The sequence below is a fragment of the Methylobacterium sp. J-068 genome (assembly GCF_022829445.1).
Taxonomy (GTDB): Bacteria; Pseudomonadota; Alphaproteobacteria; order Rhizobiales; family Beijerinckiaceae; genus Methylobacterium.
On record NZ_JAKSXY010000065.1, the window covers coordinates 1 to 56,530 of the forward strand.

The window sequence follows — 56,530 nt, forward strand, 5'->3', positions numbered from 1 at the left end:
CTCGGCCGACCGGGTGATCATCAACATCGACGTCGAGGATCAGCCCACGGGCTCGTTCTCGGTGGCGGGCGGCTACTCCACCCAGGACGGCATCATCGGCGAGGTCTCGGTCTCGGAATCGAACTTCCTGGGACGCGGCCAATACGTCCGCGTCGCCGGCACCGGCGGCCAGTACTCGCGCGGCCTCGACTTCTCCTTCACCGAGCCGTACTTCCTCGGATACCGCCTCGCGGCCGGCTTCGATGCTTTCTACAAGTACAGCAATCAGGCACGTTATTCGCGCTACAACACCACCGTCTACGGCGGTCAATTGCGCGTCGGCCTGCCGATCACCGAAGAGTTCGGCGTGACCTTCCGTTATTCGCTCTACAACACCGAACTGAAGGTGCCCAACACGCTCTCGCAGCCCTACGACGATTGTACGAACCCGATCAGCGGCTACACCAGCGTGAACGCCTCCGGCCAGGCCGTCTATCCGACCTGCACGTCCGACGGCGAAGCCTCCATCGCCATCAAGTCGGCGCAGGGCTCGACGCTCACCTCGCTCGTGGGCGTGACGCTGGCCTATTCCACGCTCGACAACTTCGCCGCGCCCAAAAACGGGTTCTACGCCGAGCTGAAGCCGGAGATCGCCGGCCTCGGCGGCGACTCGAACTTCTACCGGGTCACCGGAGAGGCCCGCTACTACAAGGAATTCGCGGAGGACGTGGTCGGCTTCCTGAAGTTCCAGGGCGGCCATATCGGCTCGACCGACGGCAACCCCCTGCGCATCACGGACCAGTTCTTCCTCGGCCCCTCGCTGGTGCGCGGTTTCGCCATCAACGGCATCGGCCCCCGCGACGTCGGTACGTCCGATTCCCGCTCCAACGCCCTCGGCGGCTCGACCTATTTCGGCGGCACCCTCGAGGTGCAGTTCCCGCTGCCCGGCATCCCCCGCGATCTCGGCCTGAAGGGCGCGCTCTTCACGGATGCCGGAACGCTGTTCGGCTACAAGGGCAAGCGCACCTTCGACGTGAACGGCGACGGCATCATCAACGGCTACAGCCCGACGGCGGGATGCACGTACAGCGCCTCGACCGTGGGCGTCGAACCGGAATGCGTGAACGTGCGCGACAAGGCGACGATCCGCTCCTCGATCGGCGCCTCGATCCTCTGGAACTCGCCGCTCGGGCCGATCCGCTTCGACTACGCCTATGCCCTGACCAAGGACGAGGGCGTGAAGACCTACGCCACCGACGGCTCCTACCTCGGACGCGTCGGAAAGGACCAGACCCAGGCCTTCCGCTTCTCCGGCGGCACGAAGTTCTGAGGCTCGACCTGTCCCGGTCGAACGACGCTGCGGCCGCTCTCGTCAGAACGGCCGCAGCGTTACTCCATCACGGCGGCCTTCATGATCACCACCATGATCGCCTTGGCGGGCTCGGCGCCGATGCAGCGCACCGTGTGCGGCCGGTCGCAGCGGTAACGCAGGGTCTCGCCCGCGCGGGCGCGCTGGGTGGTGCCGGCGACCTCGACTTCGAGCATGCCGGCGGTCACGGTCAGGGATTCGACCGAGCCGCGCTGGTGCGGATCGGAATCGAGCTGCCCGCCCGGATCGGCGCTGACCTCGTACCATTGCAGCCACTCGACGGTCTTGATCCAGCCGACGATCGCGAGCCGCACCTTGCCGTCGTCCGAGACGAGGATCGGCGTGTCGGCCCGCGAGGTCTTCTCGATGAAGGGCTCCTCGTCGCTGGTGGCGAGCACCCGCTCGATCGAGACGTCGAGGGCCTGGCTCAGGCGCCAGATCGTGGCGAGCGTCGGGTTGGTCTCGTTGCGCTCGATCTGGCTGATGATCGACTTGGCGACGCCGGATTGCTCGGCCAATTCCGAGAGCGAGAGGTTGTAGGCCTTGCGCAGGCGCTGGATCGTCTTGCCGAGCTGGCCGGAGAGCACCTGCGCCCCGGTGAGGATGTCACGCTGCCGCCCACGCTCGGGCGTCGTCAACTGGTCTTCCATCGTACCCGATTTCCGCGCATCCGTTCCGTTAAGCGGACGCTTGTGCGTTACTTCAAACGCAAACGGGGCATGCGCGCAAGGCGCGGTCAGGTCCAGAGGGCGTGGAAATGATGCACCGGCCCGTGTCCGCGACCGACGGCGACGCGGTCGGCGGCCACGATCGCGGCCGAGACGTAGCGCTTGGCCGCCGCCACCGCCGCCTCCAGCGCCAGCCCGCGCGCCAGTCCGGCCGCGACCGCCGAGGAGAGCGTGCAGCCGGTGCCGTGCGTATTCCGGGTCTCGGTACGGGGCGCGGCGAAGCGCCGGAGCGTGCCGTCGGCGCCCATCAGGTGGTCGACGCTCTCGCTGCCTGCGCCGTGGCCGCCCTTCACCAGCACCGCGCGGGCGCCGATGGCGAGGAGGCGCCGGCCTTGCGCCACGGCGGCGTTCTCGCTCTCGGCGGTCGGCTCGCCGATCAGCGTCGCGGTCTCGGGCAGGTTGGGGGTCACGAGGTCGGCGAGCGGCAGCAGGTGGCGGCGCAGGGCCTCCACGGCCGCCTCCGAGATCAGCCTGTCGCCGGAGGTGGCGACCATCACGGGGTCGAGGACGATCGGGATCGATCCGGCGTGGCGCGCCAGACCGGCGGCCACCGCCTCGATGGTGGCGACCTGGGACAGCATCCCGATCTTCACCGCCGTGACGGTGAGATCGGAGAACACGCTCTCGATCTGGGCCGCGACGAAATCGGCCGGCACGTCGTGGATCGCCTGGACGCCCCGCGTGTTCTGGGCCGTCAGCGCGGTGATCACGCTGGCACCGTAGACCCGCAGCGCCGCGAAGGTCTTGAGGTCGGCCTGGATTCCGGCGCCGCCGCTCGAATCGGAACCCGCGATGGTGACGGCGACCGGTGTCATGGTGTTCCCCTTCGGACGTTCCCCGCGAACGATCGCGCGAGCTTAGTCTCTCTCACAAAACTCCCGCTGCGCCGCCGTGCCCAGCGTGAGGGCCGGCGGTGGTCGGGAGTTTTGTGAGGCACTCTTAGGCGGCCACGCGCCGCGCCGCGAGGGCCGTGTCGACTCGGTCGCGCAGGTCGCGGGTCCGCCCTTCGACGGAATCACCGGCGAACAGCGCCGAGATCACCGCGATTCCATCGGCCCCGGCCCCGATCACCGCCGCCGCATTGCTCGAATCGATGCCCGCGATGGCGCCGAGCGGAAACGCGGCCCCGCGCGCGAGCCGCCCCCGGAAGATGATCCGGGCCAATCCGTCGAGGCCCACCGGCGGATCGGGATTGTCCTTGCTCGCCGTGGCGAACACGCCGCCGATGCAGGCATAGTCCACCGGTAGGCGGTAGAGTTCGTCGGCCTGCGCGCCGCTCTTCAGGGTGAGGCCGATGATCGCCTCGCGCCCGAGCAGCCGGCGCGCGTCGGCCGGATGCAGGTCGGACTGACCGAGATGAACCCCCTCGACCCCGGCCGCCAGCGCCAGATCGACCCGGTCGTTGACGAGGAGCGGCACCCCCGTGCCGGCGAGCGCCGCATGGATGGCGCGGATGCGCGCCAGGGCGGCACGGGCATCCGAGATCGACTTTTCGCGGTATTGCAGCAGGGTGCAGCCGCCCCTGGCCGCCTCCGCCGCCATCGCGGCGAGCTTGGCCCCGTCGAAGCCGGACACGCCGGTGTCGAGCAATCCGTAGAGGCGCAGATCGACCGGCCGGCCCGTCCCGATGGCTTCGTCCCGTCCGATCACGCTGTGCTTCTCCCGGTTCGCAGATTGGGCGCGCGAGTCTAATCGAGAACGTCCGGCGCTTGGTACCCCCCCAGACGCTTCGTGGCAGGGGAAAGCGCGCGGGGGCGTGAGCCTCGGATGACGGAGGGTATGGAGGCCGAAGGGCGACGGCCAAGTCCGCAGAGCGTGGCGGCGACCCTATTTCGCCCACCAAATTCACCCGCCAAGGCAGATCATCTCAGGGTGAGGTCTCGACGGCCGTCGCGCGGTGACCGATCTCGTTCAGGCTGGTGCAGAGCAGCGAGACCAAGCCCCCGAACAGGGCCGTGCGGAAGAGAGACGATGGGAACATCCAGTCAATCTCCCTGAAGCCAAAGGTACTCCAGGCAACGATCGCGGCCGCACCGACCGGCACCGACAAAACGAGGCGCATGGCACGATTTGCCCCGAGCACAAAGACGTAGAGGGAGAGAACCCCGGACATGAACGCGGGGATAATTCCGAAAGCGTAGGATAATATGATCATCCCTGCGCTCCCGGCGGCACTGATATTGAAAATCACCCCGAATAACAGCGAAAATGTCTTCAACAAGCCATTATGGGAAATACTTGTGATAGACGCGATGATCAGCAGACCCAGGGGCGGACCAACGAGTGTGTAGACCATGACAGTCTTCAGATATCTGCTCGTATTCATGGATATCGAAGTCAGCCCCGCTTCCAGGAGAACTCCTGACGTTCCGTCGGGTCTCCCACCGGAAGAACCCCGGCCATAGGAGTATCACACCGCCCCAGCCGATCATTCGGCCCGCGATTATCATGCATCGGTTGCGCGACCGACAAGAGGTTGCACTTCGTGTCGCCGTCTCGCACGCGCTGTTCGGCGAGGTCCATGGCAACGCCTGACGGATGGGGTCGGCTGCGGCATCCGAGCGGCGACGAGCCCGCTAACGGTGCAGCCGGATGTCCCCGTCCGGCACGAAGCTCTGCCGACTTCCGTGTGTCGCGCGTGGGAGCCTCGTCCGCGCATACGGCGTTGCCCACGCATTCCCCTGGAGGCCGGACACCCGCATGGACCGCACCCCGAAACAGAAGATGCTCGCCGGTGACCTCTACGATCCGGACGATCCCGAGCTTCACGCCGATCACCAGTCCGCCAAGGCCTGGATGCAGCGCTACAACGCGGCGTTCACCGAGGGGGCGTCTATCCGGCGCGACCTGCTGCGGGAGCGCTTCGCGGCCGTCGGCGAGGGGGCGGTGGTGCGGCCCCCCTTCCACTGCGATTACGGGCTGCACATCAGCCTCGGCGCCCACGTCTTCCTGAACTACGGCTGCGTCATCCTGGATTGCGCGCCCGTGAGCATCGGCGCGCGCACCCAGATCGGCCCCGGCGTGCAGATCCTCACGCCGGACCATCCGCGCGAGCCGGGTCCGCGCGAGGCCGGCCTCGAATTCGCGCGGGAAATCCGGATCGGACGCAACGTCTGGATCGGCGGCGGCGCCCTGATCCTGCCCGGCGTCACCGTGGGGGACGATGCCATCGTGGGCGCCGGCAGCGTGGTGACCCGCGACGTGCCGGCCGGCGCCACCGTCGTCGGCAATCCCGCGCGCAGGCTTCCGAAGACCGCGCGCTGACGGGGCGGGACGGAGGATACGGGGCGGTTTTTCCGCATTCATCGCGCGGCCGCGATATGCGATGAGCAGGCCGAAGCGAAGCGGGGATCGGACAGCGTGACCATGGCGGAGGAGACCCAGCGGCAGGCGGAGGGCGCGCTCTCCAATCCGTCCGCCGTCGGGCTCGTGGCCGTGATCGTCGCGGCGACCGACGGCGAGCCGCGCGCGCTCACCGTCCAGGTCGGCGGGCAGGCCAGGGGGCGCTCGGACGGGTTGCCGGCCGGCCCCCTGGTGCCCGAGCACCCGACCCTCGAACGGGGCCTGCGCGCCTGGGTCGAGCGCCAGACGCACCAGCGCCTGGGCTATGTCGAGCAGCTCTACACCTTCGGCGACCGTGACCGGCAGGGCGACGATGCCGGCGGCCTGCACTCGCTCTCGGTGGCCTATCTCGCCCTCGTGCGCGAGGTCCGGCCCGCCGGCCTCGCCGAGGCCTCCTGGCGCAACTGGTATCGCTACCTGCCCTGGGAGGACTGGCGGGCGGGCCGGCCCGAATCGCTCGCCGAGATCGAGGGCAAGCTCCTCGCCTGGGCGGACGGCGCCACCGACCCGAAGCTGCGGCGCCGGCGCGAAGACCGGCTCGGGCTCACCTTCGGGCTCTGCGGCGGGGCCTGGAACGAGGAGCGCGTGCTGGAGCGCTACGAATTGCTGTTCGAGGCCGGGCTGATCCCGGAGGCGCAGGGGCAATCCGGCGAGGCGCGCGACAGCGACCTGCCGGTGACGGGCCAGCCCATGGCCCTCGACCATCGCCGCGTGCTCGCCACCGCGATCGGGCGCCTGCGCGGCAAGATCAAGTATCGCCCCGTGGTCTTCGAATTGATGCCGCCGACCTTCACGCTGTTCCAGCTCCAGCGCACGGTGGAGGCGCTCTCGGGCACGAACCTGCACAAGCAGAACTTCCGGCGCCTCGTGGCCCAGCAGGGCCTCGTGGAGGAGACGGACGGCGTGACCAGCGGCGCCACCGGCCGGCCGGCCCGCCTCGTGCGCTTCCGCCGCGAGGTCCTGCTGGAGCGCCCGGCGCCGGGCTTTCGGCTGAGGCCCGCGCGCAGGCCCGCCTGACCGGCGATCGCGCGAATGACAATCGCAGTGCAGCGTCATTCTCGCACCGCAAAAACGTTATGCTCAAAGGCTGCATATCTGGACAAGGCCGCGCGGCGCGCCTACGTTAGTCGGCACAATGCTCAGATTGAGCATAAGTGAGGACGCGTCAATGGCGGCGACCAGTCTCCCGAGCGGCACGAACTTCGGCGGCACGAACGTCGGCGGCACGAACGTCGCGGGCATTCCCGGCGGTCTGCCCCTGCCCAACATCTACGCCCGCGTCAGCCGGCACGTGCCGGCGATCGAGTGGCCGGCGCTCGCCGGCGACGTGGCGGCGATCCTGGAACTGAAGAAGACGCGCAACGCCGTCATCCTCGCCCACAACTACCAGGCGCCGGAGATCTTCCACACGGTGGCGGATATCGTCGGCGACAGCTTGGCGCTGGCCCGCGAGGCGGTGACGGTGGACGCGGACGTGATCGTGCTCGCGGGCGTGCACTTCATGGCCGAGACGGCCAAGCTCCTGAACCCGGGCAAGACCGTGCTGATCCCGGATACGCGCGCCGGCTGCTCGCTGGCCGATTCGATCACCGCCGCCGACGTGCGCGGCCTGCGGGCGAAATATCCCGGCGTGCCGATCGTGACCTACGTCAACACCTCGGCCGCCGTGAAGGCGGAATCGGACCTGTGCTGCACCTCCGGCAACGCCGTCGAGGTGGTGCGCTCGCTGAACGCGCCCCGCGTCCTCATGATCCCGGACGAGTTCCTGGCGCAGAACGTCCAGGCGATGATCCCCGAGGTCGAGATCCTGACCTGGGCCGGGCATTGCGAGGTGCACGAGCAGTTCACCCCCGCCGACATCCGCGAGGTGCGCGAGAGCTATCCCGGCGTCACCGTCATCACCCACCCGGAATGTCCGCCGGAGGTGGTCGCCGAGGCCGACTTCTCGGGCTCCACCGCGATGATGATGAACTTCGTGCTGGAGAAGCGCCCCAAGCAGGTGGTGCTCGTGACCGAGTGCTCCATGGGCGACAACATCGCGGCGGCCAACCCGGACATCGAGTTCATCAAGCCCTGCAACCTGTGCCCGCACATGAAGCGCATGAGCCTGAAGAACATCCGCCACGCCCTGGAGACGATGACGCACGAAGTGACGGTCGAGCCGGAACTCGCCGGGCGTGCCCGGATGGCGGTTGAGCGCATGCTCGCGGTGCGCACCCGATGAACGCGCACGCCCCCCTCTCCTTCGCGCTGCCGGGCACCGACCAGGTCGTGGTGGTCGGGGCCGGCATCGCCGGCCTCGCCACCGCGCTTCGCCTCGCCCCGCACCCGGTGACGCTCGTCACCGCCGCTCCGCTCGGAACCGGCACCGCCACCGGCTGGGCCCAGGGCGGCATCGCCGCCGCCATGGGCGCCGACGACGCGCCCGCCCTGCACGCCGCCGACACCCTGGCGGCGGGCGCCGGCCTGAGCGAACCCGAGGTGGCCGCGCGGGTCGCGGCCGCCGGTCCGGGCCTGATCGACTGGCTCGTGGGCCTCGCGGCGCCCTTCGACCGGGACGCGGCCGGGGACCTCGCCCTCGGGCTGGAGGCCGCGCATTCCCGCCGCCGCATCGTGCGGGCGGGCGGGGATTCCACCGGCCGTCTCGTGCTCGAGACTCTGGTGCGGGTGATCGGGCGCACCCCCTCCGTCACCGTGCTCGTCGCCTCGGCCCGCGCCCTGATGCGGGACGCGCACGGGGCCGTGGCCGGCGTGGTCTGCGAGCGCGACGGACAGCGCTTCGCCCTGCCGGCCCGCGCGGTGGTGCTCGCCACCGGCGGCGTCGGCGCCCTCTACGCCTCGACCACGAACCCGCGCGGCGCCACCGGGCGCGGCCTCGCCCTCGCCATGCGGGCGGGCGCCACCGTGCGCGACATGGAGTTCGTGCAGTTCCATCCCACCGCCATCGCCACGGGCGCCGATCCGATGCCGCTGGCCACCGAGGCCCTGCGCGGCGAAGGCGCCCGGCTGATCGACGCGACCGGGGCCCCCGTCATGGCGGGCATCGCGGGCGGGGACCTCGCGCCCCGCGATGTGGTGGCGCGCGGCATCTTCCAGGCCCAGGCACGCGGCGCGCGGGTGTTCCTCGATTGTCGCGGCGCCCTCGGGGCCCGCATGGAGACCCGGTTTCCCACGGTGGCGGGCCTCTGCGCGGGAGCGGGCATCGACCCGCGCGTACAGGCCATTCCGGTGCGGCCCGCCGCGCATTACCACATGGGCGGCGTGAAGGTGGATGCGGCCGGCGCCAGCACGGTGCCGGGTCTCTTCGCCTGCGGCGAGGTCGCCTCCACGGGCCTGCACGGGGCCAACCGTCTCGCCAGCAACTCGCTCCTCGAAGCCATGGCCTTCGCCCCCTGGATCGCCGAGGCCGTCGGCGCCCTGCCCGCGCCGGGCCAGGCCCGCGCTGAGGCGGAACCGGAGCGTGGCCCCTCCGATCTCGAAGCCTTGCGGCACGTCATGGACGGCGAGGTCGGCGTGGTGCGCGACGCGGAGGGGCTGACCCGGGCCGTGCGCAGCCTCGCGCCGACCGCGCGGGCGGGCTGCGACGCGGCGCTGACCGGCCTCGCCATCGCGGCCTCGGCCGTCACCCGCCGGGAGAGCCGCGGCGCGCACTGGCGCAGCGATCATCCGGCGCAGGAGCCGCCGCGGCACACGGAGGTGACGCTCGCGGACCTCTGGGCCATCGCCGAGACGCTCCGGGCCGATGCGCCGGAGCCGGCCCGTGGCGTCGTGACGGCCTGAGCCGCCACGCGCCCCGTCCCCCCTTTCGAGAGCCAGTCGACATGCTTGACCGCCCCGACCTCGCCCCCCTGCCCCGCCTGATGGTGGAGCCGATCGTCCGCGCCGCGCTGCTGGAGGATCTCGGACGGGCCGGCGACATCACCACCGACGCCATCGTGCCGGCGAGCGCCCGGCTCGAAGGCGTCATCGCCGCCCGCCAGGACGGCGTGATCTCCGGCGTCGACACGGCGGTGATCGCCTTCGGGCTGATCGACCCGAGCGTCTCGGTGATCGTGGAGCGCGGCGACGGCACCCGCGTGGCGCCGGGCGACGTGGTGATCCGCCTCGCCGGCCCGGCCCGCGCCATCCTCACCGCCGAGCGGGTGGCGCTAAACCTCCTGTGCCGGATGTCCGGCGTCGCCACCGCAACCGCGTCCCTGGTCGAGGCCGCGCAGCCGCACGGCAAGGCCCGCATCGTCTGCACGCGCAAGACCACGCCCGGCCTGCGGGCGCTGGAGAAGCACGCGGTGCGGGCCGGGGGCGGCTCGAACCACCGCTACGGCCTCGACGACGCGGTGCTGATCAAGGACAACCACGTGGCGGTCGCGGGCGGCATCGTGCCGGCGATCACGCGCGCGCGGGCCTATGCGGGGCACCTCGTGAAGATCGAGGTCGAGGTCGACACCCTGGAGCAGCTCGAACAGGCGCTCTCGGTGCGCGCCGACGCGGTGCTCCTCGACAACATGAGCCCCGAGCAACTGGCGAAGGCCGTCGCGATGATCGACGGCCGCGCCATCGCGGAGGCGTCCGGCCGGATCAACCGCGACACCGTGGGGGCGGTCGCCGCCTCCGGCGTGGATCTCATCTCCTGCGGCTGGATCACCCACAGCGCGCCGATCATCGACCTCGGCCTCGACGCGGTCTGATCCCCGGCCGTATGGCCGAGGTGCCACGGTGTTGCCACGAAATCACGACGCCCCGGCAAGCGCCGTTGCACTGCGAATAGAGCTTGGCTTTGAAGCGTGAGCGTTTACGTCTTGGGCACACTTCGCGCCGTAACGTGCGTCAAGTTTTCCACTGCGTTTCCACAGACTTCATTCGCCTTCGAGAGGCCCCGATGCGCCGTTTCGCCCCCGCCCTGACCGGGCTCGTCTGTGCGCTGGGCGCGTGGGCTTCGCCCGCTGCCGCCTACGAGATCGACCCCCTCACCCGCCAGCCGCTCGACAACGCCCTCGTCATCCGGGTGCGTCCGCAGAACGAGCCGGTGGCGATCCCCACCGCCAACGCTTCCCTGCCGGCCGACCCGATGACCCCGTCCTCGGCGGTGCCGCAGATGTCGGCGATCCAGCGCGAGGAAGTCGCCTTCGCGGGCAGCTACGCCCCCGGCACCATCGTGGTCTCCACCGCCGAGCGGCGGCTGTACTACGTGCTGGGTGACGGCAAGGCCCTGCGTTACGGCGTCGGCGTCGGCCGTCCGGGCTTCACCTGGGGCGGCGTGCAGACCATCACGATGAAGCGCGAGTGGCCGGATTGGCGTCCCCCGGCCGAGATGCTGCGCCGCCGTCCCGACCTGCCGCGCTTCATGAAGGGCGGCATCGAGAACCCGCTCGGCGCCCGCGCCATGTATCTCGGCAACTCGATCTACCGCATCCACGGCTCGAACGAGCCGGAGACGATCGGCACCGCCGTGTCCTCGGGCTGCATCCGCATGACCAACGACGATGTCGCCGACCTCTACACCCGCGCCAAGGTCGGCGCGAAGGTCATCGTCCAGCGCTGAGCCTTCGGACGTCGACGACAATGCGAAACGGGCCGGTGGAGACACCGGCCCGTTTCGTTTCGCGTCGGACGAGCGCGCGCCAGGATGTTCGCGCGGTCCTGCTACTTCGACACCGCGAAGAAGCGCGACAGCAGCCACAGGGGCACCACCACCACGGCGCCGGCCACGATCCAGCGGCCGAAATCATGGAAGGTGTCGAGGCCGAGGTCGATCAATGTGCGCACCGCGTCGTAGGCGTGCCAGAACAGCAGCCCGGGCGTGACGCCGAGCATCGCCATCACGGCGCCGACCAGCACCGACAGGAACAGCAGCTTCATGAAGACGGCGGCCGGCGAGCCGCCGAGGAAGCGGCGCAGGGCCGAGCGCCGGTCCCGCACCGGAAAGGTTTCGCCCGCATAGGGCTGGCCGGGATAGGCCGACGGGCGGCGCGGGTCGTGGTCGAGGGTCATGACATGGTTCCTGGGAAACAAGATTCCTGGGGACGCGCGGGCCGAGATCCGGCCGAGTCGGGTCCCGCGGCGTTCCGTATTGTGCCACGTGGTGTCTCGCCCGCGTCCGGTCCACTCTCAGAAGCCGCCGAACCCGGCGGAACCGTGACAGAAGCGACACAGCCCTGGCGAAACCGGACGCCCCCTGAGGCGTTAGGGACTTTCGCGCCTCAGACGGATGGCTCCCATCCGTGAACGGTCCCATTTTAGAGAGACGGTCCTGCTCCCGTCGACCGACCTGCGAATGAAACGAACCGATTCATGATCGACCACGCCCTGTTCGATCCGGCGACGATCGATCCGGACACGAAGCGCCTGAACGCCGAGATCGTGGCCGCCCACGCCGCGCAGACCGATCCGTGGTCGATCCCGATGACGGAGGTGCGCGCGCGCCGCCGTCAGGGCACGCAGGCCTCGCCGGCCATGCCGCGCAGCGCCCGCGCCGAGATCCTGACCATCGACGGCCCCGGCGGCCCCCTGCCGCTGCGGGTCATCCGCCCCAACCCGAAGAAGTGGGCGAAGCTGCGGGGCGCCTACCTGCACATCCATCGCGGCGGCTGGGTCTGGGGCTCGGCCGACGAGCAGGACCCGTGGCTGGAGCGGATCGCGGATGCCTGCGGCTTCGTCTGCCTCTCGGTGGAGTACCGGCTGGCACCCGAACACCCCTACCCCGCCGCCCTGGAGGATTGCGAGGCGGCCGCCCTCTGGCTCGCGACGGCGGGCAAGGCCGAGTTCGGCATCTCGGCCCTGACGATCGGCGGCGAATCGGCGGGCGCGCAGCTCGCCGTGATGGTGCTCCTGCGCCTGCGCGACCGGCACGGCCTGCCGCGCGCCTTCCGGGGCGCCAACCTCAACGCGGGGTTTTTCGACCTCGGTCTGACCCCGAGCGTGCGCAACTGGGGCGAGCCGCGCCTCGTGGTGAACACCGAGGACCTGACGCGCTTCGCCGACGTCTACGTGCGCGACGGGATCGACCGGCGCCGCCCCGACGTGTCGCCGCTCTATGCCGACCTGAAGGGCCTTCCGCCGGCCCTGTTCACGGTGGGCACGCACGATCCGCTCCTCGACGACACCCTCTACATGTCGGCCCGCTGGGCGGCCGCCGGCAATGGCGGGCACACGGCGATCTATCCGGGGGGCTGCCACGTCTTCGTGCGCTATCCCGGCGCGATGACCGAGCGGGCGCTGGAACTGATCGACCGGTTCCTGATGGCCCTGGCCTGAGCAAGCGCAAACCCGCGGACGTTCTGCCGGAGCGCTTCGCGGCCTGGTTCGCGTCGCGCGGCTGGTCGCCCAGGCCGCACCAGCTCGAACTCCTCGCCCTCGTGCGCGCCGGGCGCTCGGCCCTGCTCGTGGCTCCCACGGGCGCGGGCAAGACCCTGGCGGGCTTCCTGCCGAGCCTGACCGCGCTGGCGGGGCGCCCGCCGTCGCCCAAGGCGCGCGGCCTGCACACCCTCTACATCTCGCCCCTGAAGGCGCTCGCGGTCGACATCGCGCGCAACCTCGAGGCACCGATCGCCGAGATGGGCCTCGACATCCGGGTCGAGACCCGCACCGGCGACACGCCCTCGCACAAGCGCACGCGCCAGATCACGCGCCCGCCCGACATCCTGCTCACCACGCCCGAACAGCTCGCCCTGCTCATCGCGCATCGCGAGGCGGCGGATTTCTTCGCCACCCTGTCCTGCGTCGTCCTCGACGAATTGCACGCCCTCGTCACCTCGAAGCGCGGCGACCTCCTCTCGCTCGCCCTGGCGCGCCTGCACCGGCTGAGCCCGGGGCTGGCCGCGATCGGCCTCTCGGCGACCGTGCGCGAGCCGGACGCGTTGCGGCGATACCTGGTGCCGCAGCGCCCCGATCCTCCCGCCCCCGAGGGGAACGGGTCTTCGGGCATGGCCGAACTCGTGGTGGTGAAGGGCGGCGCCGCGCCGGACCTGCACATGCTCGACACCGGCCTCACCCTGCCGCTCGCCGGTCACACCGCCTGGCAGGCCATGCCGGCGATCTACGACCTGATCGGCCGGCACCGCACCGTGCTGGTCTTCGTCAACACCCGGCTCCAGGCCGAGTACACCTTCCAGGAACTCTGGCGGATCAACGAGGCGAACCACCCGATCGCCCTGCATCACGGCTCCCTCGACGCGACGCAGCGCCGCCGGGTCGAGGCCGCGATGGCGGCGGGGCAGTTGCGGGCCATCGTCTGCACCGCGACCCTCGATCTCGGCATCGACTGGGGCGACGTCGACCTCGTGGTGAATATCGGCGCGCCGAAGGGCGCGAGCCGGATCATGCAGCGCATCGGCCGCGCCAACCACCGCATGGACGAGCCCTCCAAGGCCTATCTCGTGCCCGCCAACCGGTTCGAGATGCTGGAGTGCCAGGCCGCCCTCGACGCGGTGGAGGCCGCCGCCCAGGACACGCCGGACGCCCGCCTCGGCGCCCCCGACGTGCTGGCCCAGCACGTGCTCGGCATGGCCTGCGCCGATGCCTTCGACGCGAACCGGCTCTACGAGGAGATCACCTCGGCGGCGCCCTACGCGACCCTGTCCTGGGAGGATTTCGAGGCGGTGGTCGATTACGTCGCGACCGGCGGCTACGCTCTGCGCGCCTACGAGCGCTTCGCCAAGATCCTGCGCGGGCCGGACGGCCTGTGGCGCGTGCGCGACGCCCGCATCGCCCAGCAATACCGCATGAACGTCGGCACCATCGTGGAATCCGCCAAGGTGAAGGTGCGCCTCGCCCGCGGGGTGCGGGCTAAGCCCGGCGCGATCCTGCCCAAGGGCGGTCGCGTGCTCGGCGAGATCGAGGAGGATTTCGCCGACACGCTGACGCCGGGCGACACCTTCCTGTTCGCCGGCGAGGTGCTGCGCTTCGAGGGCCTGTCCGAGGACGAGGCTCTCGCGACGCGCGCCGGCCCCGGCACCGACCCGGCGATCCCCTCCTACGCGGGGGCGAAGTTCCCGATCTCCACCTTCCTCGCCGCCCGCGTGCGCGCCCTCATCGCCGACCCCTTCGCGTGGGACCGCCTGCCGAAACAGGTCTCGGACTACCTGCTCCAGCAGCGCAGCCGCTCGCTGCTGCCGGGCGAGCGCGACCTGCTGGTCGAGACCTTCCCGCGCGCCGGGCGCCACTACCTCACGGCGTTTCCGTTCGAGGGGCGCCTCGCGCATCAGACCCTGGGCATGCTGCTGACGCGGCGCCTGGAACGGGCGCGGATGCGGCCGCTGGGCTTCGCCGCCAATGATTACGGCATCGCGATCTTTCTCAACCGCGATGTCGGCGAGCGCATCGGCCGGGAGCCGGATTTCCTGGAGAGCCTGTTCGCCGAGGACATGCTGGGCGACGACCTCGAAGCCTGGCTCGACGAATCCGCCATGATGAAGCGCACCTTCCGGCAATGCGCGGTAATCGCCGGGCTGATCGAACGGCGCTATCCGGGCCAGGCCAAGACCGGCCGACAGGTCACGATCTCGACGGATCTCGTCTACGACGTGCTGCGCAAGCACCAGCCGGACCACCTCCTGCTCCGGGCGGCGCGTCAGGATGCGGCAACCGGACTCCTCGACGTGAAGCGCCTCGGTATGATGTTGAGACGCATCCAGGGGCGAATCATCCACAAGGCGCTCGATCGCGTCTCGCCCCTCTCCGTGTCCGTGATGCTCGAGATCGGGCGCGAGCGGGTCTACGGCGAGGGCGCGGACGAGATCCTGGCCGAAGCCGAGGCGCAGATGCTCGAAGAAGCACTGGCCTGAGCACGTGGTGAAGCGCCCGGTTCCGAACACAGAGGATGCGGTTTTGGCGCTCGGCCAGAGACTTGAGAAGACCACCCGGTCGCCCGGCCTGACGCTGGCCGGAGAGACCCTCGCCCTCGACCTCTGCGGCGGCCTCTGGCTCGCGGCCCACCGGACCCTGATCGTGTCCGATCTCCACCTGGAGAAGGGCTCCGCCTACGCGGCGCGCTCGGGCCAGTTCCTGCCGCCCTACGACACCCGCGAGACCCTGGCCTGCCTGCACGAGGTCGTGGTCCGCCTCGAGCCCGCGCGCGTCGTGGCCCTCGGCGATTCGTTCCATGACGCGCGCGGCCCCGAGCGGATGGAGCCGGGCGACCGCGCCATGGTAGCGGCCCTGCAGGAGGGGCGCGACTGGGTCTGGATCGCGGGCAACCACGATCATGCGGTCAGCGAGGGCGTCGGCGGGCGCTACGCCGAGACCCTGAGCCTCGGCGGCCTGACCCTGCGGCACGAACCGACCGCCGACGCCCCCGAGGGCGAGGTCGCCGGCCACCTGCATCCCTGCGGCAAGGTCGCGATGCGCGGGCGGGCCGTGCGGCGGCGCTGCTTCGTCACCGACGGGCGCCGCCTGATCATGCCCGCCTTCGGGGCCTATGCGGGGGGGCTCAACGTCCGCAACGCGGCCTTCGAACCGCTGTTTCCGGCGGGCTTCACGGCGCATCTCCTCGGTGACGGCCGTGTTTTCGCCATCGGCAAGGCGATGTTGAGCAAGGATTGATCAGACCAATCCGGTCGATCCCTTCGGAATGGCGGATCTGGGCTTCGATCACGTGAAAGTCGGTCTCACGCGGCGATCAGCAGGGAGACCCCGGCAACGCCCGACAGGGCCAGTCGCAGACGGCCGAGCCAGACCGGGACGAGGCCGCGACGCGGCAGGTCCTGGTCGATGAGGCCCCAGGCCAGTACGAGGATGCCGAGGATGCGCAGGTCCCACGGGACGGGCGCGGCCAGGGCCGCCCAGGCGATCAGCGAAGGTAGAATGGCGATGGCGTAATCCGCGCCGCCGGAATTGCGGGCGGCGGCGGCGCCCCAGCGGATTCCGCCGAGGAACGAGGCGATGACGGCGCCGTAGGTCGAGAGCATGAGGCGCGGGCTCAGGCCTATGGTGCTGAGGCCGCCATCGCTGCCGCTGACGGCGAGCAGGGCAAAGCCCAGGAACGGAATCAGCCCGGCGATGCCCAGGATGAGGGCCACCGCCGGAACCGTCGTCACGCGCGCCATCGGCACTCCGGATATCGAGGCCGCCACGGCGGGCAGCGAGGCGGGAGAATCGAGCGCGGGATCATGGCCTCACGAACCGTGAGTCCGATCCCGCTCCCTGACCCTAACGCCGAGACGTCATGTCCGCTGCATCGCGCAAAGGCGGCAGAAGCCCGCATGCCGGTCGCCGCCGACGCTCGGACCCGGTCTCGATGAGCATGCCTCCTGCCGGTTCGGCGGACGCCCGCCGCCGCGTGGGCAGACCTCGATGAGTCAGGCTCATCGAGGTCTCGTGTCAGATGCGGCGGGGCGTGGTCGGCACCGCGTTCGGCGGCGGGGCGCCGAGGAGGCTCATCGGAGCCTCGACGGCGAGGGCCGGCGGAGGCTCGTTGGCGGCGGGGTCGGGCACCCGGGCCTTGAACGCGGCGGCCAGGGCCTTCGCGCCCGCGAGGGCCTTTGCATCGAGCTTGGCCGCGACGTCGTCGCGCTTCTTGGCGGCGTCGCTGTCGCCCTGGGCCGAGGCGGCCGAGAACCAGAGGTAGGATTGCTCCAGGTCCTGCTGGACGCCGAGGCCGCGCGCGTAGAGCACCGCGAGGTTGTACTGGCTGTCGCGCAGGCCGAACTCGGCGCCGCGCTTGAACCATTGCGAGGCGGTGGTGAAATCGGGCTTGCCGTGGGCGCCGGGATTCTCGGCGTAGATCACCGCGAGGTTGTGCATGGCGCGGGCATTGCCGAGTTCGGCGGCGCGGCCGTACCAGAGCTTGGCCTGAGTGAGGTCGCGGGGCAGGCCGACGCCCTTCTCGTGCAGGCTGCCGAGCTTGTACTGCGCCGGCGCGTAACCGGCGCTCCCGAGCTTCTCGAAGATCTTGGCGGCGAGCGGAACGTCGCGGGTCATGCCGCGTCCCTCGGCGGCGCGGGAGGCGAGGTCGAAGGCCGCGCTTCCGTCGCCGTCGAGGGTCGCCTTGCGCAGCTTGGCGAGCGCGGGAGGCACCACCGCGAGATCACCCGACAGGCTCGCCGCCCCGGTGAGGCGAGGCACCCCCGCCGGGGCCGCGACCGACCGCGCGGCGGCCGGAGGGGTCTCGGCCAGGGATTGCGTCGTCTGCGGATCGGGCAGCGGCTTCGGCGGGGCGCTCCCGTCGCCGGCCGGGGCATCGGCCAAGGGCGCCTCGGCGGCGCGGTTCGCATCACGGGCCATCTCGGGGGCCGGCTGGGACAGGGTCCTGGTCTCGGCCGTCACCGGCGCCGCCTCGCCGCTCGACCGGCGCGCATTCACCGCCTGGAGTGCGCCGAGGACGAGCACGATGGCGGCGAGGCCGAGGAGCAGGGGCTTGCGGCGGCGGTCGATCTCGCCACGGAGGCGTGCCAACCGGCTCTCCCGGCGCGCCGGGCTCGCAGGGCCGCGCGCGTCCTTGGACTCGAGCGAAACGGCGTGGCCCGCCGCCTCGGCCTGCGCGGCCTGCGCGGCCCGGCGGGCGGCGGCGATGAAGCTGGACTTGATGTCGCTGTCGGTGCCGGACGGCGCGTCGCTGGTTTCGACGGCCCGCTCGCGGCCCGGGCGCCCGGCGCCGGGCTCCAGGGGCAGGTCCGGACCGGTGTTGAGCGCGGCCGACAGGGAGGGCCGCTCGGAACGCAAGCCTTCCTGACGCGAGCCGTCCTGACGCAAGCCTTCCCGACGCAAGCCATCGTGCCGCGGCGTGGAGGATGTCGAAGCCGCGCGCTCGGCGAGGCTCTCACGACCCGTGCGAACCGGAGCGGCCGGTGTGGTCTCTCCCTCCAGGGTGCCGAGGCGGCCGACCAGACGTTCCAGCGCCGAGTAGACGCCGGTGAGGGTCGATTGCATGCGCTGCTCGGACGCGACCTGATGCGCGCGCAGATCCGCGAGGCTTGCCCGCAGCAACCCGACCTCGCCGGCTTCCGAGCCCGCGCCGATGCTCTCAGCCACGGCGTTGCGCGCGGCGCGCTCCATGGCGGCCTCGATCGGAGCCTCGGACCGCAGGGCCGAGACCTGATCGAGCAGGTCGATCATGGTCCGTTCGAGGCCGGCCAGAGCCGGATCGGCGGCGCGCGAGTCGATGCGCTCGGCCAGGGCCAGGACCTGATGCTCCAGGGCGTCGAGCCCCTCGTCGCGCGGACCGTCGCCGGTGCTGATCCGGTCGAGCTTGACCGTCAGGTCGTGCAGCATGCCGTGGATGGAGGCGACGTCCTCGCCCGGCAGCACGGGCCGGCGCAGGGTCGCGCCGAGATCCTCCAGCCGGCCGATCAGGTCGCCGACCGGATTGATGTGGACGCGCTCGACCTGCTCGGCGAGGGCGTCGAGACGGTGCAGGATCGCGTCCGACTGGGCGCCCGCGTTCATCGGCGCGCTGCCGCGCAACGCGTCGAGCTTGGCCCCCATCTCCTGGATCTGCTCGCCGATGGCGGCGTCCGGGCCGGCGCGCAGGCCGCTGCGGATCTCCTCCAGCAGGGGGCGCAGTTCGGCGAAGCCGCTGCCTTCGCCCGGCCGTCCCTCCTGAAGCTGGGAGATCTGGGCGCTGATCGCCTGCAGGCCGGAGGCGAGGCTCTGGATCCGCTCCGGTCCGGCGAGCGCGGAGATCAGGCGACGGATCTCGTCGAGTTCGCGGAACAAGCCGCCGAGGACGTCCTGATCGGCGAATCCGGCCGGCGCGCCGTGGAACGCGCCATCCACCTTCGCGGCGAGGCGCTCGACATCGGCCGCGACGCGGGCGTGGACGTTCTCTGCCACATCCTCGGCCAGGCGCTCCACCTGGACGCGGATCAGCTCGATCGGCGCCGCGATGGCGGCGAGCTCGGAGGGGGCCTGCGCCCGCTGAACGTCGGCCGCGAGGGCGCGCATGGCCTGCTCCAGCGCCGTGACGTCGCGGCCGCTGGCGAGGCCGCCGATGGATTCGCGCAGGCGGCTCGTCTCGGTCTGAAGCTCGGCGATGGCGGGAGCGTTCGCCTTCGGCGCCTCGTCGCGCGCCGCCGGGGACGCGCCGCCCGCGAGTTCGCGCTGGCGCTGCCGGATCTCGCTCACGGCATCGCGGATCTCCGTCACCGCCGGCCGGCCACGACGGCCGATCGGCCGCGCCGTCGCGAGCTGCTCGCTGATGTCGGTCATCCGGCGCTCGATCTCGGCGAGCCGCTGGGTCATCTCGGGGGACGAGGGCGGGGCCACGGCGCCGAGGCGCGCCTCGATCTCCGCGACCGGCCGGCCGGCGGCCTGCTGGGTGGCCGCGTTCTCGCGGGTCATGCGCTGGTCGATGGCGTCGAGCCGCCGCATCATCTCGGACAGGGCGGTGTCGATGCCGGCAGCGGGAAGCTCTGGGGGCGCCGCCTTCGTCTCGGTATGCCGCTCGGTCGGAGCCGGGGGGACCGGCTCGGCGGCGGCCGTCGTCTCGGCGGGCGTCTCCTCGGCCGGCATCCGGCGCGGAGCCTCGAGGGCGTCCACGGGCCTCGTGGCCGGAATCGGCTCGGGCCGCGGGGCTTCGGATCGGACGGGATCGGGCCGGACGGCTCCGGGCTCGACGATCGAGGCGATCCAGGTCTCCACCGGGATTCCGGCCCGGCGAGCCACGTCGCGCGCCGCTTCGAGAACGTCGGGGTCGAAGCCTTCGAGGTTGAGCGTGGCGTTGCGTGTCATCGTCAAACCTGACTCGGCGAAGTCCGTGGCTCGATCGGCGCGCGGCCCCATGGAAACGCGCCCTCGGGTTAACGGCAGATCCGGTATCCCCGACATTTGGTATTCTTGGTAAACACCCGGTTAAGGCGCGGCCGATTGCGGAACCACCGGTGAAGCGCGCCGCAGCCCGATCGCCCCCTTTTCGATCAGGGCGAAATGGTTTAGATATGAACCATCAGATGCGCCGACGGCCGGGAGGCCGGTCAGGACCGCGTCGATTTCCGGGGAGATGCTGCGCGATGCCAAGCTACAAGGCACCGGTCGAGGACGTCCTGTTCCTCCTGAACGACGTGTTCGCGTTCCACCGCTACGACAACCTGCGCGGCTTCTCGGACGCGTCCGCCGACGTGATCGAGGCGGTGCTGAACGAGGGCGCCAAGCTCGCCGAGACGGTGCTCGCGCCCCTGAACCCGGTCGGCGACCGGGAGGGCTGCACCCGGCATCCCGATGGCAGCGTGACGACGCCGAAGGGCTTCAAGGCGGCTTACGACACCTATGCGGGCGGCGGCTGGATGGGCCTCTCGATGCCCGAGGCCTATGGCGGCCAGGGCCTCCCGCACACGCTCAACACCGCGATCCAGGAATTCGCGTCCGGCGCCAACCTCGCCCTCGGGATGTATCCGGGCCTGACCCAGGGGGCGATGGCCGCCCTCCTCGTCCACGGCTCCGAGGAGCAGAAGGCGCTCTACCTGCCGAAGATGGTCGAGGGCGCCTGGACCGGCACCATGAACCTGACCGAGCCGCATTGCGGCACGGATCTCGGCCTCCTGAAGACCAGGGCCGTGCCGAACGGCGACGGCTCCTACAGCCTCACGGGCACCAAGATCTTCATCTCGGCGGGCGAGCACGACCTCTCCGAGAACATCGTCCACCTCGTCATCGCCCGCATCGAGGGCGCGCCGGCCGGCACCAAGGGCATCTCGCTCTTCGTGGTGCCGAAATTCCTGGTGAACGCGGACGGCTCGCTGGGCCGGCGCAACCCGGTCTCCTGCGGCTCCCTCGAGCACAAGATGGGCATCCACGGCAACTCGACCTGCGTCATGAACTACGACGGCGCCACGGGCTGGCTCGTCGGCCAGGAGAATCGCGGGCTCAACGCGATGTTCGTGATGATGAACGAGGCGCGCCTCGCGGTCGGCGTCCAGGGCCTCGGACAGTCCGAGGTCGCCTACCAGAACGCCGTCGCCTACGCGAAGGACCGGCTCCAGGGCCGCGCGCTCACCGGCGCCAAGGCGCCCGAGAAGGCCGCCGATCCGATCATCGTCCATCCCGACGTGCGCCGCACGCTGATGGGCATCCGCGCGTTCAACGAGGCCGCGCGCGCGCTCGTGCTCTGGACCGCCCTCCAGGCCGATATCGGGCACCGCTCCGACGATGCGGCCGAGCGGCAGAACGCCGAGGACCACATGGGCCTGATGACGCCCGTGGTGAAGGGCGTGCTCACCGACCGGGGCTTCGCGAACGCCGTCGAGGCGCAGCAGATGTTCGGCGGCCACGGCTACATCGAGGAATGGGGCATGTCGCAGTTCGTGCGCGATGCCCGCATCGCGATGATCTACGAGGGCGCCAACGGCATCCAGGCGATGGACCTCATCGGCCGCAAGCTGCCCAAGGACGGCGGCCGCGCCATGATGAGCTTCCTCGGCGAGGTCCAGACCTTCATCAAGGACCACGGCGAGGACGAGGCCATGAAGGCTTATGTCGCGCCGCTCCAGACCGGGCTGAACGACCTGCAGGGCGCCACCATGTGGTTCATGCAGAACGCCTTCACGAAGCCCGACAACGCGGGGGCCGGCGCCACCGACTACATGCACCTCCTCGGCCTCGTCGCCATGGGCTACATGTGGGCCCGCATCGCCAAGGCCGCCCTGGCGCGGCAGGCGGAGACCCCGTCCGAGGCGATGGCGACCAAGCTGGTGGTGGGGCGCTTCTACATGGAGCGGATGCTGCCCGAGACCGCGATGCGCCTCGTGCGGATCAAGGCCGGATCGGAAACGACCATGGCGCTGGCCGCCGAGGCTTTCTAAGAAGGCTCCGTGCCCTCTCCCCTTCGCGGGAGAGGGTGGCCCGGCCGCGAGGCCGGGTCGGGAGAGGGGAGCGCCGCGTCCGGCCATGGCGCTCCCCTCTCCCGGCTCACTGACGTTCGCCACCCTCCCCCGCGAAGGAGGGAGGGAAGCAAGGAAGCGCGCATGCCCGAGGCCTTCATCTACGACCATGTCCGCACCCCCCGGGGACGCGGCAAGCCCGATGGATCGCTGCACGAGGTGACGGCCCTGCGCCTCGCCGAGGTCGCGCTCCGCGCCCTCAAGGAGCGCAACGACCTCGACACGCGGCGCGTCGACGACGTCGTGCTCGGCTGCGTCGATCCCGTGGGCGAGGCCGGCGGCGACATCGCCCGGGCCGCCGCCCTGGTGGCCGATTACGGCACCCACGTGCCGGGCGTGCAGATCAACCGCTTCTGCGCCTCGGGGCTCGACGCGGTGAACTTCGCCGCCGCACAGGTCATGGCCGGGCAGCACGACATGACGGTGGGCGGCGGCGTCGAGTCGATGAGCCGCGTCGGCCTCGGCGCCTCGGGCGGCGCCTGGCCGGTGGACCCCGCCATCGCGATCAAGTCCTGGTTCATGCCGCAGGGCGTCTCGGCCGACCTCATCGCCTCGAAATACGGCTTCTCCCGCGACGATTGCGACGCCTACGCGGTCGAGTCGCAGAAGCGCTCCGCCGCATCCTGGTCCGAGGGCCGCTTCGCGAACGCGGTGGTTCCGGTGCGCGACATCAACGGCATCACCCTGCTCGCCAGCGACGAGCACATGCGCCCCTCCACCGACATGCAGTCGCTCGGCCAGCTCAAGGCCTCCTTCGTGCAGATGGGCCAGATGGGCGGCTTCGACGCGGTGGCGATCGATGCGCATCCAGACGTCGAGACGCTCAACCACGTGCACCACGCCGGCAACTCGTCGGGCATCGTCGACGGGGCCGCGGCCGTGCTGATCGGCTCGGCCGAGGCCGGCAGCGCGGCGGGCTTGAGGCCCCGCGCTCGCATCCGCGCCTTCGCCAATATCGGCTCCGACCCGGCCCTGATGCTGACCGGGCCCGTCGACGTGACGAAGAAGGTTCTGGCGCGGGCCGGCATGAGCCTGTCCGACATCGACCTGTTCGAGGTCAACGAGGCCTTCGCGGCGGTGGTGCTGCGCTTCCAGCAGGCCTTCGACGTCGATCCGGCCCGGATCAACGTCTGCGGCGGCGCCATCGCCATGGGCCACCCGCTCGGCGCGACCGGGGCGATGATCCTCGGCACGGTGCTCGACGAACTGGAGCGCACCGGCAAGGAGCGCGCGCTGGTGACCCTGTGCATCGGCGCCGGCATGGGCACCGCGACCATCATCGAGCGGGTTTGAAGCCCGCTCGCCTCCCCATTGCCGGCCCAATGGGTTAGAGGGCGGCGCCCGCCGCCGCCCGGCGGCGGGTTCAAAACCAAGAACATTGAGGACACGCCACGATGACGCGCCTGCTCGCCACCCTCTGCCTGACCACGGCCCTGTGCCTGCCGATCGCCGCCCGCGCCGACGACATGGCCGACCGGATCGCGACGGCCAGGGACCTCGTCCAGAAGACCACGCTCAAGAACCTGGAAGTCGGCTTCAACGGCGCCCTGGAGAAGACCGTCGCCCCGATGAAGGACGACAAGGCCGATGCGGTCCGCAAGGAAATCCGCGCCGAGTTCGACAAGCAGCGCGAGATCATGCTCGAGGGCCTGTCGAAGGCCTATGCGGAGAAGTTCTCCCTCGACGAGCTGAAGCACCTCAGCGAGATCTACGGCGACAAGACCTACCAGAAGTTCCAGACGGTCAACGCGGATCCGGCCTCCACCGTGACCACGATCTCGCAGGCCTCGGTGACGAAGCTCCTCAACATGCTGGCGATCGCCTCGGCCGGCGATGCCGCCGCCGGCGGGGGTGCCGCCCCCATGCCGATGCCGGCGCGCTGACGCGACGCGGCGGGCGACCCGATGGCCGGCTCAAGCCGATCGCGCGAGGGCGGAGCCGCTCACTGGCAGATCCGCCATGAGCAGATCCGCCATGAGCAGATCCGCCTTGGGCAAGCCGGCCACGGGAAATCCGCCCATGATGAAGCCCGCGACCGGGGGCAGCGCCTCCAGAAGGGGCTTGGCGAAGTGATAGCCCTGGAACAGGGTCGCGCCGAGGCCGCGCAGGGTCTCGAGCTCGGCCGCCGTCTCCACGCCCTCCGCGATCACCGCGATGTCCAGCGCGCGGGCCATCGCGAGGATGCCCGCGACGATGACGCGCCGGCGCGCATCGGCGTCGATGCCGCGCAGGAGGTCCATGTCGATCTTGATCAGGTCGGGGCGGAAATTCGCCAGCAGGCTCAGGCCGGCGAAGCCCGCGCCGAAATCGTCCAGCGCCGTGAGGAAGCCCTGCCGGCGGTACTCGGAGACGATGCGCGAGACGTGGGCGGTGTCGCGGAACTTCTCGTTCTCGGTGAACTCGAACATGATCCGGTCGTGGGCGAAGCCGGCCCGCCGCGCCGCCTCCAGGGACGAGCGGATGCAGGCCGCCGGCTCGTAGACGGCGTTCGGCATGAAGTTGATCGAGAGGCGCGTCGCGTCGTCGGCCGGAAACAGGCGGCCGGCGAGTTCGATCGCCTTCACCCGCGCCGCCTGATCGAAGCGATACACGGTCTCGGGCGTCACGCGCGCGAGGATCGAGGCGGCGGATTCACCGCCCGCGCCGCGCACCAGGGCCTCGTAGCCCCAGACGCGGCCGGCGGCGAGATCGAGGATCGGCTGAAACGCCATGGTGAATGTGAAGTCGAGTTCGGCGCCGTCGCGGCAGCCCTGGCAACCGATCCGTCCGGTCATGGTCTCGTCCCCTGCCCGCAAGATGCTTCCAGCAATCCGGATTGCATCCATAAGTTTTGACATTGGCTTAACCGCGTTCGCGGACCCCACCGTTCGACGCCAAACCGAGGATCAGCGATGAATCTCACGAACTTCCGTCTCGAGACCGATGCCGACGGGATCGCGCTGGCGACCTGGGACATGCCGGGCCGCTCCATGAACGTCTTCACCAACGCGGTGATGGACGAGCTGGGTCGGATCGTCGACGCCGTGGTCGCCGATGCGGCGATCAAGGGCTGCGTCATCGTCTCGGGCAAGGACAACTTCTCGGGTGGCGCCGACCTGACGATGCTCCAGGGCCTCGGCCGCGCGTTCGAGACGCTGAAGGCCGAGCGCGGCGAGGAGGAGGCCATGCGCCACTTCTTCGAGGAATCGCGCAAGCTGACCCTGGTGTTCCGCAAGCTGGAGACCTGCGGCAAGCCCTTCGCGGCGGCCGTGAACGGCATCTGCCTCGGCGGCGCCTTCGAACTCGCCCTGTCCTGCCATCACCGCGTGCTCTCGGACGATCCGAAGACCCGCGTCGGCCTGCCCGAGATCAAGGTCGGCCTGTTCCCGGGCGGCGGCGGAACCCAGCGCGTGGCGCGCCTGATGCAGACGGGCGACGCCCTGCAGATGCTGTTCAAGGGCGAGCAGATCCGCCCCCTGATGGCCAGGAACATGGGCCTCGTCCACGAGGTCGCGCCCAAGGACGAGATCGTCGCGAAGGCCAAGGCATGGATCGCGGCCGGCGGCTCGGCCGTGGCGCCCTGGGACCAGCCGAAGTTCAAGGCGCCGTCCGGCAAGGTCTATTCGCCGGGGGGCATGATGATCTGGCCGCCCGCCAACGCGATCTACCGCCGCGAGACGCACGACAACTACCCCGCTGCCAAGGCGATCCTGGCCTCGGTCTACGAGGGCCTGCAACTGCCGATGGATCAGGCGTTGCGCGTCGAGAGCCGCTACTTCGCCCACATCCTGCGCACGAAGGAGGCGGCGGCGATGATCCGCACGCTGTTCCTCTCCATGGGCGAATTGAACAAGGGTGCGCGTCGCCCGAAGGACGTGCCCGCCACCGCCGTGAAGACGATCGGCGTCGTCGGCGCCGGCTTCATGGGCGCGGGCGTCGCCTATGTCAGCGCCAACGCGGGCATGGAGGTCGTGCTCGTCGACCAGTCGATCGAGGCGGCGGAGAAGGGCAAGGCCTACGCGCACAAGCTCGTCACCGACCAGATCAACAAGGGCCGTGCCAAGACCGCCGACCGCGACGCCCTGCTCGGCCGCATCACCGCCAGCGCCGACTACGCCGATCTCGGCGCCTGCGACCTCGTCATCGAGGCGGTGTTCGAGGACCCGCGGGTGAAGGCCGAGGTCATCGCAAAGGTCGAGGCCGTGATCCGGCCGGACGCGATCTTCGCCTCCAACACCTCCACCCTGCCGATCACCGGGCTGGCCAAGACCTCGTCCCGGCCGGAGCACTTCGTCGGCATCCACTTCTTCTCGCCCGTGGAGAAGATGATGCTCGTCGAGATCATCAAGGGCGACCAGACGAGCGACGCGGCGCTCGCCACCGCCCTCGACTACGTCCGGGCGATCAAGAAGACGCCGATCGTCGTCAACGACGCGCGCGGCTTCTTCGCCAATCGCTGCGTCGGGGCCTACCTGCTGGAAGGCCACACGATGCTCAACGAGGGCATCCCGGCGGCGATGATCGAGAATGCCGGCCGCCAGGCCGGCATGCCGGTCGGCCCGCTCTCGCTCACCGACGAGGTCGCGGTCGACCTCGCCCTGAAGATCGTCAAGGCCACGGAGGCGCAGCTCGGGGCCGACAGCATCGACCCCGCCCAGAAGGCGCTGCTCACCAGCCTCGTCGAGGGCGAGGGCCGGCTCGGGCGCAAGAACAGAAAGGGCTTCTACGATTATCCCGAGGGCGCGCCGAAGCGCCTGTGGCCCGGCCTCGCCGCGTTGCAGACCGCGAAGGTCGATCCGGATTCGGTGGATTTCGCGGAGTTGAAGCAGCGCCTCCTCGTGGTCCAGGCCCTGGAGGCCGCCCGCACGGTCGGCGAGGGCGTGGTCACCGACCCGCGCGAGGCGGATGTCGGCTCGATCCTCGGCTTCGGCTTCGCGCCCTTCACCGGGGGCGCCCTGTCCTACATCGACTTCATGGGCGCGCAGGCCTTCGTGTCGCTGGCCCAGGGGCTGGAGGCCAAGCACGGCCCGCGCTTCGCCGTTCCGCAGAACCTCCTCGACATGGCCGCCCGTGGCGGCACGTTCTACGGGGATGCGGCGGCCAGGAAGGCGGCCTGAAAGCCGCCTCGCGGTCGCCCTCGTCGGGAGGGCGGCCTCGGACCGCGCTCGAATGTCCCACCGCCTCGTTACGATCCCGCACGGTGGTTGCGATCCATTCGGTGGGTGGCGGGCGCGGGTTCCGTCTCCTGGAAGGAGTGGGACAGGGTGAGGTGCGTGACCTATCCGAAGATGGACCACACCTCTCCCCAACCCTCTCCTTCCAAGAGAGGGAGCGCATCGCGTCCAGCCAAGCCAAGGCGATTAACAAGCCAAGGGGATCAAACGGAGCCAATATCACCCCTCCTGCGTCGCGATCATCCGCCGGCGCAAGGCCTCGACATCCGCGTGGTTGCCCGAGAGCAGGTCGGTGATGTCGCCGTCGAGCAGGGCCTTCACGTGGCGGCAGCGGGTGCCGTAGCGGCCGGCCATGCAGGTGCAGCGCAGGTGCGGGCCGCCGGTGCGATCCTCCAGCGTCACGGCGTAGCGGTTGCCGCTGCTGCCGCGCACCGCGAAGTGCAGGCCGGGCGCCGAGGACGGACGGCCTCCCGCCGCCATGCGGGCACGCTCGGCGAGGGAACCCGGCCGGCTCCCCGGGCGCTGCGCCGAGTTCGAATCGATCAAGCCCGAACCGATCGAGTCCGGCCCGGCCGGCACCGTGGTGATGGGCAGGTGGATCGCCCGCGACAGGGCCGGGATGCTCGGCGCGCCGGTCTGGCGCGCGGCCGCGAGCGCGATCTCCGCGCAGGCATAGGCGTCCTCGCCGGCGTCGTGGTGCTCGAAGCGGATGCCGAGGCGGGCCGCCACCTTGCCGAGGCCGCACCCCTCCTCCGCCGGAAAGACGCGCCGGGCGATCTGGAGCGTGCAGAGATACGCGAAGGCCGGCGGGTGCATCCCGTAGGCCGCGAGCGACGCCCGCAGTACGCCCATGTCGAAGCCGGCATTGTGGGCGAGGATCAGGCCGGAGGCGAGATCCGGCAGGAACTCGGCCATCACGTCCGGAAATTCCGGCCGGGTCCGGACATCGGCCGGCACGATGCCGTGGACCCGGATGTTGCCCGGCGCGAAGCGCAGCTCGGGCGGCCGGATCAGCCGGGATTCCCGCCGGACCACGGCCCCGTCGGCGATCCAGGCGAGGCCCACGGCGCAGGCCGAGTCCCGCCGCTCGTTGGCGGTCTCGAAATCGATGGCGATGACGGTCATGCGCGACGTGAACGGCCCTGGTCCGGCCGGGTGCGGCCGGGCGCAAATCTAGGCGCCCGAGATTCTCGGCTCAAGCGCTGGCGACGAGGGCGAGCCAGGCCTCCTCGCTGACCACCTCCACGCCGTGCTTCTCGGCATCCTTCAGCTTGGAGCCGGCGCCGGGCCCCGCCACCACGAGGTCGGTCTTGGCCGAGACCGAGCCCGAGACCTTGGCCCCCAGGCGCTCGGCCGTGGCCTTGGCCTCGGAGCGGGTCATGCGCTCCAGCGAGCCGGTGAACACGATCGTCTTGCCCGCGAAGGCGGTCGCGGTGGCGGGCGCGGCCATCGCCTCGGTCCCCACCTCGGCGAGGAGCGCGCGGACCGCCGCGTGGTTGTGCGGCTCGGAGAAGAACGCGATCAGCGAATCCGTCGCCACCGGACCGATCTCGCCGTCATCGGCGAAGTGACGGTAGGCGTCGCCCGGCCGCTCCTCGGCCGCCCGCACGATGCCGGCCGCGATGGCGTCCGCGTCTCCGTAATGCGCGAGCAGGCTGGCACGCTGGGGGGCGGAGAGGCGAACGCGGCCCTGCGGCTGCGCCTCGCCCTCCTCGTTCTCGTCGGCCTCCGCGAGGTCACGCGGAAAACCGAATTCGAGAAGCCGGTCGCGGGTGGTCGGGCCGATGCGCGGCAGAGCCGAGAATGCGATCCAGTCCGGCCCCGCCTGAGCGCGGCCTGCCGCCGCGACGCCGTCCATCAGGGCCGGCATGTCGGAAAAGCGCTTGGCCAGGGCCTTGGCGGTGGATTCGCCGATGTCGGGAATGCCGAGGGCGAAGAGGAAGCGGTTCAGCGGCAGGCTCCGGCGGTCCTCCACCGAGGCGAGCAGGTTCTTGATCGCCTTGTCCTCGTCGTCACCCTTCTTCTTGGCCGCCTTCTTCGGCGCGGGCGCGCCGTCCGCCCGGCGCTCGGCCGACAGCGCCTCGCGGCGTGCCACGATGGCGGCCTTCAGGGGCTCGAAGTCGAGGCGGAACAGGTCGGCGGGCTGGCGCACCAGACCGGCCTCGAAGAGCACCTCGATATAGGTCTGGCCGAAGCCCTCGAGGTCGAAGCCGTTGCGCGAGACGAAGTGCTTCAGGCGCTCGACGCCCTGGGCCGGGCAGATCAGGCCGCCGGTGCAGCGGCGCACCGCATCGGGCTTGCCGGTGCGCGGGTTGATCTCGCGCAAAGCCCGGCTGCCGCAGGCGGGGCAATGGTCCGGGAAGGCGTAGGGCTCGGCCTCGGCCGGGCGCTTCTCCAGCACCACATCCATCACCTTCGGGATCACGTCGCCGGCCCGCTGCACCACCACGGTGTCGCCGACCCGGATGTCGCGCCCGTCGCGGATGGGTTCGCCGTCGCCGCCGACGCCCTGGACGTAGCCCTCGTTGTGCAGCGTCGCGTTCGAGACGACGACGCCTCCCACCGTCACGGGCCGGAGCCGGGCCAGCGGGTTCAGCGAGCCGGTGCGCCCGACATTGATCTCGATGCCCTCGACCACGGTCAGCGCCTTCTGCGCCGCGAACTTGTGGGCCAGCGCCCAGCGCGGCGAGCGCGAGACGAAGCCGAGGCGGCGCTGCAGGCTCAGGTCGTCGACCTTGTAGACGACGCCGTCGATGTCGTAGCCGAGCTCGGCTCGCTCCGCCTCGATGCTCCGGTAATGGGCGATCATCGCCTCGGCGTCGGCGCAGAGCTTCGTGCGGTCGTTGACCGGCAGGCCCCAGGCGGCGAACCGCTTCAGCACGCCGTGCTGCGTGCCGTTGAGCGCCGGCACCACCTCGCCCCAGGCATAGGCGAAGAACTTGAGCGGGCGCGAGCGCGTGATCTCCGGGTCGAGCTGGCGCAGCGAGCCCGCCGCCGCGTTGCGCGGATTGGCGAAGACCGGCTTGCCCGCCGCTTCCTGGCGGGCGTTGATCGCGGCGAAATCCGCGTGCGAGAGGTAGACCTCGCCGCGCACCTCGCAGACCGCTGGCCAACACGTGCCCGCGAGCACCTGCGGGATGTCCGAGACCGTGCGGGCATTGACGGTCACGTCCTCGCCGACCTCGCCGTCGCCGCGCGTGGCGGCGGTGACGAGGCGCCCGTCCTCGTAGCGAAGGGCGAGCGAGAGCCCGTCGATCTTCGGTTCGGCCGTGAAGGCCAGGGGCTCCGATTCCGGCCGGTTCAGGAAGCGCCTGACGCGCGCGACGAAGTCCGCGACCTCCTCGTCTGCGAAGGCGTTGCCGAGCGAGAGCATCGGCACGGCGTGGCGCACCTTGGCGAACTTCTCGGAGGGCTTGGCGCCGACGGACGCGCTGGCGGCGCCCGTCCCGGCGAGGTCCGGGAACGCGCCCTCGATCGTCTCCAGGCGGCGGCGCAGGGCGTCGTACTCCGCATCCGTGATCTCGGGCGCATCCTCCTGGTGATAGAGCCGGTCGGCCTCCGCGATCCGCGACGAGAGGTCCGCGTGCTCGGCCCGCGCCGTCTCGGGGGTCATGTCGGCGAGGCTGGCATCGGATCGGGCTGGGGGCATGGATTGCTTCGTGATGGGGCCGGGCGCGAGGCGGGCTTATAGCAATCCATGCGCGCCGCCGCACCGGCCGAGGTCGGGTCCGGCACCTGCCTCTTCACAGGTGTGTAACCCGGTGATCCTACGGTGCGAAGACACCGAGAGACTCGGCTGCGACCGCGCGCCGCCCCACGGATCGCGCGCCGTCCCCACCGCTTAACCCATCACCTCACCGACCGCGGATCGTCATGCCTGCCCTGCCCGCCTTATCCGCGCCCTGGCGCGACCGCGCCGGACGCGTCTCCGGCCTGAAGCTCGCCACCTTCCTGTTCGCGCTCGCGCCGGGCTTCTGGCTCGCGGGGGCCTATGCCGCTGACGCGCTCGGCGCCAAGCCGATCACGGCGCTCCTGCACGGCACCGGCGAGTGGGCGGTGCGCTTCCTGCTGCTGTCGCTGGCGGTCACGCCCCTGCGCCGGATCGCGAATTTTCCGAAGCTGATCCTGGTGCGGCGCATGCTGGGGCTCACGGTGCTGGCCTACGCGCTGATCCACCTGATGCTCTACGTGGTCGACCAGAACTTCGTGCTGACGAAAGTCGTCACTGAGATCGCGACGCGGATCTACCTGACGATCGGCTTCGTGGCCCTGCTCGGCCTCGTCGTGCTCGGCGTCACCTCCACGGACGGGATGATCCGCCGCCTCGGCAAGGCGTGGCCGCGCCTGCACAAGCTCGTCTACACCATCGCGGTCCTGGGGCTGGTCCACTACTTTCTCCAGGCGAAGATCGACGTGTCCGACCCGGTGTTCTGGACCGGCGTGTTCCTGCTGCTGATGGGCCACCGTGCGATGCAGCGCTTCCGCTGGCCGACCAACCCGCTCACCCTGCTGGCCCTCGCGGTCGCGGCGGCCCTCGTCACGGCCCTGTTGGAGGCGGCCTGGTACGGCATCGCCAGCGGCGTGCCCGCGAGCCTCGTCCTGTCCGCCAACCTCGACATCCCGGACACCATCCGGCCGGCCTGGTGGGTTTTAGCGGTCGGCCTCTGCGTACCGGTGCTGAACGCGGTTCGGACCTGGATGGACAAGAGCAAGGCCGACAAGAGCAGGTCCGGCAAGGGCGCGCCCGTCAAGGCGGCGCCCGCGCAGAGACCCGTCCCGGCGCGGCAGGTAGTCGGCGCCCGCTGAGCGGCGCCGTACCGGCCGGCGGGAGCTCCGCCGGCCCTTGTCCCGACGAGGCCCTTGTCCCGCCGAGAAGGTACGCGCATGAAGCGATCCGCATCTTCGGCGAAGGAGAAACCCCGCATGCGGACATCGATGGCAAGGGGCGCGTTCGCGGCCTTCGGCTTGAGCGGCCTGCTGGCGGCGGGGCCCGCGATGGCCGCCTGCACGGTTCCCGAGCCGCCACCGGCCACGGCGCGGCCGACGAAGCCCCCGCTTCCGGCCAAGCCCGCTTGCCTCGATGCCAAGGGCGGCTGCCCGGGCTGGGAAGCCTACAGCTACAACGATGCGATCAAGGCCTACAACGCCGAGGCCGGCGCGTTCCGCCCCCTGGCGGAGGCCTACGTCAAGGCCCTGAACGCCTACGTGAAGGCGAGCAGCGACTACGCGCAATGCGAGGTCAAGGCCCTGCAATAGCGGCCACGCCTTCGGCAAGGCGCGCGGCCGTGCTAGGGTAAGGGCCATGAGCGATGGGGGTCATGAGCGTTCAGCCGAAATCCCGCATGAGCGTCGAGGAATTCCTGGCCTGGGCCGAGCACCGGCCGGAGCGGTTCGAGCTGTTCGACGGCGAGGTGTTCGCGATGGCGCCGCAGCGGGTGCGGCACGCGGAAACGAAGTTCGCGGTGCAGTTCGCCCTCCGGGCAGGCCTTCGCGATGCAGGACTGCCCTGCCACATGCTGCCCGATGGCGTCACGGTCCGCGTCGATGACGCGACCAGCTTCGAGCCCGATGCCCTGGTCTATTGCGGGCCACGCCTGGATGCCGACGCCACCGTCGCGCCGACGCCCGTCATCGTGGTCGAGGTGCTCTCCTCGAGCACCGGGCGGATCGACACGGGGCAGAAGCTCGCGGGCTACTTCCGCATCCCGAGCGTCATGCACTATCTCATCATCGATCCCGTCAAGCGCATGGTGATCCACCACAAGCGCGGCGCCGAGACGCTGATCGAGACCCGGATCACCGCCGCGGGTCCGATCGACCTGACGCCGCCCGGGTTCCGGCTGGACGTCGCGGCATGTTTCGCCGAGTCCTGAGCCGCCGCCTCGCTTGACCCCCGGCGGGGGCGATGCCACAGCCCGGCGCAGTTTTACGCAATCGCCAGACTGGACGGCCCGATGTCCGAATCCCTCGATCTCCTCGTCCTCGGCAATGCCATCGTGGACCTCATCGCCCGCACCGAGGAGGATTTCCTCGCCGCGCAGGGCGTGCCGAAGGGCGCGATGCAGCTGATCGACGAGGCGCGGGCCGAGTCCCTGTTCGCCGCCATGGGGCCGGCGACCATCGTCTCCGGCGGCTCCGGCGCCAACACGGCGGTGGGCGCGGCGATGCTCGGGGCGAAGACGGCCTTCATCGGCAAGGTCCGCGACGACGAGCTCGGCGGCCTGTTCGCGCACGACCTCAAGGCGACCGGCGTGCGCTTCCCCGTCGCGGCGGCGACGGACGGCGCGGCCACCGCCCGCTGCTTCATCCTGGTGACGCCGGACGGCGAGCGCACGATGAACACCTATCTGGGCGCCTGCCAGGGCCTGTCCCCGGCCGATGTCGATGCCGCCACGGTGGCGGCCGCCCGCGTAGTCTATCTCGAGGGCTACCTCTGGGATCCGCCGGCCGCCAAGGACGCGTTCCGCAAGGCCGTGACCATCGCGCACGAGGCCGGCAACGCGGTAGCCCTGACGCTCTCGGACGCCTTCTGCGTCGGGCGCTACCGCGAAGAGTTCCTGGGCCTGATCCGCGACGGCAGCATCGACATCCTGTTCGCCAACATGGCCGAGTTGCAGAGCCTCTACGAGACCGACGACGCCGAGGCGGCGGTCAAGGCCCTGCGCGACGAGAGCGGCGCGCGCGGCAAGGACCTGCTCGGCCTCGTGACGCGCTCGGCCGACGGCGCCCTGGTGATCCAGGGCGGTGCCGTACAGTCCGTCGCGGCCTCGCCCGTGCACGAACTCGTGGACACCACGGGCGCGGGCGACCTCTTCGCGGCGGGCTTCCTCGCCGGCCATGCGCGCGGCCTCGACCACGTCGCCAGCGCCCGCCTCGGCGCGCTCGCCGCGGCGGAAGTCATCCAGCACATCGGCGCCCGGCCGCAGCACGACCTCGTGGCGCTGGCCCGGGAGAACGGGCTCCTCTGAGCTCCGTTCCGCCCATGAGGCGGGCGGCCGGGCGGCGTCACGACAGGCGCAGCAGCACCTTGCCGACCGCCTCGCGCCGCTTGAGGATGCCGAGCGCCTCCGCGTAATCCGCCAGCGGGTAGACGCCGTGGACCTTGGCGGTGAGGCGCCCTTCGGCCACCCAGGCGAGCAGTTGCGCCTGGTTCGCCGCGTGCGCCTCCGGCTCGCGCTCGACGAAGACGCCCCAATGCACGCCCTGGATGTCGATGCCCTTGAGGAGCGCGAGGTTCAGGGGGATGCGCGGGATGTCGCCGGCCGCGAACCCGATGACGAGGTAGCGGCCTTTCCAGCCCAGCGACCGCAGGGCGGGCTCGGCATAATCGCCGCCGATGGGGTCGTAGATCACGTCGACCCCCTGCCCCTCCGTGAGCCGGCGCAGGCCCGCGCGCAGGTCGTCGGCGGCGTAGTCGATCGTCATCGTGGCGCCGTGCGCCCGCGCGACGTCGAGCTTTTCGGGGGAGGAGGCGCAGGCGATGACGCGCGCGCCCATGATCGCGCCGAGTTCCACCGCCGCGAGACCGACCCCGCCCGACGCGCCGAGCACCGCCAGGGTCTCGTCGGGCTGGAGCCGGGCGCGGTCTCGGAGGGCGTGGAGCGAGGTGCCGTAGGTGATGGTCAGGCCGGCGGCCTGCGCATCCGAGACGCCGTCCGGCACCGGCGTGAGATGGCGCGTCGCCACGGCGATCCGCTCGCGGCAGGTCCCGAATTTCTGGTGGACGATGACCCGATCGCCGACAGCGAAGCCCTCGGCCCCCGGCCCCAGAGCCTCGATCACGCCGCAGGCCTCGCCGCCGGGCGAGAACGGCAGGTCGGGCTTCACCTGATAGCGCCCGGCGATGATCAGGGTGTCGAAGAAGTTCAGCGCCGCGAGGGTGATGCGGACCACGGCCTCGCCCGGACCCGGCACCGGATCGGTCAGGTCCGCGATATCCAGATCCTCCGGCCCCCCGAGCCGGGTACACAGCAGCGCCTTCATGCCCAAATCTCCGTCCGATCGTCGAGCGGCGCTTGCACCGGAGCGCCGCCCGGCGCAAGCGCGCCGCCGATCAGACGCGGCCGTAATTTCCGGTCAGGCACCCTTTGGCCAGGACGTGGCCCTGCATCGCCTCCAGCAGGGCACCGCGCCCGAGGTGCTCCGCGAGCGTCAACGGCGTGTCGAGGGCGTAGGCCTGGAAGAGATAGGCGTGCGGCCCATGGCCGGTCGGCGGATCGGGCGGCAGCCAGCCCGCCTTCAGGAAGCTGTTCTGGCCGAGATCGAGACCGGATTGGGGCTGGCTCGCGGCCCCCTCGGCGAGCGGCGCGGCCGGATCGAGGTTCCAGGCGATGAGATGGACGAGGGGGTTCGGCGTCGGGCTGCCCGCGTCCTCCACGAGGACGACCACGCGCGCCGTGCCGGCCGGCAACCCGCTCCAGGCCAGGGGCGGCGCGGAGCCGATTCCATCGGCGGTGAAGCGCGCCGGGATCGCCGCGCCGTCCTCGAACGCGAGGCTCGTCAGGCCGATGCCCTCCGGAACGTCGGCGAAGTCGGAGTGGTATGCGGTCCTGTCGAGACCGGCCTTGAGGCCGGACAGGGCGGCGCCCACGGCGTGCGGGATCTTCTCGAGCAACGGACATCTCCACGAATGACCTCGGTCAACGATGGGATGGGTCGAATGTTCAGGCCGGTCGGCCCGCCGCGTCGCGCCGCGCGGCCGTGATCATGTAGTTCACGGCGGTGTCGCGGCTCGCCCGCCAGGAGCCGTCGAGCGGGTTGAACACCACTCCGGTCGTGTCCGTCACCGTGAGGCCACCGGCGGCGACGGCGCGGGTGAGTTCGTCCGGCCGCACGAACTTGTCCCAGTCATGCGTCCCCTTCGGCAGCCAGCCGAGGACGTACTCGGCGCCGACGATGGCCAGCGCGAAGGAGCGCAGGGTCCGGTTGATGGTGGCGGCGAACAGCAGGCCGCCCGGTTTCACCGCCCTGGCGGCCTCGGCCACGAAGGCCGGCATGTCGACCACGTGCTCCACCACCTCCATGGCGAGCACGATGTCGAAGCGCTCGCCGCCCGCCACCACGTCCTCGATGGTGCGGGCGCGGTAATCGACCGGCACGCCCTGCGCGTCGGCATGGGCCTGCGCGACCTTGACGTTCGTGGGCGCCGGATCGAGGCCGGTCACGGTCGCGCCGAGGCGCGCCAGGGGTTCGGCCAGCACGCCGCCGCCGCAGCCGATATCCACGAGGCTCAGGCCCTCCAGGGCGAAGGGCGCGTGCGGATCGCGTCCGAAGTGCCGGCAGGCGGTGTCGCGGATATAGGCGAGGCGGACCGGGTTGAAGCGGTGGAGCACCCGCATCGGCCCGGCCTCGTCCCACCACGTCGCCGCGATGGCCTCGAAGCGGGCGACCTCGTCGCGGTCAATGGAGGCGCCTGTGGGTCCGGTCATCGTCTTGCGCGGTTCTCGTGTGGGATGGAGGCGTGCGATTGTTGACACGCCAGGGCGGCCCTTGTAACCGCCGAAGCCCTGTCCGGTACAGCAGCCAAGCGACGCGGCGGGCATCACGGGTGGGGAAACCCTCCCGCGTGATACGCCGAGTCCCCGGTCAGGCGACGCGACGCGGACGCGACGAGCCCCGTCTGGTCGGATCATGCCCCGTCTGGTGAGAACATGCCCCGTCTGGTGATGAAGTTCGGCGGTACGTCCGTCGCCAATGTCGAGCGCATCCGCAACGTGGCGGCCCACGTGGCCCGCGAGGTCGCGGCCGGCTACGAGGTCGCGGTCGTGGTCTCGGCGATGTCGGGCAAGACCAACGAGCTGGTCGCCTGGGTCAAGGACGCGAATCCGATCTACGACGAGGCCGAGTACGACGCCGTGGTCGCCTCGGGCGAACTCGTCACCGCCGGCCTGCTCGCCATCGCCCTCCAGAAGAACGGCATCAAGGCCCGCTCCTGGCAGGGCTGGCAGATCCCGATCCTGACCTCCGACGCGCACGGCTCGGCCCGGATCGAGGGCATCGACGGCGCCCGCCTCGATGCCGGCTTCCAGCGCGGCGAGGTCGCGGTCATCGCCGGCTTCCAGGGCATGCACGAGGCCACCGGCCGGGTGACGACCCTGGGGCGCGGCGGCTCCGACACCAGCGCGGTCGCCATCGCGGCCGCGATCGGGGCCGAGCGCTGCGACATCTACACCGACGTCGACGGCGTCTACACCACCGATCCGCGCGTGGTCAGACAGGCCAAGCGCATGGAGCGCGTGACCTTCGAGGAGATGCTGGAGATGGCGTCGCTCGGCGCCAAGGTCCTGCAGGTCCGCTCCGTCGAACTCGCCATGGTCCATCGCGTGCCGACCACGGTGCGCTCCTCATTCGATCCGCCGGACAATGCCCGGCCCGGCACCCTCATCTGCGACGAGGACGACATCGTGGAACAGCAGATCATCACCGGGATCGCCTTCTCCAAGGACGAGGCGCAGATCACGCTTCGCGGCGTGAAGGACAGCCCCGGCATCGCCGCCGCCATCTTCGGACCGCTGGCGGACGCCAACATCAACGTCGACATGATCATCCAGACCGTGTCGGGCGATCAGTCGACCACCGACATGACCTTCACGGTCCCGTCGGCCGATTACGATCGCGCGCGAAAGGTCCTCGACGCGCAGAGCGGCGTCATCGAGTTCGCCCAGATCGAGGGCGCCACCGATGTCGTGAAGGTCTCGGCCATCGGCGTCGGCATGCGCAGCCATGCGGGCGTCGCCGCCAAGGCATTCCGGGCGCTGGCGCAGAAGGGAATCAACATCCGCGCCATCACCACCTCGGAGATCAAGTTCTCGGTCCTGATCGACGCGGCCTATACGGAGCTTGCCGTTCGCACGCTCCACTCGCTATACGGCCTCGACCAGGCCTGAAGACCCGGAGCGCGAGCGCGCGCCGACCGGACCCGAGGCCGAAGCCGGATCGAGAGACCATGCCCGCTGCGCCCGGAGGCCCGCGCCTGCTACTGCGCCGCCTCCGCGAAGCGATGGCGGAGCCGGTCAGTCCACAGGCACGTCTCGACCGCATCGTCACGCTGATCGCCGCCAACGTGATCGCGGAGGTGTGCTCGGTCTATGTGCTCAGCGATGACAACATCCTCGAATTGTTTGCAACCGAGGGTCTGAACCGCGAGGCCGTCCACCTGACACGGCTGCGCGCCGACGAGGGCCTCGTCGGCCTCATCGCCAAGACCGCCGAGCCGCTCTCGCTCTCGGACGCCCAGTCGCACCCGTCCTTCTCCTACCGCCCGGAGACGGGCGAGGAGGCCTACCACGCGTTCCTGGGCGTGCCGCTCCTGCGCGCCGGCAACACGCTCGGTGTGCTCGTCGTCCAGAACAAGACCTACCGGGTCTATTCCGAGGAGGAGATCGAGGCGCTCCAGACCACCGCCATGGTGCTCTCGGAGATGATCGCCTCGGGCGAGTTGCAGGCCCTGGCGCCCGGCGCCGGCTCGGCGGCGCGCCGGGCCGTGAGCCAGCGCGGCGTGGCCCTGGCCGACGGCATCGGCCTCGGACACGTGGTGCTGCACGAGCCGCGCATCGTGGTGAAGCAGCTCATCGCCGAGAACGTCGACCGCGAGGTCGAACGCCTGGAACTCGCCATCGGCGAGGTGCGCTCGGCCATCGACGACCTCGTGGAGCGCGGCGACAGCATCGGCACCGGCGAATCGCGCGAGGTGCTGGAGACCGTGCGCATGTTCGCGCACGACAAGGGCTGGTTGCGCCGGATGCGCGAGGCCGTGCATTCCGGCCTCACGGCGGAGGCCGCCGTCGAGCGCGTCCAGTCGGACAACCGCGCCCGGATGATGCGCCAGAGCGATCCCTACCTGCGCGACCGGCTGCACGACCTCGACGACCTCGCCAACCGGCTCCTGCGCACGCTCATCGGCGCCGAGGGCAACGGCGCCCAGCGCGTGCTGCCCGAGAACGCGATCCTCGTCGCACGCTCGATGGGCCCGGCGGCGCTGCTCGACTACGACCGCACGGCCCTGCGCGGCGTCGTGCTGGAGGAAGGCGGCCCGACCAGCCACATCGCCATCGTGGCGAGGGCGCTCGGCATCCCGGCGGTGGGCGAGATCGCCAACGCCACGGCTTTGTGCGACGCGGGCGACGCCATCATCGTCGATGGCGCCACCGGCGAGATCCAGGTCCGGCCCGGCCCGGAGATCGAGGCGGCCTATGCCGAGATGGTGCGCCTGCGCGCCCGCCGGCAGGAACAGTACCGCGCCCTGCGGGAGGTGCCGGCCGTCACCCTCGACGGCACGGCGATCGGCCTGCAATTGAATGCGGGCCTCCTCATCGACCTCAGCCACCTGCACGAGACGGGGGCGGACGGCATCGGGCTGTTCCGCACCGAGCTTCAGTTCATGGTCGCCCAGCGCATGCCCTCGGCGGCCGAGCAGCAGACGCTCTACGAGGCCGTCTTCGCCGCGACCGGCGACCTGCCGGTGACCATCCGTACCCTCGACATCGGCGGCGACAAGATCCTGCCCTACATGCCGGCCCTCGAAGAGGAGAACCCGGCGCTCGGCTGGCGCGCGATCCGCATCGGCCTCGACCGGCCGGCCCTGCTGCGGGTGCAGCTGCGCGCCCTCCTGAAGGCCTCGGGCGGGCGGCCGCTCAAGATCATGTTCCCGATGGTGGCCACGGTCGACGAGTTCACGCGCGCCAAGGCCATCGTCGAGCGCGAGAAGGCGCACCTGCGCCGGCACGGCCACGCCCTGCCGAGCGACTGCAAGCTCGGCGTCATGGTCGAGGTGCCCTCGCTGCTGTTCCAGATCGACGAGATCGCCCGGGCCGCCGACTTCCTGTCGGTGGGCTCGAACGACCTCATGCAGTTCCTGTTCGCGGTGGACCGCGAGAACCGCCGGGTGGCCGATCGCTTCGACACCCTCAGCGTTCCCGCCCTGCGCGCGTTTCGCGTCATCGCCGAGCGCGCCGCCGCCGCCGGCTGCCCGGCCACCGTCTGCGGCGAGATCGGCGGGCGCCCCCTGGAGGCGATGGCGCTGATCGGCCTCGGCTTCCGCCAACTCTCGATGTCGCCGGCCGCCATCGGCCCGGTGAAGGCGATGGTGCTCGGCCTCGATGTGGGCGCCGTGGCGGCGATGATCGAGTCCGAGATGGAGCGCGCCGGGGACGCCGCCTCCCTTCGCCCGGCCCTGGCGGCCTTCGCGAAGACGCACGGCGTGCCTATCTAGGCACGGCGTGCCTTGATCCAAACGGGTCGTGCCGCGACCCCGTCGTCGGCTCGCATCGCGACCCGACGAGCCCTTGTTCTGATGAGAGTTTTCGACGGGCGATGACCCCAATCCCAGCCGAGCGTCTCGACGCGATCCTCACGCGCCACGACATCGTCACCGCCACGCTGAGCGCCGGCTCGGCGGATTCGGACACGTTCGTGCAGCTCTCCCGCGAGCTCTCGGAACTCGAGGGCGTCGTCGCGGCGATCCACGCCTACCGGGCCGCCGCGCGGAATCTCGCGGACATCGAGGCGCTGATCGACGAGCCGGGCAGCGATTCGGAGATGCGGGCCCTGGCGGCCGACGAGAAGCCGGAGGCCGAGGCCGGGCTGGAGGCGGCGCACCGCGCGCTTCAGCTCATCCTGCTCCCGAAGGATTCGGCGGATGAGAAGAGCGCCATCCTGGAAATCCGGGCCGGCACCGGCGGCGACGAGGCGGCTCTCTTCGCCGGCGACCTGTTCCGGATGTACGGCAAGTACGCCGATGCCAAGGGCTGGAAGGTCGAGGTCATCTCCGAGAGCGAGGGCACCGTCGGCGGCTATCGCGAGGTCGTCGCCGAGGTGAAGGGCAAGGGCGTGTTCGCGCGCCTGAAGTTCGAGAGCGGCGCGCACCGGGTCCAGCGGGTGCCAGACACGGAGACGCAGGGGCGCATCCACACCTCCGCGGCCACGGTCGCGGTGCTGCCCGAGGCGGAGGAGGTCGACATCGTCATCAACGATGCCGACCTGAAGATCGACACGATGCGCTCGCAGGGCGCGGGCGGCCAGCACGTCAACAAGACGGAATCGGCGATCCGCATCACCCACATGCCGAGCGGCATCGTGATCTTCGTCCAGGAGGAGCGCTCGCAGCACAAGAACCGCGCCCGCGCGATGTCGCTGCTGCGCTCCAAGCTCTACGACGCCGAGCGCAGCGCCAAGGACGCGGCGCGGGCCGCCGACCGCAAGTCGCAGGTCGGCTCCGGCGATCGCTCGGAGCGCATCCGCACCTACAATTTCCCGCAGGCCCGCGTCACCGACCACCGCATCAACCTGACCCTCTACAAGCTGGAGGAGGTTCTGGCGGGGGTGGCGCTCGACGAGCTGGTCGACGCGCTGGTGACCGAGCACCAGGCGGAGCTCCTCGCCGCCGAGGGCATGGCCTGAATGCGGGCGCGTGCCCCCGAGACGCGGTGATGCGATTCGATCCGGCGCTGAGCCGCCGCAATGCCCTCCGGCACATGACCGACGCCCTGGCCGCGCGCGGGATCGCGGACAACGACGCGCGCTTCCTCGTCCTCGACGTGCTGGGCCTGACGACCACCGAGCTGATCCTGCACGGGGCCGCCCCCCTCGGCGAGGCCGGCGCGCGCCGCCTTGGCGCGGCCCTGAAGCGGCGGCTCGCGGGCGAACCGGTGGCGCGGATCGTCGGCACCTGGGAGTTCTGGGGCCTGCCCTTCGGGCTGGCGCCCGAGACCCTGGTGCCGCGCGCCGACACCGAGACCCTGGTCGAGGCCGCCCTCGGGTCGCACCCGGACCGGCGGCGCCCCTTACGGATCCTCGATCTCGGCACGGGCTCGGGATGCATCTTGGTGGCGCTGCTGAGCGAGCTTCCGAACGGTTTCGGCATCGGCGTCGACCGCTCGCGGGCGGCCCTGGTGCAGGCGCGGGCCAATGCCGTGCGCAACGGCGTCGGCGAGCGGGCCGCCTTCGTGAGCGCCGACTGGACCTCCGGCCTGTCGGGCAGTTTCGACCTCGTGGTCTCCAATCCGCCCTACATCGCCAGCGCGACGATCGACGGGCTCGCCGTCGAGGTCCGCGCGCACGACCCCGCCGCCGCCCTCGACGGCGGCCCCGACGGCCTCGACGCGTATCGAAACATCCTCCGGGATCTGACCCAGGGCACGGCGCGGCTCGCGGCCGGCGGAACGCTGGCCTTCGAAGTCGGGTACGATCAGGCCGAGACCGTCCGCCGACTCGGCGCCGAGGCCGGGTTCGGGGACGGGTGGATCGTCCACGATCTGGCGGGCCATGCCCGCGTGGTCGGTTTTCGGCCCGATTGAGCGGGAATCGATCGACGGACGGCCGGACTGGACAAAAAACCTGCCTTCGGACCCGGGCGTCGCGCAAAAAGGGCTTGTTGCTGTCTCAGTGAGACGCTAGTCTCCATGGCAGATCGCGAACGATCCATCATCCTGGATCGCGGTAGGGTTGTCGGTGGCGCAAAGCCGCGACGGTCTTAGACGGTCTCCCCACGATCAGGCTGGCGCGCGCGGGACGATGCGCAGGAGCTTGATCAACTTCGTGCCTGAAAACCGATGGACGCCTGGACGCACAGCGCGCGCCTCGGTCGAAGGACAGACGGCAAGCACGGCGAAAGCGATCACGGATAGACCGGACCCGGATCACGCGGCGCCACCGACGAGCCAGAGCAGGGCGTCGTCGCGATCGCCGGGAACCGCCGCTTCATCAGACGCTCCGAGACGAACGAGGGTCAATCGAGACCGATGAGACCAAATCAGAATAGACGGATGCGCGGTCGCAACCGCCCCAAGGGTCCCAATCCGCTCACGCGTTCCTACGAATCCAACGGTCCGGACGTCAAGATTCGCGGCACCGCCCAACATATCGCCGACAAGTATGCCCAACTCGCCCGCGACGCGCAGGCGAGTGGCGACCCTGTGGCCGCAGAGAACTACTTCCAGCACGGCGAGCATTATTTCCGGATCATCTCCGGCGCGCAGGAACAGACCCGCCAGCAGGTCGGCGGCTACGCCCGTGGCTTCGACGATGCCGATGACGACGGCGACGATGACGGCCAGAACGCGCCGCAGGGTTACGCGGCCTCCGGCTACGGCGCGAACGGCTACAACGACGATTACACGGACCCGGGCCAGCAGCCCCAGCCGCAACCCTACGAGGGACGGCAGGAGTCACGGCAAGACTCTCGGCAGGATGCCCGACAGGATTCCGGACCGGACGGCAATCGCCAGAACCGCCGCGACCGCTTCGCCAACCGAACCGACCGTCCCCAGCGCTTCGACAACCAGCGCGATGGCAACCGGCAGGACGGTAACAGGCAGGACGGCAATCGCCCCGACTACAATCGGCGCGACGACGCGAACCGCCAGGACTTCAATCGGCAGGACGCGAACCGGAACGACTCGAACCGGAACGAAGCGCCGCGCCAGGATTACGGCCGTTCGGACTTCAATCGGCAGGATTCGAGCAGACAAGATTCGAACAGGCAGGACGTGAGCCGGTCCGAGGCGCCGCGTCAGGATTACGGCCGTCAGGACCAGCCGAGGCAGGACCAGCCGCGCCAGGACTTCGCGCGCTCGAACCCGCCGCGCAACGAGGCACCGCGCTATGGCAACGGCCGCACCGAGCCGTCACCGAACGAGCCCGTGCGTCCGGACACGGCCGCCCCCGACACGGCACGACAGGATGCGCCGCGTCCGGCGCGCACCGGTGACGCCGCGCCCCGGCGCAGCCGTCGTCGTGAGGAGGATCTGCGCGGGACCGAGGATGTCGCCGCCCTGCCGGCCTTCCTGATGACGCCCCCGCGTCCGGTTCCGGTGGCCGAGCGCGCGCCGGACGCCGCGCCCGAGCCGGATACGGCGCGGGCCGCGCCGACCGACGACGAGGCGACGCCGCTGGCACCGAAGCCCCGTCGCCGCCGCCGGGCCCGGTTCGAGGGCTCGGAGGCGCCGGACGGAACCGACGCTCCGTCCCAGACCGAATAAGAGTGCCTCACAAAACTCCCGACCACCGCCGGCCCTCATTCCGGGCACGGCGGCGCAGCGGGAGTTTTGTGAAAGACACTAAGCACCGGCCTTCGCGCCATTTGGAAAGCCGCCCCGATCCAGGGCGGCTTTTCGCGTTCAGGGCCCGCGCCAATCGAGGAAGGCCTGGACCCGATGCTGCTGGCGCAGGTGGCGCGCGGCCTCGCCGAACGGCGCGAGGTCCCAGATCCAGGTCCGGTCGGGCGTCCCGAGACCGATGCCGTGCAGGAGGTCGATGCGGTCCGTCACCCGCCCGTCCCGATCCTGCTCGACCTGCTCCACATCCGTCAGGAGGCAGACCCGCGCGGCGAGGCGGGCGAGCCCGTCGAGGTGCCCCGCGACGATGCGCGCGCCGAGGTCGGGCGGCACGAAGCCGGGCCTGTCGAGGGGCAGGATGGGCAATTGCGAGAGCACGTTCGCCGAGACCACGAAGTCCACGTCCGACGAGCCGCAGAGCGCGGCGAGCGAATCGGCGCCGTCGCGTCCCGGTATCAGGTCGGCGGTGACGAGCGTCACGTTGGGATAGGCCCGCGCCTGCCGACGCGCCGGCCAGAGATGGACCGCGTCCACGAGGCGAACCGCGTCGAACCGGGCGGCGAGATGCGCCAGCGGCACGTCCTGCAGGAGGCCGGACCCCAGCACCACCGCGACCCGGCGGCGCTCCAATCCGGCGCAGGCGGCGATCACGGCGGCGCGCGACTCCGCCAGATGTCCGGCCCAGGCCGCGCGGCAGCGCCGGGAGCGCGACAGCAGCAGCACGCTCTCGCGCAGGTAGCCGCGCCGCCGATGCGCCCATGGTATCGGCGTCGTCAGGAGATGCAGCACTTCGACGAGCATCGGACAACCGGGTCAAAAGGGGCGCGGCCGGGAACCCGGAGGCGCGGATACCGTTGCGCTTGGGCCCTTGCGCGCGCGAACCCGCGCCCGCAATCTTTCCGGAGCGACCGTGTCGAACCTCGTCCGTATCCTACTCGCGATCTTTCTCCCACCGGTCGCGGTCCTCATGACCAACGGCATCGGTCTGCAATTCCTGCTCAACATCCTGCTGACGATCTTCTTCGTGCTGCCGGGCACCATCCATGCCCTCTGGCTCGTGCTGCGCGAACGCTGAGAGGATGATAGCCTGTCCGGCGCTCTCGTCGTCTGAGGACGGGAGCGGCAGGGGCACGAGGGCAGGATGAGTACACGAGGCTTCACGGGACGGCGGCCGCCGGAGGCGACGCGGGAGCGCCTGCCGCCGGGGCAGTACCTGACCGAGGACTTTCCCGTGCTTCAGATCGGCCCCAACCCCCGGATCGATCCGGCGACCTGGTCGTTCACCCTGCGCGAGGGCTCCCGGCCGCTGAAGTCCTGGAACTGGGACGCGTTCAACGCCCTGCCGCGCACGCGCTGGGGCGGCGACATCCACTGCGTCACCAAGTGGTCGAAGTTCGACACCGCCTGGGAAGGCGTGAGCTTCGACGATCTGCTGGCGGATGCGGGCCTTCAGGCGCCGACCGAATTCCTGCTCGCGGAAGGCTACGACGACTACACCACCAACGTCCCGGTGGCGGATCTCACCGGCGGCAAGGGCATGGTGGCGACGCATTACGATGGCGCGCCGATCCCGCCGGATCACGGCGGACCAGCCCGGCTCCTCGTGCCGCACCTGTACTTCTGGAAGAGCGCCAAGTGGGTGAAGGGCCTTCGTTTCACGAAACGCGACGAGGGCGGCTTCTGGGAGATGCGCGGCTATCACATGTACGGCGATCCCTGGCGCGAGCAGCGCTTCACCGGTGATTGAGCCGGCCGCGCGCGCCCTCCCCTGGCTCGACGCCACCCTGGTGGGCATCGTCCCCGCCAGCGCCCGGGTGAAGAGCTACCGCTTCCGGGTCGCCTTCGACCGGCCGATGCGGGCCGGCCAGCACGTGGACGTGCGCCTCACCGCACCGGACGGCTATCAGGCCCAGCGCAGCTACTCCATCGCCTCGGCGCCCGGCCATGACGGAACCATCGAGTTGATGATCGAGGGCTTGGCCGGCGGCGAGGTCTCGGGCTTCTTCGCGACCACGGCGGAGGTCGGCGACACGATCGAGATGCGGGGCCCGATCGGGGGCGCCTTCGTCTGGGGTCCGGAGGATGGCGGCCCGTTGCTGCTCGTCGGGGGCGGCTCCGGCGTGGTGCCGTTGCTGTCGATGCTGCGCCACCGGGCGGCCGTGGCGCCGGAGGTGCCCGCCCTCCTCCTCTACTCCGCGCGCGACGCGGACGAGGCCATCGCGGCCGAGGAGCTGGCCACTCGCGCGCGGGACGAGCCCGGGTTGGACCTGATGCTGAACCTCACCCGCGCCGGCGGGCGGCGCATCGACGCCGCGCTGATCGGCGAAGCCCTCGACCGCCTGGGCGCGCCGCGCCACGCCTATCTCTGCGGGGCCAATCCCTTCGTCGGCACGGTCTCGGACCTGCTGCTCGAGGCCGGGCTCGACCCGGCCACCATCCGCACCGAGCGCTTCGGCGGCTGATCAGGCGGGGAGCCGGTCCGCCACCGTCTCGGCCAGGGACAGGCTCGAGGTCAGGCCCGGACTCTCGATGCCGTAGAGATGGACGAGGCCCGGCAGCCCGTGCTCGTTCGGGCCCTCGATCCGGAAATCCGCGGCCGCCTCGCCGGGGCCGGTGAGCTTCGGGCGGATGCCTGCGTAATCCGGCGTCAGGGCATCGTCGGGCAGACCCGGCCAGTAGCGCCGGATCGCCTGCGCGAAGATCGCCGCGCGGGCGGGATCGACGCGGTAATCGAGGTCGTCGACCCACTCGACATCGGGGCCGAAGCGCATGCGGCCGGCGAGATCGAGGGTGAGGTGGATGCCGAGCCCTCCCTCGACGGGCGCCGGATAGATCAGCCGCGAGAAGGCGGGGCGCCCGGTGCAGCCGAAATAGCTGCCCTTGGCCAGCACCTGCCGGGGTATGCGCGTGGCCGGATAGTCCGCGATGCGGGCGGCCAGGGCCTGCGCGCCGAGGCCGGCGGCGTTCACCACCGCGTCGAAGGTGAGCACCTCGCCGTTCACCGAGACGTCCCACCCGGCCCCGCTCCGGGCGATCCCGTCCACGCGGCTACCGAGGGCGATGGCGCCGCCCGCATCCTCCAAATCGCCCTGGAGCGCCAGCATGAGGCCGTGGCTGTCGACGATGCCGGTGCCGGGCGCGTGCAGGGCCGCGACGCAGGCGAGGTTCGGCTCCAGAGCCCTGGCCTCGGACGCCTCGAGGAGCGCGAGACCCGGCACGCCGTTGGCCGCGCCGCGCGTCGCGATCGCCTCGATGGCGGCCCGTTCGGCCTCCGTCGTGGCGACGATGAGCTTGCCGCAGCGCCGGTGCGCGACGCCGTGGCTCTCGCAGAAGGCGTAGAGCATCGCCGCGCCGGCGACGCAGTGATGGGCGCGCAGCGACCCGGCCGGATAGTACATCCCACCATGGATCACCTCGGAGTTCCGGGCCGAGATCCCGGTCCCGATCGCGGTCTCGGCTTCGGCCACGACGACCGCGTGGCCGCGCCGCGCCAGGGCACGGGCCGTGGCGAGACCGACGATTCCGGCACCGACGACGAGGATATCCATCACGGGCTGAAGATGAGCACGAGATAGACGAAGAATACAACGAGGTGGACGGCCCCTTCCAGCACCGTGGTGCGCAGCCCCGAGAACGTCAGGGTGCTCAGGATCAGCGTGACGACGAGGAGCGTCATCTCGGTGGGCGCGAGGCCGAGCACCACGGTCTGGCCCGAGATCAGGCCCACCGCCAGGATCGCCGGCACGGTGAGGCCGATCGTCGAGGTGGCGGCGCCGAGGCAGAGGTTGATCGCCCGCTGCAACTCGTTGCGCGCCACCGCCTTCAGGGCGCTGATGCCCTCCGGCGTGAACACGATGGCGGCGATGAGTACGCCGCCGAGGGCGGTGGGCGCGCCAAGCGCCTCGATGCCGTGGTCGAGGATGGAGGCGAGGCTCTTCGACAGCAGCACGATCGGCAGGATGTTGGCGATGAGCAGGCCGACATGCGTCAGCACCGCGCGGGCGCCGACGCCGCCCTTCTCACCTTCGGGCGCCGCGTCGGGGACGTCGGCGTTGGAGCGGATCATCTGGCCGCCGTCATGGATGAAGAAGCTGCTGTGGCGGCCCGTCTGGATCATCAGGAAGATGCCGTAGAGCGAGACCGTGAAGATCGAGAACGCCACGGCCTGAAGTGTCGTCAGCGTGCCGCCGGTGGTCGAGGTGGTGAAGTTCGGGATGATCAGCGCGATGGTGGCGAGCGGGATGATCACCGACAGGAAGGCGGAGGTGCCCTGGAGGTTGTAGGATTGCTGGTGGTGGCGCAGGCCGCCGATGAGCAGGCCGAGCCCGACGATGCCGTTGAGGACGATCATCAGCACCGCGAACATCGTGTCGCGTCCCAGCGTCGGCACCGCCTTCGAGGACAGCATCACGGCCGAGACCAGGGCGACCTCGATGATGACGATGGCCAGCGTCAGCACCAGGGTGCCGAGCGGCTCGCCGAGCATGTGGGCGAGTTCCTCCGCCTCGTGCACGACCCCGAACGCCGCCCAGAGGATGACGGCGAACAGCCACAGGAACAGTCCGCTGGCCCAGAGCGGCGAATCGAGGCTTCCCAGCCAGGACGATCCGTAGACGGAGAAGGCGGCGACGCTGCCCCAGGCCACGACCAGACGTAGGAGTGCCGCCATCGTTCACCTCGGGTCTCGTGAGAAGGAGGTCCGTGTCCGGACGGAGTTCGAGCGGGATTCCCACCGGACGTTGAGGCCTAGATGGCACAGCGCGGGCCCGCGCACAGGCCGGACACGACTTTTCGCTGTGGGGCGTGCGCCGTCAGCGAAGGGCTCGCATGTGCGCACGGTCATGGCGCTGCGCGTCGGTTCCGGCTACAAGCACGCTCATCCGTAACCGTTCGAGGCCGGAATCACGTTGTTCGAGAGGGTTTCGCGCGTCGCGCGCCTCTCGCCGGCGGGTTTCTCGCCTGCTTGCCCGCTAAGGCTTCCGTCACAGTGCCCTTCCCGACCCTGCCGGCCCCGCTCGCACGAGCGCTGACCGCGCGCGACTACGAAGACCCGACGCCCGTCCAGAGCGCCGTCATCGAGGCGGCCGCGCAGGGGCGCGATCTCCTCGTCTCGGCCCAGACCGGCTCCGGCAAGACCGTGGCCTACGGTCTCGCCTTCGCCGAGACCCTCCTCGACGGCGCCGAGCGTTTCGGACCGGCCGGCGCGCCGCTGGCCCTCGTCATCGCCCCCACGCGCGAACTCGCGCTGCAGGTCGAACGGGAACTCGCCTGGCTCTATGCCGAGACCGGAGCGCGGGTGATCTCCTGCGTCGGCGGCATGGACCCGCGCCGCGAGAGCCGCCAGCTCAACGACGGCGCCCACATCGTCGTCGGCACGCCGGGGCGCCTGCGCGACCACCTGGAGCGGCGCAACCTCGCGACCCAGGATCTGCGCGCCGTCGTCCTCGACGAGGCCGACGAGATGCTCGACCTCGGCTTCCGCGACGACCTCGAATTCATCCTCTCGGTGACCCCGAAGGAGCGGCGCACGCTGCTGTTCTCCGCGACCCTGCCCAAGGCCATCGCGACCCTGGCCGAGCGCTACCAGAACGACGCGCTGCGCATCGCCGTGAAGGGCCAGGAGCGCGGCCACTCCGACATCACCTACAAGGCCATCCGCGTGGTGCCGCGCGAGTTGGAGCACGTGGTGGTCAACACCCTGCGCTTCATGGATGCGCCGACCGCGATCATCTTCTGCAACACCCGCAACGCGGTGCGCCACCTCCAGGCGGTGCTGACCGAGCGCGGCTTCTCGGCCGTGGCGCTCTCGGGCGAACTCGGTCAGGGCGAGCGCAACGCCGCCCTCCAGGCCCTGCGCGACGGGCGGGCCAAGGTCTGCGTGGCCACCGACGTCGCCGCGCGCGGCATCGATCTCCCCACCGTCAGCCTCGTCATCCACGCCGACCTGCCGCACGACGCCGAGGTGCTTCAGCACCGCTCCGGCCGCACCGGCCGCGCCGGCCGCAAGGGCACCAGCCTCCTGCTGATCCCGGCCTCGAAGCGGCGCCGCGCCGAGCAGATGCTGATGATCGCCAAGGTCTCGTTCGAGTGGGCCGGCCCGCCCACCGCCGACGAGATCCGCCGCCTCGACGGCGAGCGCATGTGGCAGGACCCGATCTTCACCGAGGAGCCGGCGGAGGAAGACGTCGCCATGGCCGAGACCCTGATGGCGCAGCGCACGCCCCAGGAACTCGCCGCCGCGCTCGCCCGCATCTACCGCTCGCGCCTGCCCGCGCCGGAAGACGTCACCGATCCGGGTGCCGGCCCGGAGCGCAAGACGCGCCCCGTCTACGACCCCGCCGACATGGACCGGATCGACGCCCAGGGACCGGCCGTGTGGTTCCGGCTCAACCTCGGCCGGCGCGACAACGCCGACCCGCGCCGCCTGCTGCCGATGCTGACCCGGCGCGGCAATATCGGCCGCCAGGAAATCGGCGCGATCCGCATCTTCGACCGCGAGACCAAGTTCGAGGTGCGCGGCGGCGCGGCCTCGCGCTTCGCCCAGACCTTCGCCAAGAACGGCTCGCCCGAGATCCAGGTCGAGCCCATCCTCGACGGGGAGCCGGTGCACGAGGAGAAGGGACCGAAGGGCTTCAAGAGCCCGCGCGGCGTCCGGCACGAGCGCGAGATCGCCAAGAAGCCGCGCACCAGCCGCGTCAAGTAGGCCGGACGACGCCGAGTAGGCGGACGACACATCCGGCGGGGCGCCTTGCGGGGCGCCCCCGGATCAGAAGCTGTCGGGGAGGTTCTTCACGGCGTTGCCGAGCGCCTCGACGCCTTCCGCGAGCCTGCGTCCGGCGGGCGCCAGCGACGGCACCTTGATGCCGAACACCTCCGTCTGTTCCGCCTCGGCCGCCTGCGGCTCCGGCGCGGTGGCGGACACGACCTTCGTGCCGGCAGCCTTCGCGACGACGGGCTTGGCGACGACGGGCTTGGCGGGCGCCGTTGCGGCGACGGCCTTCCGCTTCGGCGCCTCGCGCTCGGGCGGCAGCGCCGTGAAGGTGGCGTTGGTGGCGCGCGACCGGGTCGTCTCGGCCGGCGACGGCGCGACGAGCGCCGCCGTGCGGGCGGCCGGCACCAGCGAGGCCGGGCGCGCCGGAGGCAGGATCGCGGCATTCTCGATCGGCGGCAGGCGCGCCGGCTTCGGCGCGGGCTCGACCCGCTTCTCCGGCACCGCCGCCGTGGCGGCCATGGGTGTGGGCAGGGGTGCGGCCGCCGGGATCACGGCCGGCGCGATCGTGGCGACCTGCGTCGCGGGCGCCTTCGCCACCGCGACGGGGGGCCGGAACTGACCCGGCATCGCCTCGGTGACGAGCTTGGCTTCCGGAATGGCCTTGGTTTCCAGACTGGGCTTGGTTTCTAGGCTGGGTTTGGCGGGCGCCAGGGCCGGAACGCCGTCCCGCAGATCGGGCCATTCGGACGCGGTCCGCGTGATGGTCGCGGTCCGGATCGAGGCCCGGGCGATCTGCGGTCCGGCGAGGCCACCGAGCATCGACGAGGCCACGGCGGCAAAGCCCGCGAGGCCGAGAACGCCGAGGCCCGACAGGAGGATCAGGCGAAGATTCGCGCGCGACGGACGCGGAGCCGGCATCACCGCGCGCCGGGTCTCGGAGGGGTCGATCGTCACGGGCATCATGGCAAGGTCATCTCGGCTACGGGCATCCTGACTTGAGAGATCGCGACCGCTCGACTTGACCGTTGCCAGCCGATCACGCTGCCCCGTCCGGCACCTGACGCACGGCGCCACCCGAAGGTCGGCGCCCGCGTGTAACGAAAAAGGCTCCGCAATAGGGCACGAAGATGTCCTCACCCGCACCGGACGATCATCGCGGGCCGAGGCCTGCGACGAATCTGAATAAGCTCCACAGGTTTAACGAGGCGTATCGTTCCTCGACTTGGCGTCCGCCTGTTCCCGCACCACGCGCGCCACGCCGCGCGTCCGCCGCGTCGCCGCGCGGGCATCCAGCGGTTCGCCGGCGGCGAGGCGGGTCTTGAGGGCGACGAGATCCGGGTCGCCCCACCGGGCGAGGATCGCCTGAAAGGCGGCGTGGCGCTCCGCGTCGAACGGTCGGGGATTCCGCGCGGCATCCCGGCAGGGATGGGCCGGGTGAAGGGTCGCGACAGGGACGAGCCCTGGGGGGATCGGCGCCGTCGCCGCATGGGTCCGCCGGAGCGTCAGCAGGCGCGGCAGGACGAACCCGCGCGGGGCGGGCGGGCTGGCCTGCGATCCGGCGAAGACCTCGACGCGCCCGAGCGGGGTCGTCACCACGAGGTCGACGGCTCGGCTCGCGATGAGGTCGAGGATCGGGCTGCCGCCCTCGAAGGCAGGGCGGCCGAGGCGGTCGCGTAAACCGGCGAGAAGGACCGGATCGCCGGTGCGCAGTCCGACGCGGCCCTGCGGCAGATCGAGGCCGAGGTCGAACAGGTTATCCCCAGAATTCTCGACCCGGATCGCGCCGTGATCGGCCCCCGTCTCCGTGACCACGCCCGCCCCCGGAAACGGACACGCCGCGCGCGGCAGGCACAGGGCCACGGCGTGGCTCCACCCGCCCGTGAAGGCCGTCTCGTAGGCGATCGGCACGGCCGCGCCGGCAGCGAGGGCGATCCCGCCCCGTGCGGTCTCCAGACCGGTCCGCCCCGCTTCGAATCGGCGCGCGGGCTCGTCGGCCGTGCGCCCGAATTCGGCGAGGGCCCCGAAGCCGCCGAGGCTCCAGGTCGCGTCCGGATCGGCGAGCGCCGCATCGATCAGCGCGCGGACGGCCTCCGTCGAACGGATGTCCGGCCCCCTATCCACGGGCATCGCGCGGGCCGGCGCACCGCCCCCTGTGCCATCGGCGACCACTTCGGCTAGAAGGAGCACGGCCCGATGCCGCCCACCCGCCCATTGAAGGCACGATGCCCCGAGACACAGCCTCGACGGCGCCCCGTTCCCGGGCGCCCCGACGTTCCTGGCGAACGTCGGCGATCCCCGTCCCCGACGCGCCGGGCGCGAAGCGCCGGGCCTGGTCGAACTGGTCGTCCTGGCCCACGCGCACGCGGATGATCGCCCTCGTCGTCGCCATCGATGTCCTGGCCGCGCTGGTGTCCTGTTCGGTGATCGTGCTGAACGCGCGTTCGGCCGTCGAGGTCGAGATGCAGGCGGCGATGACGAATGTCGAGCTTCTGGTCTCGGACACGATCGATCTCGCCCAGGCCGGGGCTCCGAGCGGCATCCTCCAGACCCTCAACCTGCGCATCCACGACCTTCGTCACGTCCGCGTCACGGTGCTGGACGCGTCGGGCGCCGTCGTCACCAGCGGCCTGGCCCGGATTCGGCGCGACCAGCACGCCGCGCCGGCCTGGTTCGCCGCGCTGATCGCCCCGCCGATCCGCGAGCACGATCTGCCGATCGTCGCGCGGGGACAGCGCATCGGCACGGCGCGCATCACGACTCAGCCGCGCGACGAGATCGACGAGGTCTGGGGCTACGCGGTCTCGCTCTCCCTGACGAGCCTGGGGCTCAGCCTGGGATTGCTGATCGCGCTCTACATCGCCTTCGGCCGGGTGCTGGCGCCGCTGACCCGCCTCGCCGACGGGCTCACGCAGCTGGAGCGGCAGGACTACACCGCGCGCCTCGAGCCGCCGGCCTCGCGCGAGCTCGCCATCATCGCCCGCCGCTTCAACAGCGTGGCCCAGGCCCTGTCCGAGACGCGCGCGGCGAATGGACGCCTGAACCGCCAGCTCCTCAGCGCGCAGGACGACGAGCGCCGCCGCACCGCCCTCGAACTCCACGACGAGTTCGGCCCCTGCCTGTTCGCGCTCGAGGCCAACGCCGCCTCGGTGATCCGGATCGCCGAGGCCGAGGCGGTGCCCGACCGCGAGCGCCTGAAGCTCCGGGCCCAGGAGATCGCCAGCATCGTCGGTCAGGTCCAGGTCCAGAACCGGGACCTGCTCAACCGCCTGCGGCCCCACGCCCTGGGCCAGGTGCCGCTGTCGGAATGCCTCGACCTGCTGCTGCGCGACTTCCGGCGGCGCCATGCGGGCACCCGCTTTGCCGGCACCTTCGAGGGGCTGGCGCGGGGCTACGGCGACGTCACCGACCTGACGGTGTTCCGCTGCATCCAGGAGAGCATGACCAACGCCGTGCGGCATGGCCGGGCCTCGAACGTCACGGTGCGGGCGCAGGAGGAATCCGATCCGGTCTCGCCGAGCGGGCGGGCGCTGCGGATCACCATCCGCGACGATGGCGGCGGCGTCGCGCCGGATCACGGCCTCGGGCTCGGACTCTCGGGGATGCGCGAGCGCGTGGAAGCGCTCGGCGGAAGCTTCGGACTTGACAACGGGCAGCCCGGCGCGGTTGTCCGGATCATGATCCCGCTCGACGGTGAGCAGGACGCGGACACGAGTACGATTCCAGGCGCATGAACGCGATCGCCCACACCACCGCGAGACACGCCGCCGAGGCGCCGGCCCTCGTCATCGACGATCACCCGATCGTGCTCCAGGGCTGCCGCCGGGTCCTCGAGGATGCCGGCATCGAGCGCATCGCCGAGGCCACCAGCGTGGTGGCGGGCTACCGCAAGTTCCTGCGCCTGCGCCCCGCGACGGTGATCTGCGACCTCACCTTCCAGAACACCGGCCTCGCCGGGCTGCACCTGATCCGGCGCATGCGAAGCGCGAACCCGGCCGCGCGCATCCTCGTGTTCAGCATGCACAACGATCCCGTGATCGTGTCGCGGGCCCTGGAAGCGGGCGCCCTCGGATACGTGCTCAAGGACCATGCGTCCGGGGAATTGTTCGAGGCCTTCGAGCGCGTGCGCGCCGGCCACCCCTATCTCGACCGCCGCCTCGCCACGGAAGTCGCGATGCTGCGCACCAATCCCAAGCGCACGCCCGAGACGCAGCTGACGCCGCGCGAACTCCAGATCCTGCAGCGTCTCGCCCAGGGCAAATCCTACGGCACCATCGCGAGCGACCTGTCGGTGAGCTACAAGACCGTCACCAACGCCTGCTCGCTGATGCGCCAGAAGCTCGGGGTGCGCACCCTCGCCGAGCTGATCCACGTGGCGGTGACGCAGGCGCAGCGGCAGAGCTGAGGCCTCAGCAGAGGCCCCCCATCGCACGGACGATCGCCCACTCGTCGTCGCTCACCGGCTGCACCGAGAGCCGGGAATTGTTGACGAGGATCATCGCGGCGAGGCGCGGCTCCGCCTTGATCGCCTCCAGGGTCACGGCGCGCGCCAGCGGCGCGACGGCCCGCAGATCCACCATGCCGAAGCGGCCGGTCGGGTCGGAATCATCCGGGTAGTAGGGCCGGATCACCTCCACGATGCCCACCACCGCCTTGCCCTCGTTCGAGTGGTAGAAGAAGCCCTGCTCGCCGACCTCCATCGCCATGAGGTGCTTCTTGGCGACGTGGTTGCGCACGCCGTTCCAGTGCGTGCCGGCCGGGCCGGCGGCCACCTGCTGGTCCCAGGACCAGGTCGAGGGCTCGGACTTGTAGAGCCAGTGGGCCATGCGCTTCTCCGACGGACGGAGGGCTCTCTAGCACCCGGGAAGCGTGGCCGTCAGCACCCGGAAGCGTGGCCGTCCTGGCAAATCCCATCGCTCCCTCCGGGATGGCGGAGCTGGGCTTCGCTCGGGCGCCGCGCGGGCCTGCCGCGACGAGGTCCGGTTCGATCGCGCCGTCGTATCAGGGCCCGCGCAGGGCCGATTCCCAGTAGCGCAGGCTCGTCGCGTTGACCGGGCCGCCCGCCTTGGCGTTGCGCGCCGTGACGAAGGCGTGGAACTCGGCCGCCGCCTCGGACCCGAGGAGGTCGGTCAGGGCCGAGAGGATGCGGGTGATGCGCAGGTGGTTGTGGTCGTGGGCGCGCAACCAGCCCTCGGTTTCGGCATAGAACCGCGTCATCCGTCCGAGCGCCGCGCGCAGGCCCGAGAGCGCGGCGGGGTCCGCCCGGATCGCCTCGGCCTCGGCGCGCGACAGGACCGGCGCGCCCGGCACCACGAAGCTCGCCTCGTGCAGGGGAAAGCACCATTGGATGAAATCGTGCACGCCCTCGATATGCGCGTCGTCGAAGGCGAGGAT

At 70.8% G+C, this 56,530-nt stretch carries 49 protein-coding genes (1 of these 49 cut by a window edge); 29 read left to right on the forward strand and 20 right to left on the reverse strand.

All coding sequences use genetic code 11. The annotated features are described in order from the left end of the window. Positions 1 to 1,309, forward strand: a 1,309-nt coding sequence (locus tag MKK54_RS09115) for a BamA/TamA family outer membrane protein (RefSeq protein ID WP_244010481.1), incomplete at its 5' end; no start/stop codon positions are given. Positions 1,310 to 1,368: 59 nt separating this feature from the next. On the opposite strand, the gene MKK54_RS09120 is transcribed toward MKK54_RS09115, so the two are convergent. The 4 genes from MKK54_RS09120 to MKK54_RS09135 all read right to left on the reverse strand — a co-directional run bounded on the left by MKK54_RS09120 (position 1,369) and on the right by MKK54_RS09135 (position 4,372). Next, the gene (locus tag MKK54_RS09120; RefSeq protein ID WP_244010482.1) at positions 1,369 to 1,998 is read right to left on the reverse strand and encodes a helix-turn-helix domain-containing protein; all 630 of its coding nucleotides are present in this window, start codon (positions 1,996 to 1,998) and stop codon (positions 1,369 to 1,371) included. A gap of 86 nt (positions 1,999 to 2,084) precedes the next feature. Beyond that, a complete protein-coding gene (gene thiD / locus MKK54_RS09125; RefSeq protein WP_244010483.1) occupies positions 2,085 to 2,891 on the reverse strand; it encodes a bifunctional hydroxymethylpyrimidine kinase/phosphomethylpyrimidine kinase in 807 nt (268 codons plus the stop codon). Positions 2,892 to 3,015: 124 nt separating this feature from the next. Then, positions 3,016 to 3,726: a thiamine phosphate synthase gene (thiE, locus tag MKK54_RS09130; protein WP_244010484.1), complete on the reverse strand. Its 711-nt coding sequence runs from the start codon at positions 3,724 to 3,726 to the stop codon at positions 3,016 to 3,018. A 217-nt stretch (positions 3,727 to 3,943) separates the two neighbouring features. Continuing rightward, positions 3,944 to 4,372 (reverse strand): hypothetical protein, encoded by a 429-nt coding sequence (locus tag MKK54_RS09135; RefSeq protein ID WP_244010485.1) that lies wholly within the window; start codon positions 4,370 to 4,372, stop codon positions 3,944 to 3,946. Positions 4,373 to 4,776: 404 nt separating this feature from the next. Here MKK54_RS09135 and MKK54_RS09140 point away from each other — a divergent pair, with 404 nt between their 5' ends. From MKK54_RS09140 to MKK54_RS09165, 6 genes are all read left to right on the forward strand, one after another. Beyond that, entirely contained in the window at positions 4,777 to 5,340 is a 564-nt protein-coding gene (locus MKK54_RS09140) for a sugar O-acetyltransferase (protein WP_244010486.1), read from the forward strand. Between the two features lie 102 nt (positions 5,341 to 5,442). Continuing rightward, on the forward strand, positions 5,443 to 6,435 hold the full coding sequence (locus MKK54_RS09145; protein WP_244010487.1) for an NUDIX hydrolase: 993 nt from the start codon (positions 5,443 to 5,445) through the stop codon (positions 6,433 to 6,435). Positions 6,436 to 6,553: 118 nt separating this feature from the next. Continuing rightward, entirely contained in the window at positions 6,554 to 7,642 is a 1,089-nt protein-coding gene (nadA, locus tag MKK54_RS09150; protein WP_409564154.1) for a quinolinate synthase NadA, read from the forward strand. Next, positions 7,639 to 9,198 carry an L-aspartate oxidase gene (locus MKK54_RS09155; RefSeq protein ID WP_244010489.1) on the forward strand — a complete coding sequence of 520 codons (1,560 nt, stop codon included), beginning with the start codon at positions 7,639 to 7,641 and terminating at the stop codon, positions 9,196 to 9,198. The genes nadA and MKK54_RS09155 overlap by 4 nt, the downstream gene beginning before the upstream one ends. A gap of 41 nt (positions 9,199 to 9,239) precedes the next feature. Then, a complete protein-coding gene (nadC, locus tag MKK54_RS09160) occupies positions 9,240 to 10,103 on the forward strand; it encodes a carboxylating nicotinate-nucleotide diphosphorylase (RefSeq protein ID WP_244010490.1) in 864 nt (287 codons plus the stop codon). 191 nt (positions 10,104 to 10,294) lie between these two features. Further along, positions 10,295 to 10,957 (forward strand): L,D-transpeptidase, encoded by a 663-nt coding sequence (locus tag MKK54_RS09165; RefSeq protein ID WP_244010491.1) that lies wholly within the window; start codon positions 10,295 to 10,297, stop codon positions 10,955 to 10,957. A 101-nt stretch (positions 10,958 to 11,058) separates the two neighbouring features. On the opposite strand, the gene MKK54_RS09170 is transcribed toward MKK54_RS09165, so the two are convergent. Next, complete coding sequence (locus tag MKK54_RS09170) at positions 11,059 to 11,406, reverse strand: DUF6460 domain-containing protein (RefSeq protein WP_244010492.1); 348 nt, start codon at positions 11,404 to 11,406, stop codon at positions 11,059 to 11,061. A gap of 300 nt (positions 11,407 to 11,706) precedes the next feature. Here MKK54_RS09170 and MKK54_RS09175 point away from each other — a divergent pair, with 300 nt between their 5' ends. The 3 genes from MKK54_RS09175 to pdeM are packed head-to-tail and all read left to right on the forward strand — an operon-like array spanning position 11,707 to position 15,954. Beyond that, positions 11,707 to 12,669 (forward strand): alpha/beta hydrolase, encoded by a 963-nt coding sequence (locus MKK54_RS09175; protein ID WP_244010493.1) that lies wholly within the window; start codon positions 11,707 to 11,709, stop codon positions 12,667 to 12,669. Continuing rightward, a complete protein-coding gene (locus MKK54_RS09180; protein WP_244010534.1) occupies positions 12,666 to 15,197 on the forward strand; it encodes a ligase-associated DNA damage response DEXH box helicase in 2,532 nt (843 codons plus the stop codon). The genes MKK54_RS09175 and MKK54_RS09180 overlap by 4 nt, the downstream gene beginning before the upstream one ends. Before the next feature lie 43 nt (positions 15,198 to 15,240). Then, the gene (gene pdeM / locus MKK54_RS09185; RefSeq protein ID WP_244010494.1) at positions 15,241 to 15,954 is read left to right on the forward strand and encodes a ligase-associated DNA damage response endonuclease PdeM; all 714 of its coding nucleotides are present in this window, start codon (positions 15,241 to 15,243) and stop codon (positions 15,952 to 15,954) included. Positions 15,955 to 16,019: 65 nt separating this feature from the next. On the opposite strand, the gene MKK54_RS09190 is transcribed toward pdeM, so the two are convergent. Then, on the reverse strand, positions 16,020 to 16,457 hold the full coding sequence (locus tag MKK54_RS09190; protein ID WP_244010495.1) for a DUF3429 domain-containing protein: 438 nt from the start codon (positions 16,455 to 16,457) through the stop codon (positions 16,020 to 16,022). 274 nt (positions 16,458 to 16,731) lie between these two features. Continuing rightward, positions 16,732 to 20,079, reverse strand: a complete 3,348-nt coding sequence (locus MKK54_RS09195) for a hypothetical protein (RefSeq protein WP_244010496.1) — start codon at positions 20,077 to 20,079, stop codon at positions 16,732 to 16,734. 278 nt (positions 20,080 to 20,357) lie between these two features. Between MKK54_RS09195 and MKK54_RS09200 the strand changes: the two genes are divergently transcribed. The 3 genes from MKK54_RS09200 to MKK54_RS09210 all read left to right on the forward strand — a co-directional run bounded on the left by MKK54_RS09200 (position 20,358) and on the right by MKK54_RS09210 (position 24,106). Then, the gene (locus tag MKK54_RS09200) at positions 20,358 to 22,145 is read left to right on the forward strand and encodes an acyl-CoA dehydrogenase C-terminal domain-containing protein (protein WP_244010497.1); all 1,788 of its coding nucleotides are present in this window, start codon (positions 20,358 to 20,360) and stop codon (positions 22,143 to 22,145) included. A 162-nt stretch (positions 22,146 to 22,307) separates the two neighbouring features. Further along, positions 22,308 to 23,516, forward strand: coding sequence for an acetyl-CoA C-acetyltransferase (locus tag MKK54_RS09205; protein ID WP_244010498.1), 1,209 nt, complete (start codon positions 22,308 to 22,310; stop codon positions 23,514 to 23,516). A 101-nt stretch (positions 23,517 to 23,617) separates the two neighbouring features. Next, positions 23,618 to 24,106, forward strand: coding sequence for a hypothetical protein (locus MKK54_RS09210; protein WP_244010499.1), 489 nt, complete (start codon positions 23,618 to 23,620; stop codon positions 24,104 to 24,106). A gap of 30 nt (positions 24,107 to 24,136) precedes the next feature. Here the strand turns inward: MKK54_RS09210 and MKK54_RS09215 are convergent, their stop codons facing one another. Further along, on the reverse strand, positions 24,137 to 24,997 hold the full coding sequence (locus MKK54_RS09215) for an EAL domain-containing protein (RefSeq protein ID WP_244010500.1): 861 nt from the start codon (positions 24,995 to 24,997) through the stop codon (positions 24,137 to 24,139). A gap of 117 nt (positions 24,998 to 25,114) precedes the next feature. Here MKK54_RS09215 and MKK54_RS09220 point away from each other — a divergent pair, with 117 nt between their 5' ends. Continuing rightward, entirely contained in the window at positions 25,115 to 27,319 is a 2,205-nt protein-coding gene (locus tag MKK54_RS09220; RefSeq protein WP_244010501.1) for a 3-hydroxyacyl-CoA dehydrogenase NAD-binding domain-containing protein, read from the forward strand. Positions 27,320 to 27,595: 276 nt separating this feature from the next. Here the strand turns inward: MKK54_RS09220 and MKK54_RS09225 are convergent, their stop codons facing one another. Together MKK54_RS09225 and ligA are read right to left on the reverse strand one after the other, a co-directional pair. Further along, entirely contained in the window at positions 27,596 to 28,501 is a 906-nt protein-coding gene (locus tag MKK54_RS09225) for a 3'-5' exonuclease (RefSeq protein ID WP_244010502.1), read from the reverse strand. A gap of 70 nt (positions 28,502 to 28,571) precedes the next feature. After that, entirely contained in the window at positions 28,572 to 31,025 is a 2,454-nt protein-coding gene (ligA, locus tag MKK54_RS09230; protein WP_244010503.1) for an NAD-dependent DNA ligase LigA, read from the reverse strand. Between the two features lie 224 nt (positions 31,026 to 31,249). Here ligA and MKK54_RS09235 point away from each other — a divergent pair, with 224 nt between their 5' ends. The 4 genes from MKK54_RS09235 to MKK54_RS09250 all read left to right on the forward strand — a co-directional run bounded on the left by MKK54_RS09235 (position 31,250) and on the right by MKK54_RS09250 (position 34,344). Next, a complete protein-coding gene (locus MKK54_RS09235; protein ID WP_244010504.1) occupies positions 31,250 to 32,182 on the forward strand; it encodes a sulfite oxidase heme-binding subunit YedZ in 933 nt (310 codons plus the stop codon). 117 nt (positions 32,183 to 32,299) lie between these two features. Continuing rightward, positions 32,300 to 32,632, forward strand: a complete 333-nt coding sequence (locus tag MKK54_RS09240; RefSeq protein ID WP_244010505.1) for a hypothetical protein — start codon at positions 32,300 to 32,302, stop codon at positions 32,630 to 32,632. Between the two features lie 62 nt (positions 32,633 to 32,694). Continuing rightward, positions 32,695 to 33,249 carry a Uma2 family endonuclease gene (locus MKK54_RS09245; protein ID WP_244010506.1) on the forward strand — a complete coding sequence of 185 codons (555 nt, stop codon included), beginning with the start codon at positions 32,695 to 32,697 and terminating at the stop codon, positions 33,247 to 33,249. Between the two features lie 81 nt (positions 33,250 to 33,330). Next, complete coding sequence (locus MKK54_RS09250; protein ID WP_244010507.1) at positions 33,331 to 34,344, forward strand: adenosine kinase; 1,014 nt, start codon at positions 33,331 to 33,333, stop codon at positions 34,342 to 34,344. Positions 34,345 to 34,381: 37 nt separating this feature from the next. On the opposite strand, the gene MKK54_RS09255 is transcribed toward MKK54_RS09250, so the two are convergent. From MKK54_RS09255 to ubiG, 3 genes are all read right to left on the reverse strand, one after another. After that, a complete protein-coding gene (locus MKK54_RS09255; RefSeq protein WP_244010508.1) occupies positions 34,382 to 35,359 on the reverse strand; it encodes an NADPH:quinone oxidoreductase family protein in 978 nt (325 codons plus the stop codon). A gap of 70 nt (positions 35,360 to 35,429) precedes the next feature. Continuing rightward, positions 35,430 to 35,990 (reverse strand): YbhB/YbcL family Raf kinase inhibitor-like protein, encoded by a 561-nt coding sequence (locus tag MKK54_RS09260; protein ID WP_244010509.1) that lies wholly within the window; start codon positions 35,988 to 35,990, stop codon positions 35,430 to 35,432. Between the two features lie 49 nt (positions 35,991 to 36,039). Beyond that, positions 36,040 to 36,804, reverse strand: a complete 765-nt coding sequence (gene ubiG / locus MKK54_RS09265; RefSeq protein ID WP_244010510.1) for a bifunctional 2-polyprenyl-6-hydroxyphenol methylase/3-demethylubiquinol 3-O-methyltransferase UbiG — start codon at positions 36,802 to 36,804, stop codon at positions 36,040 to 36,042. Between the two features lie 222 nt (positions 36,805 to 37,026). On the opposite strand from ubiG, the gene MKK54_RS09270 reads away from it, so the two are divergent. The 5 genes from MKK54_RS09270 to MKK54_RS09290 all read left to right on the forward strand — a co-directional run bounded on the left by MKK54_RS09270 (position 37,027) and on the right by MKK54_RS09290 (position 44,352). Then, a complete protein-coding gene (locus tag MKK54_RS09270; RefSeq protein ID WP_244010511.1) occupies positions 37,027 to 38,262 on the forward strand; it encodes an aspartate kinase in 1,236 nt (411 codons plus the stop codon). Between the two features lie 59 nt (positions 38,263 to 38,321). Continuing rightward, entirely contained in the window at positions 38,322 to 40,586 is a 2,265-nt protein-coding gene (gene ptsP, locus MKK54_RS09275) for a phosphoenolpyruvate--protein phosphotransferase (protein ID WP_244010512.1), read from the forward strand. A 101-nt stretch (positions 40,587 to 40,687) separates the two neighbouring features. Continuing rightward, positions 40,688 to 41,773 carry a peptide chain release factor 1 gene (gene prfA, locus MKK54_RS09280; RefSeq protein ID WP_244010513.1) on the forward strand — a complete coding sequence of 362 codons (1,086 nt, stop codon included), beginning with the start codon at positions 40,688 to 40,690 and terminating at the stop codon, positions 41,771 to 41,773. A gap of 29 nt (positions 41,774 to 41,802) precedes the next feature. Further along, positions 41,803 to 42,669 carry a peptide chain release factor N(5)-glutamine methyltransferase gene (prmC, locus tag MKK54_RS09285; RefSeq protein WP_244010514.1) on the forward strand — a complete coding sequence of 289 codons (867 nt, stop codon included), beginning with the start codon at positions 41,803 to 41,805 and terminating at the stop codon, positions 42,667 to 42,669. A 468-nt stretch (positions 42,670 to 43,137) separates the two neighbouring features. Next, entirely contained in the window at positions 43,138 to 44,352 is a 1,215-nt protein-coding gene (locus tag MKK54_RS09290; protein WP_244010515.1) for a DUF4167 domain-containing protein, read from the forward strand. A gap of 138 nt (positions 44,353 to 44,490) precedes the next feature. On the opposite strand, the gene MKK54_RS09295 is transcribed toward MKK54_RS09290, so the two are convergent. Further along, complete coding sequence (locus MKK54_RS09295) at positions 44,491 to 45,228, reverse strand: hypothetical protein (RefSeq protein ID WP_244010516.1); 738 nt, start codon at positions 45,226 to 45,228, stop codon at positions 44,491 to 44,493. Positions 45,229 to 45,337: 109 nt separating this feature from the next. Here MKK54_RS09295 and MKK54_RS09300 point away from each other — a divergent pair, with 109 nt between their 5' ends. The 3 genes from MKK54_RS09300 (at position 45,338) to MKK54_RS09310 (ending at position 46,889) form a co-directional block, all read left to right on the forward strand. Beyond that, entirely contained in the window at positions 45,338 to 45,502 is a 165-nt protein-coding gene (locus MKK54_RS09300) for a YqaE/Pmp3 family membrane protein (RefSeq protein WP_238276442.1), read from the forward strand. A 66-nt stretch (positions 45,503 to 45,568) separates the two neighbouring features. Next, positions 45,569 to 46,174 (forward strand): sulfite oxidase-like oxidoreductase, encoded by a 606-nt coding sequence (locus MKK54_RS09305; RefSeq protein ID WP_244010517.1) that lies wholly within the window; start codon positions 45,569 to 45,571, stop codon positions 46,172 to 46,174. Continuing rightward, positions 46,167 to 46,889, forward strand: coding sequence for an FAD-binding oxidoreductase (locus MKK54_RS09310; protein WP_244010518.1), 723 nt, complete (start codon positions 46,167 to 46,169; stop codon positions 46,887 to 46,889). The genes MKK54_RS09305 and MKK54_RS09310 overlap by 8 nt, the downstream gene beginning before the upstream one ends. On the opposite strand, the gene MKK54_RS09315 is transcribed toward MKK54_RS09310, so the two are convergent. Both MKK54_RS09315 and MKK54_RS09320 read right to left on the reverse strand, forming a co-directional pair. Further along, positions 46,890 to 47,975, reverse strand: a complete 1,086-nt coding sequence (locus tag MKK54_RS09315; protein ID WP_244010519.1) for an NAD(P)/FAD-dependent oxidoreductase — start codon at positions 47,973 to 47,975, stop codon at positions 46,890 to 46,892. Next, on the reverse strand, positions 47,975 to 49,096 hold the full coding sequence (locus MKK54_RS09320) for a calcium:proton antiporter (protein WP_244010520.1): 1,122 nt from the start codon (positions 49,094 to 49,096) through the stop codon (positions 47,975 to 47,977). The genes MKK54_RS09315 and MKK54_RS09320 overlap by 1 nt, the downstream gene beginning before the upstream one ends. A 318-nt stretch (positions 49,097 to 49,414) precedes the next feature. On the opposite strand from MKK54_RS09320, the gene MKK54_RS09325 reads away from it, so the two are divergent. Continuing rightward, complete coding sequence (locus tag MKK54_RS09325; RefSeq protein WP_244010535.1) at positions 49,415 to 51,130, forward strand: DEAD/DEAH box helicase; 1,716 nt, start codon at positions 49,415 to 49,417, stop codon at positions 51,128 to 51,130. 63 nt (positions 51,131 to 51,193) lie between these two features. On the opposite strand, the gene MKK54_RS09330 is transcribed toward MKK54_RS09325, so the two are convergent. Together MKK54_RS09330 and MKK54_RS09335 are read right to left on the reverse strand one after the other, a co-directional pair. Continuing rightward, positions 51,194 to 52,102 carry a hypothetical protein gene (locus tag MKK54_RS09330; protein WP_244010521.1) on the reverse strand — a complete coding sequence of 303 codons (909 nt, stop codon included), beginning with the start codon at positions 52,100 to 52,102 and terminating at the stop codon, positions 51,194 to 51,196. Positions 52,103 to 52,336: 234 nt separating this feature from the next. Continuing rightward, complete coding sequence (locus MKK54_RS09335) at positions 52,337 to 53,260, reverse strand: DUF6925 family protein (protein ID WP_244010522.1); 924 nt, start codon at positions 53,258 to 53,260, stop codon at positions 52,337 to 52,339. Positions 53,261 to 53,361: 101 nt separating this feature from the next. Here MKK54_RS09335 and MKK54_RS09340 point away from each other — a divergent pair, with 101 nt between their 5' ends. Then, positions 53,362 to 54,870: an ATP-binding protein gene (locus MKK54_RS09340; protein WP_244010523.1), complete on the forward strand. Its 1,509-nt coding sequence runs from the start codon at positions 53,362 to 53,364 to the stop codon at positions 54,868 to 54,870. Next, positions 54,867 to 55,541 carry a response regulator gene (locus MKK54_RS09345; RefSeq protein ID WP_244010524.1) on the forward strand — a complete coding sequence of 225 codons (675 nt, stop codon included), beginning with the start codon at positions 54,867 to 54,869 and terminating at the stop codon, positions 55,539 to 55,541. The genes MKK54_RS09340 and MKK54_RS09345 overlap by 4 nt, the downstream gene beginning before the upstream one ends. A gap of 4 nt (positions 55,542 to 55,545) precedes the next feature. On the opposite strand, the gene MKK54_RS09350 is transcribed toward MKK54_RS09345, so the two are convergent. Further along, positions 55,546 to 55,962, reverse strand: coding sequence for an EVE domain-containing protein (locus tag MKK54_RS09350; RefSeq protein ID WP_244010525.1), 417 nt, complete (start codon positions 55,960 to 55,962; stop codon positions 55,546 to 55,548). 175 nt (positions 55,963 to 56,137) lie between these two features. Next, on the reverse strand, positions 56,138 to 56,530 hold the 3' portion of the coding sequence (locus MKK54_RS09355) for an opioid growth factor receptor-related protein (RefSeq protein ID WP_244010526.1). It continues 72 nt past the right edge of the window; only the last 393 of its 465 coding nucleotides appear in the window; its start codon lies beyond the right edge, outside the window; the stop codon is at positions 56,138 to 56,140.

What these genes read in the sequence shown, in the direction of transcription:
- MKK54_RS09250 (WP_244010507.1), top strand. Translation starts at nt 33,331, where the DNA reads ATGTCCGAATCCCTCGATCTCCTCGTCCTCGGCAATGCCATCGTGGAC.
- prmC (WP_244010514.1), top strand. Translation starts at nt 41,803, where the DNA reads ATGCGATTCGATCCGGCGCTGAGCCGCCGCAATGCCCTCCGGCACATG.
- MKK54_RS09245 (WP_244010506.1), top strand. Translation starts at nt 32,695, where the DNA reads ATGAGCGTTCAGCCGAAATCCCGCATGAGCGTCGAGGAATTCCTGGCC.
- MKK54_RS09135 (WP_244010485.1), bottom strand. Translation starts at nt 4,372, where the DNA reads ATGGTCTACACACTCGTTGGTCCGCCCCTGGGTCTGCTGATCATCGCG.
- ligA (WP_244010503.1), bottom strand. Translation starts at nt 31,025, where the DNA reads ATGCCCCCAGCCCGATCCGATGCCAGCCTCGCCGACATGACCCCCGAG.
- MKK54_RS09320 (WP_244010520.1), bottom strand. Translation starts at nt 49,096, where the DNA reads ATGGCGGCACTCCTACGTCTGGTCGTGGCCTGGGGCAGCGTCGCCGCC.
- thiD (WP_244010483.1), bottom strand. Translation starts at nt 2,891, where the DNA reads ATGACACCGGTCGCCGTCACCATCGCGGGTTCCGATTCGAGCGGCGGC.
- MKK54_RS09175 (WP_244010493.1), top strand. Translation starts at nt 11,707, where the DNA reads ATGATCGACCACGCCCTGTTCGATCCGGCGACGATCGATCCGGACACG.
- MKK54_RS09205 (WP_244010498.1), top strand. Translation starts at nt 22,308, where the DNA reads ATGCCCGAGGCCTTCATCTACGACCATGTCCGCACCCCCCGGGGACGC.
- MKK54_RS09120 (WP_244010482.1), bottom strand. Translation starts at nt 1,998, where the DNA reads ATGGAAGACCAGTTGACGACGCCCGAGCGTGGGCGGCAGCGTGACATC.
- MKK54_RS09295 (WP_244010516.1), bottom strand. Translation starts at nt 45,228, where the DNA reads ATGCTCGTCGAAGTGCTGCATCTCCTGACGACGCCGATACCATGGGCG.
- nadA (WP_409564154.1), top strand. Translation starts at nt 6,554, where the DNA reads ATGCTCAGATTGAGCATAAGTGAGGACGCGTCAATGGCGGCGACCAGT.
- MKK54_RS09240 (WP_244010505.1), top strand. Translation starts at nt 32,300, where the DNA reads ATGCGGACATCGATGGCAAGGGGCGCGTTCGCGGCCTTCGGCTTGAGC.
- ubiG (WP_244010510.1), bottom strand. Translation starts at nt 36,804, where the DNA reads ATGACCGGACCCACAGGCGCCTCCATTGACCGCGACGAGGTCGCCCGC.
- MKK54_RS09225 (WP_244010502.1), bottom strand. Translation starts at nt 28,501, where the DNA reads ATGACCGTCATCGCCATCGATTTCGAGACCGCCAACGAGCGGCGGGAC.
- MKK54_RS09195 (WP_244010496.1), bottom strand. Translation starts at nt 20,079, where the DNA reads ATGACACGCAACGCCACGCTCAACCTCGAAGGCTTCGACCCCGACGTT.
- MKK54_RS09305 (WP_244010517.1), top strand. Translation starts at nt 45,569, where the DNA reads ATGAGTACACGAGGCTTCACGGGACGGCGGCCGCCGGAGGCGACGCGG.
- MKK54_RS09270 (WP_244010511.1), top strand. Translation starts at nt 37,027, where the DNA reads ATGCCCCGTCTGGTGATGAAGTTCGGCGGTACGTCCGTCGCCAATGTC.
- MKK54_RS09215 (WP_244010500.1), bottom strand. Translation starts at nt 24,997, where the DNA reads ATGACCGGACGGATCGGTTGCCAGGGCTGCCGCGACGGCGCCGAACTC.
- MKK54_RS09255 (WP_244010508.1), bottom strand. Translation starts at nt 35,359, where the DNA reads ATGAAGGCGCTGCTGTGTACCCGGCTCGGGGGGCCGGAGGATCTGGAT.
- MKK54_RS09155 (WP_244010489.1), top strand. Translation starts at nt 7,639, where the DNA reads ATGAACGCGCACGCCCCCCTCTCCTTCGCGCTGCCGGGCACCGACCAG.
- MKK54_RS09315 (WP_244010519.1), bottom strand. Translation starts at nt 47,975, where the DNA reads ATGGATATCCTCGTCGTCGGTGCCGGAATCGTCGGTCTCGCCACGGCC.
- MKK54_RS09220 (WP_244010501.1), top strand. Translation starts at nt 25,115, where the DNA reads ATGAATCTCACGAACTTCCGTCTCGAGACCGATGCCGACGGGATCGCG.
- MKK54_RS09340 (WP_244010523.1), top strand. Translation starts at nt 53,362, where the DNA reads ATGCCCCGAGACACAGCCTCGACGGCGCCCCGTTCCCGGGCGCCCCGA.
- MKK54_RS09200 (WP_244010497.1), top strand. Translation starts at nt 20,358, where the DNA reads ATGCCAAGCTACAAGGCACCGGTCGAGGACGTCCTGTTCCTCCTGAAC.
- MKK54_RS09140 (WP_244010486.1), top strand. Translation starts at nt 4,777, where the DNA reads ATGGACCGCACCCCGAAACAGAAGATGCTCGCCGGTGACCTCTACGAT.
- MKK54_RS09330 (WP_244010521.1), bottom strand. Translation starts at nt 52,102, where the DNA reads ATGATGCCCGTGACGATCGACCCCTCCGAGACCCGGCGCGCGGTGATG.
- prfA (WP_244010513.1), top strand. Translation starts at nt 40,688, where the DNA reads ATGACCCCAATCCCAGCCGAGCGTCTCGACGCGATCCTCACGCGCCAC.
- MKK54_RS09345 (WP_244010524.1), top strand. Translation starts at nt 54,867, where the DNA reads ATGAACGCGATCGCCCACACCACCGCGAGACACGCCGCCGAGGCGCCG.
- MKK54_RS09190 (WP_244010495.1), bottom strand. Translation starts at nt 16,457, where the DNA reads ATGGCGCGCGTGACGACGGTTCCGGCGGTGGCCCTCATCCTGGGCATC.
- MKK54_RS09165 (WP_244010491.1), top strand. Translation starts at nt 10,295, where the DNA reads ATGCGCCGTTTCGCCCCCGCCCTGACCGGGCTCGTCTGTGCGCTGGGC.
- MKK54_RS09170 (WP_244010492.1), bottom strand. Translation starts at nt 11,406, where the DNA reads ATGACCCTCGACCACGACCCGCGCCGCCCGTCGGCCTATCCCGGCCAG.
- nadC (WP_244010490.1), top strand. Translation starts at nt 9,240, where the DNA reads ATGCTTGACCGCCCCGACCTCGCCCCCCTGCCCCGCCTGATGGTGGAG.
- MKK54_RS09235 (WP_244010504.1), top strand. Translation starts at nt 31,250, where the DNA reads ATGCCTGCCCTGCCCGCCTTATCCGCGCCCTGGCGCGACCGCGCCGGA.
- MKK54_RS09290 (WP_244010515.1), top strand. Translation starts at nt 43,138, where the DNA reads ATGCGCGGTCGCAACCGCCCCAAGGGTCCCAATCCGCTCACGCGTTCC.
- MKK54_RS09350 (WP_244010525.1), bottom strand. Translation starts at nt 55,962, where the DNA reads ATGGCCCACTGGCTCTACAAGTCCGAGCCCTCGACCTGGTCCTGGGAC.
- MKK54_RS09145 (WP_244010487.1), top strand. Translation starts at nt 5,443, where the DNA reads ATGGCGGAGGAGACCCAGCGGCAGGCGGAGGGCGCGCTCTCCAATCCG.
- ptsP (WP_244010512.1), top strand. Translation starts at nt 38,322, where the DNA reads ATGCCCGCTGCGCCCGGAGGCCCGCGCCTGCTACTGCGCCGCCTCCGC.
- MKK54_RS09210 (WP_244010499.1), top strand. Translation starts at nt 23,618, where the DNA reads ATGACGCGCCTGCTCGCCACCCTCTGCCTGACCACGGCCCTGTGCCTG.